At 38.6% G+C, this 57671-nt stretch carries 55 protein-coding genes and 2 pseudogenes (1 of these 57 cut by a window edge); 43 read left to right on the forward strand and 14 right to left on the reverse strand.

All coding sequences use genetic code 11. The annotated features are described in order from the left end of the window. Both CUS89_RS09400 and CUS89_RS09405 read left to right on the forward strand, forming a co-directional pair. On the forward strand, positions 1-199 hold the end of the coding sequence (locus tag CUS89_RS09400; RefSeq protein ID WP_065096885.1) for a PTS sugar transporter subunit IIC. Its footprint begins 1055 nt before the window's first position; only the last 199 of its 1254 coding nucleotides appear in the window; the start codon falls outside the window, past its left edge; its stop codon occupies positions 197-199. A gap of 126 nt (positions 200-325) precedes the next feature. Next, a complete protein-coding gene (locus CUS89_RS09405; protein WP_066026160.1) occupies positions 326-727 on the forward strand; it encodes an MmcQ/YjbR family DNA-binding protein in 402 nt (133 codons plus the stop codon). A 127-nt stretch (positions 728-854) separates the two neighbouring features. On the opposite strand, the gene CUS89_RS09410 is transcribed toward CUS89_RS09405, so the two are convergent. Further along, positions 855-1583 carry a class I SAM-dependent methyltransferase gene (locus CUS89_RS09410; protein WP_104871917.1) on the reverse strand — a complete coding sequence of 243 codons (729 nt, stop codon included), beginning with the start codon at positions 1581-1583 and terminating at the stop codon, positions 855-857. A 202-nt stretch (positions 1584-1785) separates the two neighbouring features. On the opposite strand from CUS89_RS09410, the gene CUS89_RS09415 reads away from it, so the two are divergent. Then, positions 1786-2244, forward strand: coding sequence for a GNAT family N-acetyltransferase (locus CUS89_RS09415; protein ID WP_181055346.1), 459 nt, complete (start codon positions 1786-1788; stop codon positions 2242-2244). A 21-nt stretch (positions 2245-2265) separates the two neighbouring features. Here the strand turns inward: CUS89_RS09415 and CUS89_RS09420 are convergent, their stop codons facing one another. Both CUS89_RS09420 and CUS89_RS09425 read right to left on the reverse strand, forming a co-directional pair. Continuing rightward, positions 2266-2592 carry a YrhK family protein gene (locus tag CUS89_RS09420; protein ID WP_010736481.1) on the reverse strand — a complete coding sequence of 109 codons (327 nt, stop codon included), beginning with the start codon at positions 2590-2592 and terminating at the stop codon, positions 2266-2268. A 27-nt stretch (positions 2593-2619) separates the two neighbouring features. Beyond that, positions 2620-3753 carry an alcohol dehydrogenase catalytic domain-containing protein gene (locus CUS89_RS09425; RefSeq protein WP_019723244.1) on the reverse strand — a complete coding sequence of 378 codons (1134 nt, stop codon included), beginning with the start codon at positions 3751-3753 and terminating at the stop codon, positions 2620-2622. 248 nt (positions 3754-4001) lie between these two features. Here CUS89_RS09425 and CUS89_RS09430 point away from each other — a divergent pair, with 248 nt between their 5' ends. Beyond that, the gene (locus CUS89_RS09430) at positions 4002-4844 is read left to right on the forward strand and encodes a hypothetical protein (protein ID WP_146103412.1); all 843 of its coding nucleotides are present in this window, start codon (positions 4002-4004) and stop codon (positions 4842-4844) included. Positions 4845-4933: 89 nt separating this feature from the next. Here CUS89_RS09430 and CUS89_RS09435 read toward each other — a convergent pair whose 3' ends face one another. Continuing rightward, positions 4934-6628 carry an oleate hydratase gene (locus tag CUS89_RS09435; RefSeq protein WP_104871920.1) on the reverse strand — a complete coding sequence of 565 codons (1695 nt, stop codon included), beginning with the start codon at positions 6626-6628 and terminating at the stop codon, positions 4934-4936. Between the two features lie 48 nt (positions 6629-6676). Next, positions 6677-6805 (reverse strand): hypothetical protein, encoded by a 129-nt coding sequence (locus tag CUS89_RS09440; protein ID WP_019724379.1) that lies wholly within the window; start codon positions 6803-6805, stop codon positions 6677-6679. Positions 6806-7036: 231 nt separating this feature from the next. Here CUS89_RS09440 and CUS89_RS09445 point away from each other — a divergent pair, with 231 nt between their 5' ends. The 3 genes from CUS89_RS09445 (at position 7037) to CUS89_RS09460 (ending at position 8447) form a co-directional block, all read left to right on the forward strand. After that, positions 7037-7288: an AbrB family transcriptional regulator gene (locus tag CUS89_RS09445; protein ID WP_104871921.1), complete on the forward strand. Its 252-nt coding sequence runs from the start codon at positions 7037-7039 to the stop codon at positions 7286-7288. Between the two features lie 440 nt (positions 7289-7728). Next, positions 7729-8091 carry a DUF1622 domain-containing protein gene (locus tag CUS89_RS09455; RefSeq protein WP_104871922.1) on the forward strand — a complete coding sequence of 121 codons (363 nt, stop codon included), beginning with the start codon at positions 7729-7731 and terminating at the stop codon, positions 8089-8091. Positions 8092-8105: 14 nt separating this feature from the next. After that, positions 8106-8447, forward strand: coding sequence for a DUF1622 domain-containing protein (locus CUS89_RS09460; protein ID WP_181055347.1), 342 nt, complete (start codon positions 8106-8108; stop codon positions 8445-8447). A gap of 186 nt (positions 8448-8633) precedes the next feature. Here the strand turns inward: CUS89_RS09460 and srlE are convergent, their stop codons facing one another. From srlE to CUS89_RS09475, 3 genes are read right to left on the reverse strand one after another with little or no spacing between them, the layout of a single operon-like run. Further along, the gene (srlE, locus tag CUS89_RS09465) at positions 8634-9629 is read right to left on the reverse strand and encodes a PTS glucitol/sorbitol transporter subunit IIB (protein ID WP_104871924.1); all 996 of its coding nucleotides are present in this window, start codon (positions 9627-9629) and stop codon (positions 8634-8636) included. 26 nt (positions 9630-9655) lie between these two features. After that, positions 9656-10177, reverse strand: a complete 522-nt coding sequence (gene srlA / locus CUS89_RS09470) for a PTS glucitol/sorbitol transporter subunit IIC (RefSeq protein ID WP_104871925.1) — start codon at positions 10175-10177, stop codon at positions 9656-9658. Beyond that, complete coding sequence (locus tag CUS89_RS09475; RefSeq protein WP_104871926.1) at positions 10177-10569, reverse strand: transcriptional regulator GutM; 393 nt, start codon at positions 10567-10569, stop codon at positions 10177-10179. Before CUS89_RS09475 ends, srlA begins: the two co-directional genes overlap by 1 nt. A 264-nt stretch (positions 10570-10833) precedes the next feature. Here CUS89_RS09475 and CUS89_RS09480 point away from each other — a divergent pair, with 264 nt between their 5' ends. The 7 genes from CUS89_RS09480 (at position 10834) to CUS89_RS09510 (ending at position 18189) form a co-directional block, all read left to right on the forward strand. Further along, complete coding sequence (locus CUS89_RS09480; protein ID WP_104871927.1) at positions 10834-12075, forward strand: NAD(P)H-dependent oxidoreductase; 1242 nt, start codon at positions 10834-10836, stop codon at positions 12073-12075. Between the two features lie 83 nt (positions 12076-12158). Continuing rightward, positions 12159-13112, forward strand: coding sequence for a sugar-binding transcriptional regulator (locus CUS89_RS09485; protein ID WP_104871928.1), 954 nt, complete (start codon positions 12159-12161; stop codon positions 13110-13112). A gap of 53 nt (positions 13113-13165) precedes the next feature. Further along, positions 13166-14167, forward strand: coding sequence for a thiamine pyrophosphate-dependent dehydrogenase E1 component subunit alpha (locus CUS89_RS09490; protein WP_104871929.1), 1002 nt, complete (start codon positions 13166-13168; stop codon positions 14165-14167). A 9-nt stretch (positions 14168-14176) separates the two neighbouring features. Beyond that, positions 14177-15160, forward strand: a complete 984-nt coding sequence (locus tag CUS89_RS09495; RefSeq protein ID WP_104871930.1) for an alpha-ketoacid dehydrogenase subunit beta — start codon at positions 14177-14179, stop codon at positions 15158-15160. A gap of 14 nt (positions 15161-15174) precedes the next feature. Next, on the forward strand, positions 15175-16383 hold the full coding sequence (locus CUS89_RS09500) for a dihydrolipoamide acetyltransferase family protein (protein WP_104871931.1): 1209 nt from the start codon (positions 15175-15177) through the stop codon (positions 16381-16383). A 15-nt stretch (positions 16384-16398) separates the two neighbouring features. Next, positions 16399-17790: a dihydrolipoyl dehydrogenase gene (lpdA, locus tag CUS89_RS09505; RefSeq protein ID WP_104871932.1), complete on the forward strand. Its 1392-nt coding sequence runs from the start codon at positions 16399-16401 to the stop codon at positions 17788-17790. Between the two features lie 42 nt (positions 17791-17832). Further along, positions 17833-18189 (forward strand): PTS glucitol/sorbitol transporter subunit IIA, encoded by a 357-nt coding sequence (locus tag CUS89_RS09510; protein ID WP_104871933.1) that lies wholly within the window; start codon positions 17833-17835, stop codon positions 18187-18189. 175 nt (positions 18190-18364) lie between these two features. On the opposite strand, the gene CUS89_RS09515 is transcribed toward CUS89_RS09510, so the two are convergent. Next, on the reverse strand, positions 18365-19795 hold the full coding sequence (locus CUS89_RS09515) for a DNA-binding protein (protein ID WP_104871934.1): 1431 nt from the start codon (positions 19793-19795) through the stop codon (positions 18365-18367). A 497-nt stretch (positions 19796-20292) separates the two neighbouring features. Between CUS89_RS09515 and tdc the strand changes: the two genes are divergently transcribed. The 3 genes from tdc to CUS89_RS09530 all read left to right on the forward strand — a co-directional run bounded on the left by tdc (position 20293) and on the right by CUS89_RS09530 (position 26313). Then, positions 20293-22128: a tyrosine decarboxylase gene (tdc, locus tag CUS89_RS09520; RefSeq protein WP_104871935.1), complete on the forward strand. Its 1836-nt coding sequence runs from the start codon at positions 20293-20295 to the stop codon at positions 22126-22128. A 27-nt stretch (positions 22129-22155) separates the two neighbouring features. Then, the gene (locus CUS89_RS09525; protein WP_104871936.1) at positions 22156-23601 is read left to right on the forward strand and encodes an amino acid permease; all 1446 of its coding nucleotides are present in this window, start codon (positions 22156-22158) and stop codon (positions 23599-23601) included. A gap of 162 nt (positions 23602-23763) precedes the next feature. Then, positions 23764-26313: an HAD-IC family P-type ATPase gene (locus CUS89_RS09530; RefSeq protein WP_104871937.1), complete on the forward strand. Its 2550-nt coding sequence runs from the start codon at positions 23764-23766 to the stop codon at positions 26311-26313. Positions 26314-27013: 700 nt separating this feature from the next. On the opposite strand, the gene CUS89_RS09535 is transcribed toward CUS89_RS09530, so the two are convergent. Further along, positions 27014-28456 carry a helix-turn-helix domain-containing protein gene (locus tag CUS89_RS09535; protein ID WP_104871938.1) on the reverse strand — a complete coding sequence of 481 codons (1443 nt, stop codon included), beginning with the start codon at positions 28454-28456 and terminating at the stop codon, positions 27014-27016. 115 nt (positions 28457-28571) lie between these two features. On the opposite strand from CUS89_RS09535, the gene CUS89_RS09540 reads away from it, so the two are divergent. The 19 genes and pseudogenes from CUS89_RS09540 to CUS89_RS09645 all read left to right on the forward strand — a co-directional run bounded on the left by CUS89_RS09540 (position 28572) and on the right by CUS89_RS09645 (position 45225). Beyond that, the gene (locus CUS89_RS09540; RefSeq protein ID WP_104871939.1) at positions 28572-29171 is read left to right on the forward strand and encodes an NUDIX hydrolase N-terminal domain-containing protein; all 600 of its coding nucleotides are present in this window, start codon (positions 28572-28574) and stop codon (positions 29169-29171) included. 68 nt (positions 29172-29239) lie between these two features. Further along, positions 29240-29692 (forward strand): MarR family winged helix-turn-helix transcriptional regulator, encoded by a 453-nt coding sequence (locus tag CUS89_RS09545; RefSeq protein WP_104871940.1) that lies wholly within the window; start codon positions 29240-29242, stop codon positions 29690-29692. A 13-nt stretch (positions 29693-29705) separates the two neighbouring features. Further along, complete coding sequence (locus CUS89_RS09550) at positions 29706-30233, forward strand: GNAT family N-acetyltransferase (protein WP_104871941.1); 528 nt, start codon at positions 29706-29708, stop codon at positions 30231-30233. 3 nt (positions 30234-30236) lie between these two features. Then, a complete protein-coding gene (locus CUS89_RS09555; RefSeq protein WP_104871942.1) occupies positions 30237-30947 on the forward strand; it encodes a B3/B4 domain-containing protein in 711 nt (236 codons plus the stop codon). A gap of 219 nt (positions 30948-31166) precedes the next feature. Continuing rightward, positions 31167-31577: a glyoxalase/bleomycin resistance protein/dioxygenase gene (locus tag CUS89_RS09560; RefSeq protein WP_023519027.1), complete on the forward strand. Its 411-nt coding sequence runs from the start codon at positions 31167-31169 to the stop codon at positions 31575-31577. Continuing rightward, positions 31558-31818, forward strand: coding sequence for a hypothetical protein (locus tag CUS89_RS09565; RefSeq protein WP_019724093.1), 261 nt, complete (start codon positions 31558-31560; stop codon positions 31816-31818). The genes CUS89_RS09560 and CUS89_RS09565 overlap by 20 nt, the downstream gene beginning before the upstream one ends. Before the next feature lie 226 nt (positions 31819-32044). Next, positions 32045-33355 carry an NCS2 family permease gene (locus tag CUS89_RS09570; RefSeq protein WP_071866218.1) on the forward strand — a complete coding sequence of 437 codons (1311 nt, stop codon included), beginning with the start codon at positions 32045-32047 and terminating at the stop codon, positions 33353-33355. A gap of 175 nt (positions 33356-33530) precedes the next feature. Further along, the gene (locus CUS89_RS09575; RefSeq protein ID WP_104871943.1) at positions 33531-33761 is read left to right on the forward strand and encodes a hypothetical protein; all 231 of its coding nucleotides are present in this window, start codon (positions 33531-33533) and stop codon (positions 33759-33761) included. A gap of 380 nt (positions 33762-34141) precedes the next feature. Continuing rightward, the gene (locus CUS89_RS09580; protein ID WP_146103413.1) at positions 34142-34474 is read left to right on the forward strand and encodes a hypothetical protein; all 333 of its coding nucleotides are present in this window, start codon (positions 34142-34144) and stop codon (positions 34472-34474) included. A gap of 416 nt (positions 34475-34890) precedes the next feature. Next, entirely contained in the window at positions 34891-35127 is a 237-nt protein-coding gene (locus CUS89_RS09590) for a lactococcin 972 family bacteriocin (RefSeq protein ID WP_104871946.1), read from the forward strand. Between the two features lie 98 nt (positions 35128-35225). Beyond that, entirely contained in the window at positions 35226-37394 is a 2169-nt protein-coding gene (locus tag CUS89_RS09595) for a hypothetical protein (protein ID WP_146103414.1), read from the forward strand. A gap of 89 nt (positions 37395-37483) precedes the next feature. Further along, positions 37484-38031: pseudogene (locus CUS89_RS09600) on the forward strand (ATP-binding cassette domain-containing protein). An 18-nt stretch (positions 38032-38049) separates the two neighbouring features. After that, on the forward strand, positions 38050-38472 hold the full coding sequence (locus tag CUS89_RS09605) for a hypothetical protein (protein WP_104871948.1): 423 nt from the start codon (positions 38050-38052) through the stop codon (positions 38470-38472). 1056 nt (positions 38473-39528) lie between these two features. After that, on the forward strand, positions 39529-41148 hold the full coding sequence (locus CUS89_RS09615) for a glycoside hydrolase family 13 protein (protein ID WP_104871949.1): 1620 nt from the start codon (positions 39529-39531) through the stop codon (positions 41146-41148). 280 nt (positions 41149-41428) lie between these two features. Beyond that, positions 41429-41702, forward strand: a pseudogene (locus tag CUS89_RS16380) (helix-turn-helix domain-containing protein). Positions 41703-42006: 304 nt separating this feature from the next. Further along, on the forward strand, positions 42007-42441 hold the full coding sequence (locus tag CUS89_RS09630; protein ID WP_010736432.1) for a MarR family winged helix-turn-helix transcriptional regulator: 435 nt from the start codon (positions 42007-42009) through the stop codon (positions 42439-42441). A 96-nt stretch (positions 42442-42537) separates the two neighbouring features. Next, positions 42538-43644 carry an NADH-dependent flavin oxidoreductase gene (locus tag CUS89_RS09635; RefSeq protein WP_104871950.1) on the forward strand — a complete coding sequence of 369 codons (1107 nt, stop codon included), beginning with the start codon at positions 42538-42540 and terminating at the stop codon, positions 43642-43644. Between the two features lie 16 nt (positions 43645-43660). After that, positions 43661-44338 carry a type 1 glutamine amidotransferase domain-containing protein gene (locus CUS89_RS09640; RefSeq protein WP_086335388.1) on the forward strand — a complete coding sequence of 226 codons (678 nt, stop codon included), beginning with the start codon at positions 43661-43663 and terminating at the stop codon, positions 44336-44338. A 26-nt stretch (positions 44339-44364) separates the two neighbouring features. Next, complete coding sequence (locus CUS89_RS09645) at positions 44365-45225, forward strand: aldo/keto reductase (protein ID WP_104871968.1); 861 nt, start codon at positions 44365-44367, stop codon at positions 45223-45225. Between the two features lie 464 nt (positions 45226-45689). On the opposite strand, the gene CUS89_RS09650 is transcribed toward CUS89_RS09645, so the two are convergent. Next, a complete protein-coding gene (locus CUS89_RS09650; protein ID WP_104871951.1) occupies positions 45690-46292 on the reverse strand; it encodes a hypothetical protein in 603 nt (200 codons plus the stop codon). A 663-nt stretch (positions 46293-46955) separates the two neighbouring features. On the opposite strand from CUS89_RS09650, the gene CUS89_RS09655 reads away from it, so the two are divergent. The 7 genes from CUS89_RS09655 (at position 46956) to CUS89_RS09685 (ending at position 54663) form a co-directional block, all read left to right on the forward strand. Beyond that, positions 46956-47240: a type II toxin-antitoxin system RelB/DinJ family antitoxin gene (locus CUS89_RS09655; RefSeq protein ID WP_104871952.1), complete on the forward strand. Its 285-nt coding sequence runs from the start codon at positions 46956-46958 to the stop codon at positions 47238-47240. A 207-nt stretch (positions 47241-47447) separates the two neighbouring features. Then, positions 47448-47573, forward strand: a complete 126-nt coding sequence (locus CUS89_RS16385) for a hypothetical protein (protein WP_258082408.1) — start codon at positions 47448-47450, stop codon at positions 47571-47573. 171 nt (positions 47574-47744) lie between these two features. Next, a complete protein-coding gene (locus CUS89_RS09665; RefSeq protein WP_104871953.1) occupies positions 47745-49043 on the forward strand; it encodes an FAD-dependent oxidoreductase in 1299 nt (432 codons plus the stop codon). Next, the gene (locus CUS89_RS09670) at positions 49033-50493 is read left to right on the forward strand and encodes a helix-turn-helix domain-containing protein (RefSeq protein ID WP_104871954.1); all 1461 of its coding nucleotides are present in this window, start codon (positions 49033-49035) and stop codon (positions 50491-50493) included. Before CUS89_RS09665 ends, CUS89_RS09670 begins: the two co-directional genes overlap by 11 nt. 115 nt (positions 50494-50608) lie before the next feature. Continuing rightward, a complete protein-coding gene (glpK, locus tag CUS89_RS09675; RefSeq protein WP_104871955.1) occupies positions 50609-52105 on the forward strand; it encodes a glycerol kinase GlpK in 1497 nt (498 codons plus the stop codon). 16 nt (positions 52106-52121) lie between these two features. Then, positions 52122-53945: a type 1 glycerol-3-phosphate oxidase gene (glpO, locus tag CUS89_RS09680; RefSeq protein WP_104871956.1), complete on the forward strand. Its 1824-nt coding sequence runs from the start codon at positions 52122-52124 to the stop codon at positions 53943-53945. A 1-nt stretch (position 53946) separates the two neighbouring features. Continuing rightward, the gene (locus tag CUS89_RS09685) at positions 53947-54663 is read left to right on the forward strand and encodes an MIP/aquaporin family protein (RefSeq protein ID WP_104871957.1); all 717 of its coding nucleotides are present in this window, start codon (positions 53947-53949) and stop codon (positions 54661-54663) included. Positions 54664-54781: 118 nt separating this feature from the next. Here CUS89_RS09685 and fucO read toward each other — a convergent pair whose 3' ends face one another. From fucO to rhaD, 3 genes are read right to left on the reverse strand one after another with little or no spacing between them, the layout of a single operon-like run. Continuing rightward, positions 54782-55933 (reverse strand): lactaldehyde reductase, encoded by a 1152-nt coding sequence (gene fucO, locus CUS89_RS09690; RefSeq protein WP_104871958.1) that lies wholly within the window; start codon positions 55931-55933, stop codon positions 54782-54784. 5 nt (positions 55934-55938) lie between these two features. Further along, the gene (locus CUS89_RS09695) at positions 55939-56580 is read right to left on the reverse strand and encodes a sugar O-acetyltransferase (RefSeq protein WP_104871959.1); all 642 of its coding nucleotides are present in this window, start codon (positions 56578-56580) and stop codon (positions 55939-55941) included. Between the two features lie 14 nt (positions 56581-56594). Then, positions 56595-57422: a rhamnulose-1-phosphate aldolase gene (rhaD, locus tag CUS89_RS09700; protein ID WP_104871960.1), complete on the reverse strand. Its 828-nt coding sequence runs from the start codon at positions 57420-57422 to the stop codon at positions 56595-56597. Positions 57423-57671 lie beyond the last annotated feature (249 nt).

The following is a 57671-nucleotide window of genomic DNA, read 5'->3' on the forward strand; positions in this document are numbered from 1 at the left end:
ATCAACAGGACTTGTACCAGCAGCTACAGTAATGCCACCATGGGTAACACCACCAGTGATCGGCGGATTTTTAGCAACAAACAGTCTTTCAGGCGCAGTGCTATCTGCGGTCAACTTACTGATTTCAATTCTGATCTATCTACCATTCGTTAAAGTAGCAACGATCCAAGAAATGAAAAAAGACGCATTGAACGCGTAAGAAATAAAAAACGGAGAGCAAGTGATTGCTTTCCGTTTTTTTTTTGTTACTACTGTTATCATTGCTATTTTTCAGAAAGCAACGTATAGTTTTTGTAAGCATTCTATTTGAATAGGAGGATAGCGCATGAATACAATAGACATTCAAAAAAGGATCGAACGATTCCAAGCATATGGGAACACTCTTCCAGGGGCTAGGGTATATTTTCGTGAAGATTGGGAAACGCTTTATTTTGATTTGGATGGTAAACAGTTTGGGATGATGAGTCCAGAAGCGAATGAAAAAGCATTGATCACGTTAAAACATTTCCCTGAAAAAAACGAGGAATTACGAACGATGTACCCTGAGATCATTATACCTGGTTACTATGCCAATAAGAAACATTGGAATTCGATCATGTTAGGCAAAGATGAATTGTCAGACGAGGAAATCGAGAAAATGATTTTGATTTCTTATGAATTGGTACTAGCGAAATTCGCTAAAAAGAAACAAGAAGAAATCAAAAACTCAGTGATAGAAAGTGATTGAAAGCTTGAAGTGGCAGAAATCATTCTCTAGTTGATAAAAAAGGTCTGGAAATAGGGGCAACCTATTTCCAGACGCTTAATAAAATTTGTGCAGATGGACTAAGAATGTTTAGATCGATGATTCGCCTCTACATTTTTGTCACAGAAATAATCAACATCATCGGACGTCTTAATTCGTCTTTCATACCAGGTATATCTAACATATGTGATGGTGGTATTGGTTCAAGCACATGGTTGATTTGAAAGCCATTAGACAATAATGTCTCAAGATAAGTTGTAATCGTTCGATGATATTTTTTTACAGAAGATCCTAGGAAGTTTGTGTCACGCTCCCCTTCGTCAAAATAATGATCAACTGGAAAGTGCATGATCTGACCATCATCTGTATAAATCCAATCTTGCCGACCATCTGCTGTAAAAATAGGATGTTCAACTGAAAAAAGAAATTGCCCATTCGGTTTTAGGAAGTGATGGACATGCTGGACGAGTTGTTCCCAATTTTCTACATAATGGATAGCTAAAGAACTGAACACGAAATCAAATGAGTCTTTCGCAAACCGGATCGTTGAAATATCGTCTTGCATGTAACTGATCGTGTCATCATTTGTTCGAGCGCTAGCTTCTTCTAGCATCTTCGCAGACAAGTCAACACCAATGATTTTTTTTGCCCCTTGCGAAGCAGCGTAACGACAGTGCCAACCATAGCCACATCCAAGATCAAGGACTGTTTGTCCATGGAGATTGGGGAAGATAGTTGCAAGCGTGGGCCATTCTCCAGCACCTTGTAAGCCTTTTTGGCTACGAGGCATTTCTTTGTATTGGTCAAAAAATTGTTGATCATCGTAAATATTTGTCATGTTTGATTCCTCCATGTAATTTTTTTATTTGCTTAAACTACATGGAGTCCGTCTCTTTTGTGTGCAATCATCTCGCTCACTCCTTTGACATCTATTCTAGCTTAGGTCGTAAGAAGAAGCAAAAATTCAAACATAGATAAACATGCTTAGGGATCTGTTTTACACGACGCATGAATAATGAATGGAGGTTTAATAGTTGAATATGTATCAATGGATCAAATTAAATGAACACCCAGAATTACTGGAAGAAACCGCAAGTTGGTTTTCCTCAAAGTGGGGCATTCCTGCGGAGGTTTATGCGGAAAGTATACGTACTGGAATCATCGAGAAGGAAAGTATTCCTCAATGGTATGTTGTTCTCGATGAAAAAGGTGCAATCGTTGGAGGAGCAGGTGTCATCGAAAATGACTTCCACGACCGTCCAGATTTAGCACCTAATCTTTGTGCTTTATATGTTGAACCGGAGCATCGGAATCAGGGATTAGCAAAATGGATATTAGAACAAACCAGAGAAGAGATGCATCGATTAGGGTTCAAGAAACTTTATTTGATTACAGACCACACCTCCTTTTATGAACGATATGATTGGTCATTTTTAACTATGGTCAAGGAAGAAAGTGGAACAACTGCCCGGTTGTATCAAATCGCTACAACAACATAAAGAGAAGCATGAGATGTTGGATCAAATCTCATGCTTCTCTTTTTTCGCTTGTTCTCTTCGTTGTTTCTTTTCATCGTAAATAAAGACATTTCGCACGATACGTAAGATGGGGCGAGTGGTCAAGAAGATGGCACCTGCCAAATACAAGTAATTACTGTAATAATCAGGGATTTTCGTGAGCAAAGCAATACTCCCTAAGACATAAAAGATACCTGTGAGTAAATCAACCGCTAAAGAAATCAATGTGTAACGATTTTGGAAATACAAGCGAAAACGCCGTCCGCGGATCTCAATATCTTCTTCTTTGCCAATCTCGACATCATGGGTATTTCGTTTGATTCTTGGCATATAAAATCACCTAACTAGTTTTTATTTCTAAGGTTTCAAAACAACTTTGATATTTTTATCTTCTTTTTTATCAAAAATCTCGTATGCTCGAGCCGCTTCTTCTAACGGCATCGAATGAGTGATGATCTGAGTTGGATCAAACATCCCTTCTGCAATCATGTCATAAATTTTTGGCATCAAGTGGACAACCGGTGCTTGCCCATGTTTGACATCGATATTGCGCATAAAGAATTCTTGAAGTGGATAGGAAGAAGCAGGTGTCATATAAACACCAGTGATTTGCACTGTACCAAATTTTTTCACCGCTTTAGCAGCCATTTGGATAGGTGAGATCGTTCCACTTTGTAAGCTAACTAAATTTTTAGCTTTTTCTTTTGTTGGCTCTAAGCCATCCATTCCGACACAATCAATGATGACATCTGCACCGCCACGAGCTAACTCATATAAATCATCTCCGGCTTGGTTCACGTCGTCTAATAGATATGTTTCGATTTGATTATAGCGGACCGCTTTGTCCAAACGATGTTTGACTGGATCGACCGCAATGACACGTTTTGCTCCTGCCATCACAGCAAATTTTTGTGCAAATAAACCAACAGGGCCTGAACCTAAGACGACAACCGTATCATCTTTTTTTACCCCTGCATTTGCAACACTCCAATAAGCGGTTGGTAAAATATCAGATAAAAATAAAACTTTTTCATCAGGTAAATCATTATCTGGAACGATAAATGACGTAGAGTCGGCGAAAGGCACCCGAAGATACTCCGCTTGACCACCCCAATGATTTCCGTTCAATTTACCAAAACCGAATAATCCACCGTATAATTCTTCCTGATTGGAATTATCACACTGACTTTCCATATGGTTTGCACAAAAATGGCAATGGCCACAGCTAATATTAAAAGGAATAACTACACGTTGTCCTTTTTTCAACTTTTTCACTTCAGAACCAACTTCTTCAACGATCCCCATAGGTTCATGTCCAACGACATAGCCTTTTTCCATAACGGATTCCCCATGGTGATAAAGATGGAGATCAGATCCACAAATCGCTGTTGCAGTGATACGGATGATTGCATCGGTTGGTGCTAAAATTTTTGGATCATCAACATTTCTAATTTCCATTTTTTGCTTTCCTTGCCAAGTGACTGCTTTCATCGTAGTGCTCCTCTCCTGTTTTCGTTAATAAAACTAACGATAGTTATTTATAAACTCATTCTAAGGGAATGTTACTTTTTTTCACAATGAAACGCGCTTTTAGTTTTAAGTTAAAACAGTAAAATAACTTTTGACGAAAAAAGGAAGTTGTAGTTTTATTGACTGAAAGTTATAATTATAGTAGTTGATTTTCAACAAAATAAAACGTAAAAGAACAATTTTTTGTGCTGACATAGGAAAGGAGAGAAATGAGAAATAGTCGATTAATCAAAATAATTATAGGAGTTGTGTGTACGGTCTTGCTCTTTTTTTTATCGATTGGCGGACTTTTTTATACGACTTTAGCAAATGAAGGATTTATGAATGAACAAATCAAACAAGCAAACTACATACAAAAAGTAACGAGAGAGATCAATGGTCGTGTCCAGAGCTACCACCAAGAAGCAAGAGTCACTCCAGAGGTGCTTGCCGACAGTGTATCCGAGGAATTAGTCAAAAAGAATATCGAGCATTTCATCAAAGAAACCTATCGCGACAAGCAACCAAGCTTGATCCAAGCGACGGAGTTGGAAGAACATATCAAAGAGACGATCCATACATATAAAGCAGAACATGACATCGATATTGAAGAAGGAACTGCAGGAGAAGAACTAGCTTTACATATGATCGGCGGGATCTTTGAACGGAGTGTACAACCAAGTTATCTGCATCTTTTTATTCGAGGAATCACTGAGTTGAGCCAACAGGTACTTGACTATGCTTGGGGCATTGTGAGTGTGAGCCTATTGATCTTAGCTGGATTCATTTATTTCAATCCGGGATCTATCCGATCACGTATCAAAAAATTTGCGTGTAGTCTGATGGGTGCTGGATTGATAAGTCTAGCATTTGCCGCAACTTTATACTATGCGCAGATTTTGCAGACGGATGAGCAAATGGATTCACTTCAAGACTTGATGCGGACGTATCTTTCTAACTTTACTCTGATTGTTTTACTGATCGGTGGAAGTGAGATCGTTATGGGTGGCTTCGCATGGCTCCTTGCGAAAAGAGAAAACAAAAAGAGAAGCATCGGGAAAAATCAAAAATAGCCGAAAAAACAAGAGTTCTCCGCCTATTCCATAGGTGGAGGACTCTTGTTTTAGAACTGAAGCAGCATAGAAAAGTGGACTTCACAACCTCAATCAAACATTTTTTTCGCTGCACGCATCAACGTAGGGATATCTTTGTCATAACGTGGTGTTTTCACCAAACGTGACATTGGAATACCTGCAAAATGGAATGCCGCAATTTCTCCTGAACGAACAGCACTTTGTTCGGTAAAGATCATTTGATAAGGCTGTTCAACGAACTCACCAGTAAAGGCAAGGTTTGTTGAATGTTTAGGAATGACTTTTGGTCGATCGCTTTTTGCACGATTGTTGAATAAGGCAGAAGCATATGGCATATAAACCGGAATATTATTGATGACACTATCATAGATCTCGGTTTCTTTTTCGCGAATGTTTACTGGACCAGGATCAACTTTCGAAAGCTGACCAAGCAATTCTTCCAACATTTCTTTTCCGTTCATTTTAATATACTCTTTGTCGACAAATTCACCACGACGTCTTGGATACAAGAAGTAGCCCCAAATCACTGTTTCATTCGGTTTTTGTGAAGTGAAATGCGGTTGGTGATGCACGACGATCGACATATTGACATCTTTTTGACTAAGTGGGGTGATCGGTGTTGTTGAAATAAATGAATTCAACGCATTACCTGGTTCTTGTGTCGTGATACGTGTGATCTCGTTTAACAGCACATGATTTTTCGTTGTCAACGTAAAGCTGACCCATTCACTTGCGTCACGATCTGCGAAAAATTTATCTGGATTACCTAAATTGTAGAATTTTTCACTGGCTTTTTTCCATAAACTAGAAGCAGCACCGTAATCCATATTTTCCTCTGCGGGTGTTTCGTAGTCGCCAAGTGTTGCTGAATCAGTGATCGAACCATTCGTAAATAATACGCCAGTATCTCCATCAACGACGACATGTTCTTCTTCTTGTGTTTTTGTATTGATCATCTTCAAGCCTGTCACCGTGATTTCATCTTGCATCGCTGTTTCTTTAAATTCCCAGTCAACGACACGACGATTCAAAATGATTTTACAGCCTTGTTCTTTCAAATAGTTGATCAGTGGCAACATAATGCTTTCATATTGATTATAGCGTGTCCGATTGACCCCAACTAAATGCTCGATTTGAGTAAACTCATAAATCATTTGGTGCATATAGCGCCGTAATTCTTGTGCAGAACTACGTGTTCGAAAAGCAAAAGTCGTTTCCCACATAAACCAGAAGTTTGTTTCAAAGAAATGGGGATCATCTTTGAAATACTCAGCAATCGTCACATTATCTAATTTTTCTTCTTCTGAATCAGGCATGGCGATCAGTTTCGTCAATAATACGCGATCTTTATTATTGAAACCTAATTTACCACCATCAATGATTCCCTTGCCACCTTCCAACAAACGAGCTTTATCAAAAGTCGGATGTTTGGCATCAAAATCACGTGTGTCTTCTTCCGCAGTCATGCCTGGTTCTGTGGCAGAAGGGATGCGACTGAGTAAATCCATCAAATCGACATACGTACGGTAATTCAGCATACGTCCACCACGTGCAACGTAGCCTTTTTGATTTTCTAATGGGTGATTTTTGTTCCAATATTCATCAGTAACTGTGTCCACAGGAGCACCATCATTTGATCCATGGTCATCTAAGGAGTAGAAAGTGATTTGATCTCCACGCCATTTGCCTTCTTGGATCAAATAAACAGCTGCTGCCATATTCGCGATTCCTGCACCAATCATAATTGCTTTCTTTTTTTGCATTGTCCAATCCTCCAATATCTCCTAAATCATTGTATTCTGGCTAATTTTCTAGATTGATTCAAATTCATCATAAAGGTGACTATCATCTTCTAGTAAGCCTGTTTTTTTGCCAAGATAAACAGCACCTATAGCGACTAGTCCTAAGCCAATGCCTACTTTCAACCATTTCTTGCTCATAAAAAAACCTCCTTTTGGTTTGTGAACTATTTCTACTTCAAAGCATAGAGCGTTTAGAAAAATAAGCCAAATGATAGGGTAAGTGAGCAACCAGAATTTTTGACAGTTCAGAGGAAGTGTCTGTTTTTTAGTGTATTTTGTAATAAATTCTTAATAAAGAGAAGTAAAAAAATTTTGGGAATGAGTTATAACGCGTTTTTAATTCATGTGAATCAGAAAGGTGTGGAAAAGATGAAGAGTTTAAAGGTGAGAAAAATTGGGAACATTGTCGGTATCATTTTACCTAAGGAACTTGGGTTACCTAAGGGGGATATTTTGAGCTATATGAAAGAAGGTACAACATTGATAATTGATACAAAGGAAGTGATGAGAGAACAAGACCGTAAAGAAATAGAAAAAGCATTTACTGATTTCTCAAAAGGTTTAGTAGTTTCCGAATCTGAAATGAAAGATACTTTTAGTAAGTATGGTTGGGGTGAGTAGATGGTATATACGATAGTGTATTCGGAGAGTTTTCGCCAGGGGTTAGAGCAGTTGATCAATGGATGGAGAGATGAATTATTTTTATCTAAAGAAAATATTCGACATTTTACAAGGATGATCTATCAATCAATAGAACTTACTAAAAATTTCCTTGAAATATATGAATAAGTATCTATGTTAGATCATTTTCATGAACGTACATATCATATACGAATCGAAAAAAATATGCATATGTTACCGAATAGTTAAAAAGAAACATCTTATTTTGATCGGTAATATTTTTCAGCAACGTCAGATGAAGCTCAGCGTTCAATAGCTAATAGTTAGTTTTAGTAAAGGTGTATGTATTATTTCTAGTTTGGTTTTCTTTTTTTGTTCAAACTGGACGAAACTCCGTACTCTTAGTAGGATAGGAGTAGAAGAAAAAGTGGGGTGTTAGGATGTTTAGTGAAACGTTGGTCCATTTATTGGAATGGCTGATTGCGATTTTGAATGTGTTCTCAATTTTAGTCTTGCTTGTTGGGATCTTTTTAGTTTTGAAAAATTTAATGATGGATCGTCCGTTGATCAAAGATTATCCGATGCGTAATCGTCGGAATGCAGATGCTCGAAAATTACTTGCTAGCTATATTTTGTTGAGTTTAGAGGTGCTTGTCGTGGCAGATATCATTGAATCTGTGATCAAACCGACTTGGTCTGATATTTTGAAATTGGCATTGATCATCATTATACGTACGATCATCTCCTATTTTTTGAATTTGGAAATAGCGAGTCATGTATCGCATGAAAGAAGGGAAGTTTAGTGGAGAATAGTTGGATGACACTTCTTTATCCATACCTTGAATGGTTAGTCTTGATTTTAGATGTTTTTGCCATCGTGATCTTATTATGGGGAGGGTTTCTCTCAATCAAAGATTTTTTGAAAGATGCCTTGAATCAATCTTTTAAACAGAATGAACGGGTCCATCAAAATAACGGCATCAAAAAAATGCTAGGTGGGTATATCTTGTTGAGTTTAGAGATATTGATTTCTGCTGGGATCATTGAGTCGATCATCAAGCCGACATTACAAGATATTTTTCAATTAGCCGCATTAGTCGTGATTCGTACGATCATCTCTTATTTCTTGAATAAAGAAATCGGTCCAGCGGATGTCTAAATTCAATGGTCAAACTAAGAGAATGAAGCTGTGACAGAAGATATTAGCTCAAAAATAAGCGTCAAATCTCAAAAATTTGGATAAAAATTTTTGAGATTTAGCGCTTATTTTTCATAGGAGTTGCACACTTCCAGAGCGATTTCCTAATGATTATGATTTAAAACTGGACTTTCCAGTCAGTGTGGATCAATACAATCCAAAACTAGCTAACCAAGCCAAGATCACTGCTAAAGGACCAGTTAACAGTCGAGAGAAAAGAACAGCAGGTACGCCAATCTCAACTGTATAAGGCTCTGCTTCGGCAAGGGTTAAACCGACTGGTGTGAAATCTGCACCTGCTTGAGAGTTGATGGCAAAAAGTGCAGGCAGAGCCATGGCAGGAGCAATCGTTCCTTTGCCAATTTCCACACCGAGCAATACACCAACGACTTGAGCAATGACTGCTCCGGGACCTAGAACTGGTGATAACACAGGGATCGAACAAATCAGAGAAAGGATGACTAAACCGACGACACTGCCGGATAAAGGTTTCACGCCACTTGCGATGATATCACCGATTCCTGTGTAGTTGATAATTCCTACCAACATACTGACAAATGCCATAAAGGGTAGAATATTTTTTATGACGATATCAATCGTATCACGACCTGCTTGATAGAAAATCCCAACGACGTTCCCGACGGATCGACCAAGTTTATTGATGAGACCTAAAAAACCGCCTTGTGTTTCAGCGACCTTAGCTTTTGCCTCAGTCACTTGTTCTTTTTTCGTAGGTTCAGCTTCTGTTACTGGTTCTATACGAGTTGCAGCTTCTTCGCCAGCGATCGCGATGTCTTCTAGTGTGACACCTGAAACGAAGTTCTTTTCGTTGATAAATTTCATTAATGGACCAGAAGGTGTTGTCGGATGTAGATTAACAGTCATCACATTCAACTTTGGATAAACACCACAACGAGCTGTTCCTCCACAGTCGACAACTGCGCAAATCATTTTTTCAGGTTCAACTTTTTCTTTAAACCCATCAACTGCCTCAACATCTAGCAATTCAGCGATTTTTTGCGCAACCGGATGGATACCTCCACCGGTGACTGAAGCAACGACAGTTTTTTCGCTGGTTGGTTGTAAGGTCAATGGGCCACCCCACCCTTTAGTACCTGGACTGACAATGACTTTATTGGACATAACTTTTCCTCCCTTTCGATGACAGTTTATTCAGCCGTTTCTTTCCACATGATTTTTGTCAATAATTCTGTAACGATTCCGCGGATCGTAATGACGACCATTCCCACTAAAAAGTAGCGGACGGCTAAAGGCATGACGGATAGACCTAATGTGGTCAATCCTGAAGCAATCCCAGTCCAGACAAATAGTTCACCAGCATTTGCGTGGGGAAATAGACCAGTGATCGGGTGGACTAATGAAACAGCAGAATCGTAGAAAGCGGGTTTTTGTTTCTCTTTTAAGAAACGTCCAAAAGAATAACACATTGGATTGGTCAAGAAGAAAACAGCTAATAGAGGAAAGATGCTATAACGTAAAAGGATGTTTTTCGTACAAAATTGTGCGAATGACGATACACGCTCTTCACCAACCAGAGCGATGAGGGCATTAACAAATGTCAATAAAACTACTAAAGTTGGCAGGATACCGGTGATCAATCCCATCAAGTTCTCTCCACCAGCATCAAAAACTCCAATAAAATTTTCTGCAATCGATACTAAAAAATCCATTAAACTACCTCCAGTCTATTTTTTTCCATTTGGATCAATTGAAGTGCTTGGTCAAATGCTGCTTTTCTTTGCTTATTAGAAAGTAAGTTAAATGTTTCGTTTGTTTTCTTTCCAATAAACTCTTTTTTCTCTTTGAATCTGGCAAATATTGTGACACCTGACATTTCCCTACAGGATAAGATAAGGCCATTTTGATCTGTCACTAATAAAAGAATCACGCCTCTTCCTAAATTAAACTTCGCTTTAGCTATGCCTACGCCTAAAAAACCAGTGTGGCGCTTTTTGATTTCATTCAATTCTTTACGGTAGTTGATATGCTGCAAATAAGATAATAGGATCTGGATCACCCAACATGCAGCGAGCAAGAAAACAAGTGATTTATATTGGAACATAAGTGGAACTCCTTTCCTGTTGTTATTTGTAAGCGCTTTATATTTAAAATACTAAATTGCAGAATTACGAAAGTCAACCATTTATTCACATATTCTTTATTATGGAACAAATGTGAACTTTGTGAATTTTGAGGAACATTAGGTAAAGATGAGAGTGTGCACTTCTAATTTTAATGTAAGCGTTGACAATCGGTTGTTAAACATTTTACTATTGAATTGTATCAAATGTTACGTCAAGTATATTTTGTTAAAGGAGAGCTGAGAATGACTATTTATCAACAATTATTAGAAAGAGAGAACCAAGGAGCGCCAATAAAAATAGGGGTGATCGGTGCCGGTCAAATGGGCTTTGGGATGATTGCACAGATCGCAACGATCCCTGGAATGGCTGTCACAGGCATCAGTGATATCCGACTAGATTTTGCACAAAGTGCGGCAGCGGCTTATAAAGCTTCAAGTACGAATCAACATAAAATTTTAACAGTCACTGATTTTAAAGAAGTTATTTATTCAGATGATGTTGAAGTGATTGTTGATGCAACAGGGGTACCAGAAGTAGGGGCAAAAATTGCGATGGAAACCTTGGTTGCTAAGAAACATTTAGTACTCTTGAATGTTGAAATCGATATTACAGTAGGTTCTTTGATGCACAAACTTTATCAGACCGCTAATTTAGTTTATACGGGGTCGGATGGTGATGAACCAGCTGCGACAACTGAACTCTTTGAATTTGCTAAATCAATGGGGATGGAAGTATTAGTCGCAGGAAAAGGGAAAAATAATAAGCTGAATATTTCTGCTAATCCAGATACATGCCGTGAAGAAGCATTGAAGAAAAAAATGGCGCCTCATATGTTAGCGGCGTTTAAAGACGGCACAAAAACAATGGCAGAGATGAACTTATTGTCGAATGCGATCGGTTTTGTACCTGATAAAGTTGGGATGCATGGAATCGCTGGGGATCAAAACTCAGTAGTCAAAGATTTGGACATTAAAGAAAATGGTGGAATCCTTGATAAATTTGGTGTAGTCGAATATGTCGACGGTTTGGCACCTGGTGTGTTTGTCATCGTAAAAGGCCAAAATGACGGAGTGAAGCATGAATTGAATTATTTGATGCAAAAAGAAGGCGACCATCATCTATTGTATCGACCTTTCCACTTAGCAAGTTTAGAAACTCCTATCACGATTGCTAAAGCTGTTTTACGAAATGATCATGCGATCGTTCCTCTTGGAGCACCTATTTCAGAAACTGTCGCAGTGGCTAAAAAGACGATCAACCAAGGGGAGCGCCTGGATGGAATCGGTGGTTATAGTGTTCGTGGTGTTCTAGAAACTCATGTCGACATGGTCAGCGAAGGGCATATCCCGATTGGTTTGATCTCAGGCGAAGTCGTAGCGAAACGCACGATCAAAGAAGGTACTTTTATTACAGAAGATGATGTGGAATTAGATCAATCGACGACAGTCTGGAAGCTTAGAAAGTTACAGGATAGCATGTTTTAATCGTTGATTTTGAAATAAGTCACCATTTTGAAGTGTGTTAAAATCAATAGTAATCAAGCATCTATACTATTGGAGGGATTCAAATGGGGTATTCAGATGACAAGCGCTTATTAGTGGAACTCGCATCTATGTATTATAACGAAGGAGCAAAGCAAGAAGAAATTGCTAAAAAATTTAGTATCAGCCGCTCACTTGTGTCGAAATATCTGGCAAAAGCACGTAGTTTAGGCTTAGTAGAAATCATTATCCACGATGATTTGATTCATCCATTTCAACGGTTGGAACAAAAGATCCAAAAAAAATATCAATTGAAAGAGGTCATTTGTGTCCATTCGATTGGAGAAGAATCACTAAACAAAAGACTAGGGATCGCGACTGCTAGATATCTTTCTAGAATCATCAAAGCGGATATGACGATTGCTATCTCAGCAGGCACGACGCTTCATGAAGCCGCAGTGATTTTTTCGGTAAAAAACCATCTATCGAATGTTCGTTTTATTCCGATGGTAGGAGGATTAGGTCGAGAGCATGTTAGTTTGCAATCCAATGTGATTTGCGAGTTGCTTGCCAATAAATGTGGTGGGATCGCGCTGGAATTACATGCACCGATCACTGTGGATTCAGCGGAAGCCAAACAAGTCTTTTTAAGTCAATCCTTTATCAAGAACGTATTAGAAGAAGCTAAAAATGCCGATATTTCCTTGGTTGGGATAGGTGGCACGCCTGTCTATTCCACAATGACCAAAGCTTATTTAGCGAAAGAGGATGGGATGAAAGTCGATTTTACCAACGGTGAAATCATTGGTGATATTTGTTATAACTTCATCAACGAAGAAGGCTCTGTAGTAGACTGCGAATGGAATAAACGTGTGTTGTCACTCGAAGTAGCTGATTTAAAGAAAATTCCATTGAAAATTGCTGCTGCTGGAGGAAAAGATAAAGTGAAAGGGATCAACGCAGCTTTGACGAATCATTTGGTCGATGTGTTGATCATTGATGAAGATACTGCGAAATTTCTTTTGAATGAATATATCTGATCCCTATAGGCGAAATCTATATGTGTTTTAGGCAAAACAAAAGGAGAAAATACATGGAAAAAAATAAATCTATGTCTATTGAAAATAGTGCGAATCTTGCAGATGAAGAGTTGAAAGATATTTTTTATAAAATGTGGGAGATTCGTTTTTTTGACGAAAAGGTAGATGAGCTTTTTGCACGTGGACTGATCCATGGCACCACACATTTAGCCGTAGGACAAGAAGCAACAGCTGCGGGAAGCGGAGCGGTGTTAAGAAAAACAGATTGGATCACTTCTACTCACCGAGGTCATGGTCATACGATTGCTAAAGGCACCAATGTGAATGAAATGATGGCAGAGTTATTTGGCCGAACCACTGGTACGAATAATGGCAAAGGCGGCTCTATGCATATTGCAGATCTAGATACCGGAAACTTAGGCGCCAATGGCATTGTTGGCGGTGGTTATCCGATTGCTGTAGGTGCCGCATTATCTTCAAAAATGAAGAAAACAAACCAAGTTGCCTTATCTTATGGAGGAGACGGTTCGACGAATGAAGGGAGCTTCCATGAAGCGTTGAACTTGGCTGCGATCTGGGATCTGCCTGTTGTCTTCTTTATTGAAAATAATAAATATGGGATGAGCGGACCAATTGAAAAAATGACAAGAGTCCAAAACTTATCCGAGCGGGCAAAAGCGTATGGCATCGAAGGTGTGACAATTGACGGAAATGATTTACTCGAAGTGATTGAAACGACCCATCGGGCGGTAGAAAAAGCACGCCGTGGTGAAGGACCGACTCTGATCGAAGCATTGACGTATCGTTGGAAAGGTCATTCAAAATCAGATGCTAAAAAATATCGCACGAAACAAGAAGAAGAACAGTGGCGAACAGAAAGAGATCCAATCGAGCGAACCAAGAAAACGTTGGTTGCTGCGGGTATCTTCACTGATGAAGAAGCTGAGGAAATCAAAAAACAGGCAAAACAGTCGATCATTGATGCAGTGAAATTTGGAGAAACAAGTCCAATGGTTGCGGTTGAAACGATGTATGAAGATGTTTATGCAGAGTAGGAGGAAGTCATGAGAGAAATTACTTATGCAGAAGCTGTGAAAGAAGCACTTTCTGAAGCAATGAGAGAAAACGAAGATGTATTTATGTTAGGTGAAGATATCGGGATTTATGGAGGCGCTTTCGGAGTGACTCGTGGAATGGTCGAAGAATTTGGTGAGGAGCGTATACGTTCTACACCTATTTCAGAGTCAGCCATCGCAGGTGCGGCTGTTGGCTCAGCTATGACCGGCATGAGGCCGATCTTTGAGATCCAATTCTCTGATTTTATTACGATCGCATTGGATCAAATCGTGAACCAAGCGGCAAAAATCCGCTACATGTATGGTGGCAAGGCAAGAATTCCTTTAGTGATGAGAACCCCAGGTGGTTCAGGAACCGGCGCAGCTGCCCAACATTCACAAAGTTTAGAAAATTGGACGGCTCATATCCCAGGATTGAAAGTGATCCAACCGGCAACAGCGTATGATGCAAAAGGGTTATTACATGCAGCGATCGAAGACGATAATCCAGTCATGTTTTATGAACATAAATTATGTTATCGGACAACTTCAGATGTGCCAGCAGAAAAATACACGATCCCGATCGGAGTAGCAGATATTAAAGAAGTTGGAACGGATATCACGGTGGTGGCAACAGGGATCATGGTTCATAAAGCAATCGAAGCTGCCAAAATTTTGCAAGAAAAAAAGATCAGTATTGAAGTGGTCGATCCACGGACATTGGTACCGTTAGACAAAAAAACAATCACTAATTCAGTGATGAAGACTGGACGTGCGGTCGTTGTGACAGAATCGGTGAAGCGAAGTGGCTTTAGTGCAGAATTGGCAAGTGTGATCGCAGAAAGTGAATCTTTTGATTTCTTAGATGCACCGATCGTGCGTTTAGCAGGCGCGGAGATCCCAATGCCATACCATCCTGAATTAGAGAAAAAAGCAGTGCCACAAGTAGCAGATATTGTGGAAGCTTGTGAAAAGCTGATGGCAAAAAAATAGGAAGGCGGTAGAATATGGCTCATGAAGTTTTGATGCCTAAACTAAGTTCAACGATGGCAGAAGGCACAATTACAATGTGGCTGAAAAAGGAAGGAGAAGCCATTGCAATTGGCGATCCAATCTTTGAAGTGATGACAGATAAAATAGCCATCGAAGTAGAAGCATATGAAGAAGGCTACTTACTAAAGAGATATTTGCAAGATGGGGAAAGCGCACCAGTCAATTCGATCATCGCTTATATTGGTGAACAAAATGAAGAAGTGCCGTTACAAATGCCTGATTCCAAAGAGGAAGCAACGGTAGAGACTCCTACGGAAGAAGTAACTTCAACACAAGTAGAAGAGTCTGTACCCGCAGCCTTAGGAATAAATACCATCCGGGCGACACCATCTGCAAGACGTCTTGCAAGAGAAAGAGACATTCCATTAGCAGATGTGACAGGAACAGGGCCTAAAGGTCGCATCCATCTGAGTGATGTCAAAAATTTCACTCCTAAACAAGAACAAGCTGTTCAGGAAAAGGCAATTGAAAGTAATCTTATTCCTTGGAAGCCACTACGTAAAGCAATTGCTGATAAAATGGTCGCTAGCAAAACGACTATTCCTCATGTAACGATGACAGCTGAAGTTGATTTGACGAAAGTCGTTGAATTACGTCAACAACTATTACCAATGATCGAGCAGAAAACCAACGAACGTATTTCTTATCTGGAGATTTTTGCCAAGGCGGCGATGATTGCTTTGAAAGACTTTCCAATATTCAACGCCCACGCATTAGAGGAAGGTATCGCGGTGTTTCCAAACATTCATTTGGGGATTGCAGTGGCTTTAGAAGATGGTTTAGTTGTTCCAGTCATCCAATCAGCAGAACAACTAGGGTTAGCTGATTTGACAACAGCAATCAAAGAAAAAACGAAGAAGGCACGAGAAGGCAACTTGACGAATGCAGAGATGAGTGGCGGTACATTTACGATCAGCTCTTTGGGACGATCAAAAGTCAAACAGTTCAACCCGATTATCAACAAACCTGAAGTGGCGATTTTAGGGGTTGGTGGCATGTATGAGAAGGTGGTATTTGACTCAACATTGAATGAAGTAACAAATCGTTCAGTCGTAGAATTAAGCTTGTCGTTTGATCATCGTGTAGTAGATGGCGCACCAGCATCAGCGTTTCTTACACAAATCGTCACGTTATTGGAAAATCCTCTTGGGTTTTTATTGTAGGAATTGGAGGAATATATGGAAGAGAAAACAGAGACGTTAGTCATAGGATCTGGACCTGGTGGCTATGTAGCGGCGATTCGGGCGGCACAATTAGGTCAAAAAGTCACCATTGTAGAAAGTGAACATATCGGTGGTGTGTGCTTAAATGTCGGTTGTATTCCTTCTAAAGCATTGATCCATGCTGGACATATTTATCAAGAGTCAAAAAATAGTCAGTATTTTGGTATCATCAATAAAGAAACAGAATTAGACTTTCAGGCTGTACAACAATGGAAAGATCATAAAGTCGTTCGCCCGTTAACAACGGGGATCCGCGGACTTCTGATGAAAAATAAGATCCGTATCGTCGAAGGCTATGCGAGATTCACTTCACCTAATCGTGCAATGATTACTGGGAAAAATGAACAAACAGTGATTTCCTTTGACCATGCGATCATTGCAACAGGTAGTCAACCCATTGAAATTCCTGGTTTCAAATATGGTGGACGGATACTTGATTCGACAGCGGCACTTTCTTTGAAAGCGGTTCCCGGCAAGCTGGTTATTATCGGAGGCGGGATCATTGGGACTGAACTAGGTGGGGCATATGCAGATTTAGGTACAGAAGTCACCATTCTAGAAGGGACCGATCAATTGCTTCCGACCTATGAAAAAGATTTAGTCCAAGTGGTCGAAGAATCGTTTAAGAAAAAAGGTATAAACGTATTTACAGGCGCGCTTGCAAAAGAAGTAAGCGAAACCGAAACAAGTATCGAAGTTACTTTTACCACACAAGATTCTAAACAAACGCTGTCAGCTGATTATGTGCTAGTGACAGTTGGCAGAAAGCCGAATACCGCTGATATTGGCTTGGCAGAAGCTGGGGTATCAGTGGAGGCGAATGGTTTAATAAAAGTAAATCAACAGTATCAGACAAGTCAAGCGCATATTTATGCGATAGGAGACATCATTGCAGGACCAGCTCTTGCGCACAAGGCAAGTTATGATGCGAAAGTTGCCGCAGAAGTGATCAGTGGGAAAAAAGTAGAGAAAGATTATCAAGCAATACCCGCAATCTGCTTCACTGATCCTGAAATTGCTGTAGCAGGTCAAACGTTGGCAGAGGCAAAAAGCCAAGGATTATCTGTTAAAGCAGCAACATTTCCTTTACAAGCAAACGGACGGGCATTGTCACTGAATGCACCCGAAGGATTTGTTCGCTTGGTCGTTGAGCAAGAAACAGAACTGATCGTAGGTGGACAAATCGTTGGGCAAGGCGCAAGTGACTTAATAGCAGAAATCACCTTAGCCATTGAAGCGAATTTGACGATCGAAGACATTGCTTTGACGATCCATGGTCATCCGACGCTTTCTGAAACGATCATGGATGCAGCAGAACTAGCTTTAGGATGTCCAATTCATCTTTAGTACGAAAAGCAACGAATATATTACTATCTAGGAGGGATTTTAGTGTTGAAAAGTAAAGTAAAAGAAATTGGCGAATTAGTGGAAGCTTTTGAAGAAGAAATGCTTTTGATTTTATTCGGTCCCTCAGCTACAGAAGAATTAAAATCAATTTGTGTGATCCATGAAACGTTGGATACAAAAAAGAATGTCCTTAGTCCAGGTACAGCGATTCAATTTGGTGATACAAGCTACAAAATCACCAAAGTAGGTAATGCTGCAAATCAAAATTTTGATGAACTAGGTCATGTATCGATCTACTTCCAAGAAGGTGATAATGAAATTCTCCCAGGAGCAATTTCAGTAGAACCATCTATTTATCCCAAGTTAGCGATTGGCGATATGATAAAAATAGGCGGATAGAGAGGTTAAGCCAGAAGCGCATAGCTCAAAGAAATCAACAGTAAGAGCTGAAAACAGCAGCTTAGATTTCGACTAACCGTTGAAATAACTCCTTTATAAATAAGCCGAAATCCACAAGGTCTGGAACAATTTTGTGGATTCCGGCTTATTTAGGTGATTGGAGAGCAAATTTCCCTCATGAACTATTTTTTACAAGCCGTATAATGGCTTGTTCCACTGTTTCGACCGAGATCGGAATAATATGTTCCATGGACAAGGCAACAGGTGTATAAAGCGTTCGTTCACACAACAGCCGATGGGAGGAAGCAGTCGCAAACGCGAGACCTTCTTCATTTAATTGGTTATAGATCACTGGTTCGACGGAAATGTCACATGTCGTAACAGCCTCTAAAGCTTCGCGATAAATCAGGTATTTGATATCTGAGTTGGTCACGATCCGCACAGATACTTTTTGTTTATCTAAGCGTAACATACCAGTCAATTCAATAACGAATGAGCGTAGACAATTTGGATTGATCTTTAATTGGTAAGGAAGTGCATGACTCCAATCGGTAACGATCTGTTTTACTTCTTCAAATAATTGCTGTTGATCATCGGTCAACAAATGAAATTTTTCAGGTAAGAATAATTGATAGTTTTTCCAAGCAGAACGCAAAATACGGATCAGCGCACGTTCAAAAGCTTTGTTTCCAAGAAAAGAATGGTCAAAATGTTGCTCGAATTGTTGGATCAACTGTTTTGTCTCTGGATTATTTTCTATAAAGACTTGATGCAGTTGAGCAAAATCCTGCTCGATGGCTTCATAGGAATCGAATCCATAATCACATAGATTGAAGAGTATCAGAACAAAGTAAAATTCATTTGGCTGAAAAAATTGCTTAAAAGGAGTTTCTTCCCAAGCAGCAAGAACGAAATCATAAATTGGTCTTCTTTTGATTTCATTGATAAGCGATTGATCGACCGATAGTGGGGCATCTTTTTGGTAGAAGAGACTGATCAGAAAGCCTGTTTGTAAAATTTCTTGGGTATCCCGATCATAGATACGTCCACTTTTTTTAGTGACTGCTTGAATAAAATCTTGCGCTTGGACATCAAAGGAGCAAGGAAGAGAGAATTCTGGCAATGTGCCTGTCCGATAGCTCACATTTAGCAAAACCAAGCGTCTTTCGATGTCAGTAAAGTGAGGGGAATGATGTTCAATGGCGATATCGCATGCTTGAAAGTAGTCTAACACTTGTTTCTTCAATGCATAAGCTTTGCTGACTGAAATAAATTCGAGTTCAGTCAATTGGATATAATCTGGTTCATCTTCTAAGTAAAGAAGGCAAGTTTTCAAAAATAAAGAGGGTCGAGAGAGTCGTTGCATCAATTGAAAACGAGAAATTGTTGGTGCGAAGTATAAAGAATAGGTTTCTTTTTCTTTTGATTGATAAATGATTTGGTCGCTTAATTCTCTACTTAAGGCTTTGATATCATTCAACAGAGTCGTTTGACAAACATGTAACAAAGTAGCCGTCGTTGGAAGATGGACTTCTTTATTTACATAAAACTGTCCACAAAGAAACAGTTGGCGTAAGAGATTTTTCTCAAGATAATGTTCAATCATGGGGAATCCTCCCTATTTGTATAGTCATGCACAAGCACCTAGCTATTATGCCATGTTTTTTGTAGATACGCATCTATCACTTGATCTTTCTTAGAAAACAAGATGCTAAATTTACTTATTTTTGTTATTGTATCTGTTTTAACTAAAAAAATGGGGAACTAATTGATAGAGAGGTCCAAGTAGAAAAAGTAAATTTAGATTTTTTTCAACGAATAAGTGCGTTTGATTTCTTTTTTTTGTTCGTGACTTAAACGTTATAACCAATAAAATAAATCGTTCTATGCTAGGAAGTTTAGACACATCGTTCGTTTTTTTGAGATAAAAAGACAGAATAATCAGACTTTATTTTTTTTATCTTCAAAGTAAGGCGTGTAAATAGATGTTATTAAAAAAATTTTTTAAGATTTGGGCGTATAGTCAAACACGTAAACTGATCAAGAAACAACAGCCGGCTGATTATTTCCTGTGATCAGGTAATAAGAGAGGAGAAATGAATCATGAAAGATATGGATATCAAAGCCGTCTTTATTGGCGACAAAGCAGAAAATGGACAAGTGTATAAAATGCTATTGAATAAGATGGTAGATGAACATTTAGGTTGGCGTGAAAATTATTTGCCAGCTGACCTTCCCGCAATCAGTGAAGCAGACAAATCAACAACGTCTTATCTTGCGACACGACAACATATGATGGAAGTCTTAGATGAAGTCAGTGAACGAATGCGTGCCGGTTCAATTCCTTGGCATTCAGCCGGACGTTATTGGGGACAAATGAATGCAGAAACATTGATGCCCGCTTTATTGGCTTACAACTTTGCGATGCTTTGGAATCCTAATAACGTGGCATTGGAATCGTCAATGGCCACATCACAAATGGAAGCAGAGATCGGAGAAGACTTTGCGAAGCTGTTCAGTATGCCGAATGGTTGGGGACATCTGACAGCGGATGGTTCGATTGCGAATTTAGAAGGTCTATGGTATGCCCGTTGTATCAAATCGATTCCTTTAGCGGTCAAAGAAACTTACCCTGAAAAAGTGAAAGACCTATCGGATTGGGAATTGCTCAATCTATCTGTAGAAGAAATCTTAGAAATGATCGAGACATTTACTGATGAAGAATTAGACAACGTCAAAGCTGCATCTTCACGAAGTGGGAAACACATCCAAGAATTAGGCAAATGGCTTGTTCCTCAAACCAAACACTATTCATGGATGAAAGCATTAGATATTTGTGGTGTTGGATTGGATCAAATGATCGCGATCCCCGTTGATGACTGCTACCGAATGGATGTCCAAGTATTGGAAAAGACGATTCATGAACTAGCTATCCAACATATTCCCGTCCTAGGTGTGGTCGCTGTTGTAGGTACAACGGAAGAAGGACAAGTCGATCGTGTCGATCAAATCGTTGAACTTAGAGAAAAATTGAAAGATGAAGGCATTTATTTCTACCTTCATGTGGATGCAGCTTATGGTGGCTATGCCCGTTGCTTGTTCATGAATGAAGCATATGAATTTGTACCTTACGCATCATTAGCAGAATTTTTTGAAGAACATCATGTTTTCCATCATGAAGTGAAAATCGAGAGAAGTGTCTATGAAGGTTTCAAGGCAATCAGTGAAGCGGAATCAGTGACCGTTGATCCACATAAGATGGGTTACGTTCCTTATGCGGCTGGAGGAATCACGATCAAACATAAAAGTATGCGGAATATTATCTCTTATTTTGCACCTTATGTGTTTGAAAAATCGGTTAAGGCTCCTGATATGTTAGGTGCTTATATTTTAGAAGGCTCAAAAGCTGGGGCAACGGCTGCAGCAGTTTGGACGGCGCACCAAGTTCTCCCTTTGAATGTCACTGGTTATGGTCAATTGATCGGTGCATCAATCGAAGCCGCTCAACGTTTCCGAGAATTTCTTGGTCAATTAAGCATTACTGTCAATGGGAAAACAATTGAAGTCTATCCATTGAATCACCCAGATTTCAATATGGTCGATTGGGCATTCAAAGTCCAAGGCTGTACTGATTTAAAAGAAATCAACCGTTTGAATGAAAAAATGTTCGATGTGTCCTCTTATATGGAAGGGGATGTGTACGCAGAACGCTTCATCACTTCTCATACGACATTCACGCAAGCGGATTATGGCGATTCTCCAGTGGCATTTGTTGAAAGCATGGGTGTTCCAAAAGAGGAATGGCAAAAAGAACAACAAGTTACTTTGTTGAGAGCCGCTATCATGACTCCTTATTTAACAGATGACAACATCTTTGCTTATTACACCGAAGCCATCAAACACGCAATGGAAGAAAAATTAAAAGAAGTTCTTGTGTAGTTTTAGTGATAGAAAGAAGGATCGATCATGACAGACTCAAAATCAACCAAACAACTGTCAACCTTAACGTTTATTGGGATGACTTGCGCATTAGTCGCAAGCATCCGCAATATTCCTGATGTCGCTGCCACTGGTTGGACGATGTTGTTTTATATGTTAGTCGCTGTACTCTTTTATGCGTTTCCGATTTCTCTGATCTCAGGGGAGTTTGCAGGGATGTTTCCTCAAAAAGGAGGACCAGAACTATGGGTCTCTCAATCCCTCGGTAGAAAATGGGGATTTGTCGTCTCTTGGCTTTTATGGGTCCAAATGTTTCCGGGAATGGTCATGGTTGCCTCAGCACTTGCCCCATTGTTTGGCAACATGGTCAATAACGTCCCACTAGGCTTGAATAGTAAATTCACGTTACTCGTGATCTTAGTCGTGTACTGGATCATCACAATATTGAACTTAAAATTCGACATGGCAAAAATTGGAGGGAAAATCGGTGTCTGGTTGGGGTTGTATATCCCATTAGCATTGATGCTCCTATTAGGTGTCGCAGCATGGATCAAAGTCGGTATCATGCCAAATGGAACATTAGGGAAATTTTCTTGGGATCTTTTAGTTCCCGATCCAAGCACTGCAAAATCATTCGTTTATTTTGCACCGATCATGTTCATTTTTACTGGAATCGAAATGTCTTCTGTTTATATCACTCGATTGGCACATCCAGTTAAAACTTATATACGCGGTATTTTCGCTGCGTTAGTCTTTTTATTTGTGGTGAACACTTTGAATGCGTTGGTCGTTGCCAATGTCGTACCAAAGGGCCAAATGGAGTTGAATAATATTGCCCAGTCGATTTCGATCGATTGCCAAATTCTTGGGTTACCACATATGATTGTGAATCTGTTTAGCTTACTCGTATTTGTCGGTGTTGCTGTACAATTGTCTGCTTGGGCTTCTGGTCCAGCCAAAACTGTCACAGAAAGTGCAAGAAAAGGCGCGTATCCTCCTCGCTTCAATTTTTGGAAAACCAATGAATTCGATGTGTCAAAAGCAGTGATCTTGACACAATCCATTATTATTTCTGTGTTTGCACTATTCTATTTATTGATTCCAGGAGTCAATCAAGCATTTTTGATGTTAGTAAATGCAACGACAGTGATTTATTGTATCGTCTATCTCATCATGGGCGTCGCATTCTTACGCTTTAGAAAAACAAATCCAGATATCCCTCGTCCATTTCGCATCGGTAAAAAAGAGGGAAAAGGCAATCTTGGTGCCTGGCTTGTTGTCCTACTCTTATTTGCAGCAATCGTTTTTTCTGTCGGACTTACATTAAAAGCCGGTACGTGGATCAATTTTGTGGCTGTTGCATTGATCAGCGGCATTCTTTTTGTTGCCCCCTTATGTATCGAAAAAATTAGAAAACCTTCTTGGGAACAAGAAATAAAAAACAAATTGAGTGAACAAAAATCAACGAAGTAATCGGAGTAAAGGAAAAAATTTTCGTTTGAAAAACAAACCTAGAAGCCTGGCTCCTATTAAATCACACTAATTATTTCATGTTTGCCTGAAATAATCGACATAAGAAACTCCCTCTCTTACGTATAATAAGTATTATCAAATGAAAAACAGGAGGGATTGCCGATGACATGGTACAAAGAAACTGCTGAACAAACAATGAATAAATTAAAGACGACCAAAGATGGTCTTTCAAATCAAGAACGTACCAGTCGTTTAGAAATACAAGGACGAAATGAAATAGAAGTGAAAAAGAAAGTGAGTCCGCTTCGGAAGTTTTTGAAGCATTTTACGGATTTGTTGATGATCATCCTTATGGTGGCTTCTGTCTTGAAGTTTTTAACAGGAGATTATATTGAAGGTAGTATTATTTTACTTGTGGTGATCATCAATAGTTTTGTTGGTTATTGGCAAGAAAGAAAAGCAGAAGAGTCACTCAATGGGTTAAAAAGTTTAATGAGTCAAGACGCAGTGGTTTTTTCTGAAGGTGTCAAGAAAACTATTCCTGCAACGGAGATCGTCCAAGGAGATATAGTTAGTTTAGCAGCTGGAGATGTCGTGCCTGCCGATATTCGTTTAATCGAAACATATGGTTTGATGATCGAAGAAGCTGCGTTGACCGGTGAATCCGATGCGGTAGAGAAAATGAGTGAACCGTTAGGCGCTGAATTAGGCGCAGGCGATCAACTCAATATGGCTTTTTCAGGCACACTTGTCCAAGCTGGATCAGCGCTTGGTGTCGTCGTTGAAACAGGGAATACGACGGAGATCGGAAAAATCAATCAAGCATTACAATCAGTCCAACAACAAACGACCCCTTTGGTTCGCAAAATCCATCAGTTGAACAAGCAAATTTTCAGAGGAATCGTTTTTCTAAGTTTATTCTTGATTTTCTTTACCTCATTTAGGTATGGCTTAGAGTGGAACTTTTTATTCTCAACAATCATTGCGTTGATCGTTTCTATGATCCCAGAAGGGCTACCAGCGGTATTGACGATGATCCTCTCACTTGGGGTCAATGAAATGGCACAAGAACAAGCGATCATCAAAGGATTGCCTTCCGTTGAGACACTTGGTTCAATGACGGTGATCTGTTCAGATAAAACGGGTACATTGACCAAAAATGAAATGACTGTTGTGGAAACAATGACAGAAGATGAGACCCGCTTACTTGAAATCATGAAAAATTGTCAAGAAGTGCAAACGAAAGATGATCAAGTAGTGGAAGCACTGAGTGGCAATCCAACTGAGCTAGCTTTATTACGATACACAGCTGAACAGAATCTTCCCCTAAAAACGGCGCTTGCTAAACTGCCATTTAGCTCAAGTTACAAATATATGGCAACACTGCATGAAGAACAGGACCATGCAGTAGTGTTTGTCAAAGGAGCGCCAGAAGTTTTATTATCGAAATCTTCTTTGTCACAATCAGAACAGCAGCAATGGATCAATCAAGCATCACAACTAGCAAAAAAAGGCCAACGCGTATTAGGGTTCGCCTACAAGCAATTGCCTATCGAGCAAGAGTTAGACCATGCACAGTTACAACAACTGACATTTGTTGGGATTGCAGGAATCATTGATCCGCCAAAAGAGAGTGCGATTCAAGCGGTAAGAGAGTGTCAGCAAGCAGGAATCTCAGTGAAAATGATTACCGGTGACCATAAAGACACAGCGCAAGCAATTGCTGATCAAATCGGGTTGAAGCATACGAGTAATGTCCTTGAAGGAATCGATATCGATCAACTCTCTGATCAAGATTTAGCGAAGAAAGTGAACAAAGTCGATGTCTTTGCTAGAACTACTCCGGAGCATAAATTAAGGATCGTAGAAGCTTTGCAAGAAAATGGCGAAATCGTCGGAATGACTGGTGATGGTGTCAATGATGCGCCAGCATTGAAACGAGCAGATGTGGGAATCGCTATGGGGATCAAAGGAAGTGAAGTCAGTAAACAAGCCGCAGATATGGTCTTAGGCGATGACAACTTCCATACGATCGCTAAAGCAGTCAAAGAAGGACGTCGGATTTTAGATAATTTACAAAAAACGATCAGCTTCTTCTTACCTACATCTTTAGCACAAGGTTTGGTGATCATCTGGGCATTACTTGCGAATCAGCCATTGCCTTTGACACCGATCCAAATCTTATGGGTCAATATGGTTACAACAATCACATTGTCCTATGCGTTAGGCTTTGAACAAGCAAGTAAAGACACAATGAGTCGTCCACCAAGAGATCCTAACCAAGGGATTTTGACCAAGTACAATGTTTTCCGGATTTTCTATGTGTCCCTCTTGATCATTATCCCAGCTTATTGGTTGGCAATGCAGTTTGAAGGTCAAGCCTTACAACAAACTGTTCTTTTACAAAACATTGTTGCTGCCCAAGCCGTCTATATGATCAATTGTCGTGAGCAAGTCGATGCTTCATTGAATAAAGGCTTCTTCCAAAATAAATTCTTATTTATTTCATTAGGTATTTTATTTGTACTTCAAACTGGGGTCATTTATCTACCATTTGCGCAACAAGTCATTGAAACAACAAGCTTGAGCTTTGCCCAACATTTACCGATCCTTGCAAATGTAATTCTATTATTTACAATCGTAGAAGTTGAGAAACGAATCAGTAAAACATGGATCAAAAGAAAAGAAAGAGAAGCTTTTGCCGGTAACTGAGAATCCAATGAATAAAGTCAAAGCGGCAGTCTTCCCCTAGGTTACTTTAGAGGAAGACTGTCGCTTTTTCTGTCTTATTACTCAGTGCTGAACGCTTATTTTACAACCTGATAAACGGTGTTCAAGAAGCAACACTTCAATAATAAACCAAAAAAATCAAAAATGAAAAAGCCATTTTCGATTTTTCTGTCTTATTACTCAGTGCTGAACGCTTCTTTCACAACCTGATAAACGGTGTTCGAAAGCCAGCTTCTTCAATATTAAGTCAAAAATCGAAAAAATATGGGAAGCTATTTTCTCAATTTCTGCCTTGATACTTGGAGCTGAACGGCTTTCTCACAACCTAGATAAACGGTGCTCAAAAAGCTGACCTTCAACATTAAGCTGAAAAATCAAAAAATATGAGGAGCTATTTTCTGATTTTCCATCTTACTGCTCAGGTCAGACCGCTTTTTTCACAACCTGGATAAACGGTGTTCAAGAAGCAACACTTCAATAATAAGCCAAAAAAATCAAAAATGAAAAAGCCATTTTCGATTTTCCTGTCTTATTACTCAGTGCTGAACGCTTCTTTCACAACCTGATAAACGGTGTTCGAAAGCCAGCTCCTTCAATATTAAGTCAAAAATCGAAAAAATATGGGAAGCTATTTTCTCAATTTCTGCCTTAATACTTGGAGCTGAACGGCTTTCTCACAACCTTACAAATAACTTCTAAATGTGAGTTCGGTCAATTGGTCGAGCTCGTTTTTGGTTGGTATGGTAGAGATATAGATGATTGGTATTGGGACTTGGTCGAGGGGGGTGTTCGAGACGAACAAGTCGTTTTTATGGAACGTGATATCAGAAAGTTGTGATAATTCTACTGGGATCAATTGAACTCGTTTCCCAAAGTAATCATTTAATTCTTGTTGCAAAAAGGCTTTCCAAGAGGGTTCGCCTTGGAAGAAGAAATACAGGTTCACTTTATTTGGACGAACGGATAAGATTGCTTGCTGGATCAAGAAGGATAGTAGGCGTAGAAAGTATTCGTCTTCTTGGACAGGCAATTCTTGCTTCAATTGATCAAGTAATTGTTGTTTGAATGGATACAATTGTGGATATTGTCGTTCATATTCTTCTAAGAAATACTGATACTGCAAATTCAATTGCTCGATCAAGATAGGTGATTCATGATATTTCAACAGCAATAAGATCAAGTTATCAGTAAGCTTTGTCTCGTTTAATTCTTCTAAGTGCAAGGTATCTGCTAAATCTTGAACGAATTGTTTGATCTTGCCTGAAAAAGGATAATTTTGTAAGATATCAGCCACAGGTTCTTGGTATTGGTTATTGTAATTCCAACTTTCTAAAAAGCAAAAGAAGGCAAAAATCAATTCATTTTTTTGTAAATAAACGCCTTCTAATTCATAAAGTGCAGTCAATTCAGTGGCATACGTGGAATAAAGAGTATCCTCAGGCTCAAAGAAGGAGTCGTCGATACGACAATTTGCTTTGACACGTATCGTGTTGATGAAAAACCAGCAAATGCCAAAAATCTCTTCTGTTTCAACAGAAAAAGGGGTTTGCTTCAAACGTTTCAAAAAACGAAAGTAATGGGATTCATGGATGGAATAATCTTCAAAAAAATAATTATTATGGGTAAATGGCATCAAAAGACGATGATAAAACAAGCGGATCGCATTTTCAGAGCCACTCATCGTGCATGTATATTTTGTCAGCTTGATCTGTAAATCATAACGAAGGAGTTGGCGATTGACTTTTCTTGTATGGCGTTTCAGCGTTTCATAAGAAAGTCCGTTAGCTGCTAAAAAATTTGGGGTCGAACATTCCTTTGTAAATAATAACTCTTTGATCAATTGCACACTGACGGATTGCTTTAGAAACAATTCCCACAGATCATTGGCAAGTAGATTTTTTTGATTGAGCAAACGAATCCCTGACTGATCACTATCGATCAACCAACCATCAGGTAACTGTGAACGGATCACTTGTAAATCGGAAAAAATCGTACGCTCTGTTGTATTAGTTTCTTCAGCAAGCTCATTGACGGTGATTTTGGGATGGTTTAAAAGTAGTTCGATCAACGTGACTTGTCGTTGTAAATCTTTTTCAGTGATGATTTGGTGCATGAGCGAGTACATCCAACATCCCTCCTTTAAAATAAATTATAACACAATCCTTGACTTACATAAGCGGTTTCTTGTAGTTTTGGAGTGAGAGAAAACAGAGGATATTTAACGAAAGGGTTGAATCGTAATGACAACGAAAAGCGAACAATACAAACGCTTATTAGCCATCGCAGAAGCCGGTCTTTTCTATGGGAAAGATCCATTTGACGAAGAACGTTACCAAGAATTGAAATCGATTGCTTTATCTTTATTGAGTAATGGCGATAAGGAAATCGAAGAGCGTCTTGAATTTATTTTAGAACAAAATGAAGGATACCCCACACCAAAAGTCGATGTACGTGCCTTCATCAAACAAGAGAATAAGATACTGCTAGTGGAAGATAGTCACACAAAAGAATGGGCATTACCGGGTGGTTTTGCGGAAATTGGTTATTCGCCAAAGGAAAATATCGAAAAAGAAGTGAAAGAAGAAACCGGGCTAACGGTGACGGTGGACCAACTACTGGCGATTTTTGATACGAATACCCGAAAAGATATCCCACAAGCCTTTCAATACTATAAAGTCATTTTCGAATGTTCGATAATCGAGGGTTCTTTTATCACGAATATTGAAACTTCAAACAGTGCCTTCTTTGCATTAGATGATTTACCTACTCTTTCCCAAAAACGGACGACAGAAGAACAGCTGACTATCTTAGCTAAAGGTAATTTGCCTTACTTTGATTGATCAATATATTTTTGTTGCATTTGCAACAAAAATCAGTACAATAAAAGTACGACTAAAGGAGAGAAAAGATGGCTGAGATCATAAGAGAAATCGGCGCGATAGCGCGAGCGCTAGATTCGATCAGTAATATTGAGTTTAAAGAAGTCGCTTTGACGAGAGGGCAATACCTGTATCTCGTTCGGATTTGTGAAAATCCAGGCATCATTCAAGAAAAAATAGCCGAAATGCTCAAAGTCGATCGAACGACGACTGCTCGTGCGCTGAAAAAGCTAGAAAGTAATGGCTTGATTCGACGTGTAACTGACGAACAGAACAAGAAAAATAAGAGATGTTATCCAACGGAGCAAGGGGAAGCACTTTATCCGATGATCACCAGAGAACACCAGTATTCTACGAAAGTCGCTTTAGCAGGCTTGTCTGAAGAAGACATCCAGCAGTTGGAAAGGTTATTGACACATGTAAGGAAAAATATCAGCGAAGACTGGAATTTTGTAAAAAAGGGCAATAAACGCCTGTATTGAAAGGGATGTTTTAGTGGGGAAGGTAGAAATCAGACCGATTGTGGGAAGTGAAGTGGAACTCCTTCAAGCAATCAGTATTGAAACGTACATGGATACTTTTGGCGAATATAACACGCAGGCAGATATGGATGCGTATCTTTCGCAAGCGTATGATTTGAAGCGACTGTCAAATGAACTGATCCATCCAGAATCTGCTTTTTTCTGGGCGCTAGATCATGGAGAAATTGCGGGCTATCTAAAACTGAACACAGGAAAAGCACAATCCGAAGAAATGCCTGAGGATCATCTAGAAATCGAACGGATCTATATTCGACCACCCTATAAGAAAAAAGGGATCGGCACTCACTTGATGAACTGGGCGTTGGCTCAAGCGAAAGCACAGGGGAAAACTGCTGTGTGGTTAGGTGTGTGGGAACATAATGATCCCGCCCAAGCTTTTTACCGTAAGCATGGTTTCATACGCCAAGGACAGCATGTGTTTTATATGGGCGACGATGCACAGATCGATCATATCTTAGTCAAAAAAATCAATGAGGTGTAACGAATGAAAAAATTTGTGGCAGATCCATCTTTTTGGGAAGTGTTCCCAGAAGCAAAAATTGAGATCCTAACGGTAGAAGGGATCAATAATCAAGTCGTTGATGAAAACAAAGCGGATTACTATGACAAATTGAATCGTGCTGCCAAAGAAGCAAGAAATTATTTGACAGAAGAACCTTTTAGTCAAAACGAAGTGATTGCGCAATGGCGTCAAGCGTTTACCCAGTTCAAGACAAAAAAAGGCGCACGTTCATCGATCGAAGCACTGCTAAAAAGAGCCAGTCAAGGTCGCGAATTTTTCCCGATCAGTCCGTTAGTGGATATCTATAATAGTATCTCTTTGCGCTTTGGTGTACCCTGTGGCGGCGAGGATCTTGACACGATCGTTGGGGATCTTCATTTGGGTAAAGCTCAAGGTGGAGAAAATTTCTTGCCATTAGGCGCAGAAGCAGATGCTCCCGCATTACCAGGAGAAATCATTTATTATGATAAAGAAGGCGCAGTATGTCGCTGCTTTAACTGGCGTGAAGCGCAACGGACCATGTTAACAGAAAAAACGACGAACGCTGTGTTGGTAATCGAGGCAGTCAACCCACAACAAGCAGAAGTTGCCGGAAAAGCAATGACTGCTTTACAAGAAGACATTGAACGAACATTTGGTGTAACGAGTACTAGACAAACAGTGACGAAAGAACAACCAGAAATCACTTTGTGACCGGACACGTAGGAAATAACCAAAACGATGGAGTCACTCGTAATCTTCAAACAAAGCAGACTTGAAGATGGCGGGTGATTTGTCTTTTGATCGCTTAACACGAAAATAAGCAACGTTCACTCAATCATCTTATGCTTAATAGCAGTGACTTCCACTAAGTGTGTTTCCGCTTTCGTGCTATAATGAAAACAAGCTTTTATTTAGAGGAGGCGTTGTCAAATGATCCATAAATCTCGTGTCATGCTATACGTCGAAGATGTCGCGTTAGTCAGTCGGTTTTTCGTTGAGCAATTGAAGGCAGAAATAGTAGAAACGTTGGAATTGCCAGAGGAATATCAAAGCATTGTCTTGCGTATGTCGCAAGAATTAGAATTAGCTATTTTTCCTCGGACATTCGTTGAACGATTTTCACCAGAAGTGTTAGGACCACCACCGTCTATGATTTTCTTTACAGATAAGTTTGACGAACTTTACGAACAAATCGAAACAGCTGGTGAAATTTTGGAGAATAATGGCTTGTTGACGTTTAACTTTTCCGATCCTGAAGGAAATTTTTTTGTGATTGCAAAATTAGAATCGACAGAAAAAGTAGATGAAAGGGAGACAGAAGATGAAAATCTCGATCACTGAAACACTTGAAGATTATTTCAAAAAGCAACGGATGAAAAAGAGTGATAAATTGAGAATGAAGAATTTGAAATCTGGGAAAAATCCTGCCAAAGGATGGAATAAAATGGTCGATACAGGCTTCGGTGGTTTAAATTCATTAGATTATCGTGGGAAAGGGAGTAATTTACCGATCAGCCAAATCGACAATCAGCAATTTCGTGCGGAAGAACAAAAGCGAATCGGTAAAGAAACCCATAGATAGAAGCTTCTTCAACTATTGTGTACTTAGTTTTATTTATTAGTAATCGACATACTCTTCTCTAAATGAAAGCGGAATAGGTAAATAGTAATGTTCGGATTTTTGATTAAATCCGAATTTTTTGTTTACTTATTTCTTTATTTGGGATAATATTAAACACGTTGTTTTATTAATAAATCTAATATAGTAAGAACTTTTTTATAAATGTTCGGTTTTAGGGGGATGAACGATGAAGGAAAAGATACTTTCCTACTTCGAGATTGACGCACTGAATACGACGGTGAAACGTGAGATACTGGCTGGGTTTACGACATTTATCTCTATGGCATATATCTTATTTGTCAATCCAACAGTGCTTGGTGCTTCGGGGATGGATGAAGGGGCAGTGTTTACTGCGACAGCATTAGCCAGTGCCATTGGCTGTATTTTGATGGGGGTCGTTGCACGCTACCCGATCGGGACAGCACCTGCGCTAGGAATCAATGCCTTTTTTGCTTACTCGGTCTGTTTAGGTATGGGGATTCCATGGGAAACAGCATTGGCAGGGGTGTTTGTTGCTTCGTTGATTTTTATTTTGATCACCATTTTTAAATTACGTGAGATGATCATTGATGCCATTCCAACAGACTTGAAGTTTGCGATTTCTGGCGGGATTGGTTTGTTTATTGCCTTTCTAGGCTTGAGTGAAGGTGGCTTGATCGTGGCAAATGAATCAACTCTTGTTGGCTTAGGTTCATTGAGTGTCGGTTCCACTTGGTTGACAATTTTTGGGTTAGTCATTACCGCGGTATTGTTAGTTCGTCGCGTACCAGGAGGGATTTTTATCGGAATGGTAGCTACCACACTTCTAGGACTAGTCACTGGACTGATTCCTATGCCTTCACAGCTTGTTGCGGCAGCACCTAGCTTGAAACCCACTTTCTTAGTTGCATTGAAACACGTTGGTGATATCAATAGCTTACAAATGTGGGTAGTCGTTTTGACGTTCTTGTTAGTGACATTCTTTGATACAGCTGGAACATTGGTTGGTCTAGCAAACCAAGCTGGTTTCATGCAAGATAACAAAATGCCACGTGTTGGGAAAGCACTGGCTTCGGATTCTACCGCGATGTTAGCTGGTTCTTTGTTAGGTACATCGCCAGTTGGGGCTTTTGTTGAGTCATCCGCAGGGATCGCCGTTGGTGGACGATCTGGACTAACTGCAATCACAACAGGGATTTTATTCTTGTTCGGGTTGTTTTTCTCACCATTATTATCAGTCGTGACTTCTCAAGTGACTGCACCTGCGCTGATTTTAGTTGGTGTGTTGATGGCACAATCATTACGTCAGATCGAATGGGGAAAAATGGAGATTGCTATTCCTGCTTTCTTGATCTTGATCGGTATGCCACTGACTTATAGTATCTCAGATGGGATTGCACTAGGATTCATCTTTTATCCAATCACCATGCTAGCAGCAAAACGTGGCAAAGAAGTCTCACCGATCATGTACGCGCTGTTCTTTGTCTTTATAGGATTCATGTGGATCTTGAATGTTTGATTGATTTGGATAGAACTTGAGTGTTCATTCGCTTTTAAAAGAGTATGGGACAGTCCAGTCGCCCTTTCTCGAAAATAAAAAACGAGTCTGATTTTGATGTGTTTTTGTCAAAATTGGACTCGTTTTTAGTCATACAAATCGAACCTTTGAAAAATAAGGACTATAATATGACGACATGAAATTAATCGATCTTTACGATAATAATCGTTTAAAATATATGTGGTCTTTTGAGTACACTGATAAAAACTTTGTTAATTACGTAGCAGCAATCCCACCTTTTAAGCTTATACGATTGGTGGAATTATCTAGCGATGAGATAGTTCTAACGACGATTGGGAATTTCCTTGATTACGTACCTGATCAAAACTGGTTAGAAAAAATTCGTCCTAGCTTGATTGCTAAATAAATGCAAGAAGAGGTAGTAAATGAAGTGACGATATTTAATAGATACAAAGATACGAGATTTATCTAGTTCATCAGATATATGAAGAGACAAGATCGTTAAACTTAGAAAGTAAATAATGAAAAAGACTCAATGCCTAAAAACGTGTTGAGTATTTTTATGGTTTTGATAATTTTTACATAATGTTATAACCAACGATCAAAGGTTATTGAACAGTTATGATGTTAAAACAATAATTTATGAAAAATTGGCAGCATTTAAAAATAGCATGATATATTGAAGTATGGAGTATGATGTTCAATTAATTTAAGGAGATGAAATAATGAAAAAAAGTGATACTAAAAGGCTTAATTTTAACTACGTTTATGTTAATGGCGTGTTCAATGATTATCCCAGATGAAGTTGCTTTTGCCAGTGAAGAAACTATTTCTGGCAGTGAAGAAGTTATAGATGAATCTAGCAATAATATGCAGGCGGATATGTCAGGATTAGTGGTACATAGGAGCGTTGGTACCCTCAATTTTTCTGAGTATGTTTATATGCAAAATAAACCACATGGATCAAGTCGTTGGCTTCCAACCTCGACAAAAATTTGGCAGGTTAAATATAAAGACGGAAAAAAATACCAAGGTTATGTGAATTGGACAGGTAAGTATAAAAATGGTACGCAAATTGGTGCATATTATCAATACACTGGCGTGTTAACTAAAGCATAATTTTTATAGGAAAGATAAAGTTATGATCCTTGGATAAGCGAAAGGTGACAGTATATTGAAATTAAAAACGATTCGTTCTATTAGAGTAGTAAAAGTAATACAGTTCTTACTTAGTTTCTCGTCTGTCTACTTACTAATAAAAGGACCTAAGTATGTATTTTTAATACCACTATTATTTGGTTTTCTCTTGGAACTAATCCTTCCAAAAGAGTATGGTGGGGGAATATTCAAAAATAAAAAGAATGTATTTATAAATTCAGATAAAATTTGGATTGAACCACTTATTGGAATTATACTTTTGATTATATTTATTATTTTTTCAACTATTTAATTATGGCGAATTTTATAATGAACTTAGCCACCTAAGGTATAAAAAAACGCCATCGTTTAATTTTAAAATTAGAAAGAGGATATTTATGAAAAAAATAGTTGTTTGTACATTATCTTTAATTGTTTTGGCTACTGGTGGTACATGGAATTATGGTGTCGGTATCACAGGTTCATATTCTGATTATTTCCATGGTACTAAACGCCACAGCGCTACTGTAAAAAAAGGTTCAGACGAATCTTATCAAGCTCAAGGGGCTGGCGTGTGGACTAAGGCTCGTCTTGGCGCATATTCAGGATGTAATTTCTATTATAATTATTGGTAGAATGGCTTTGAGAGAGTATACATATTCTCTCAACTATAATAGGAAAGGAGCGTATGTATTTTACGTTCCGTTTTTCTTTAAAATTTGGGGGAACTACTTTGAAAAAAACAATGATCTTATTCCTATCTATAATAACAATTCTAATAAGTGTTGCATTTGCACTAAATAAAAAATCAGAAGAAGATAAATATTATGATGATATTGAGTTAACTAGTAATTCCACTCATTTTTTCATAAAAGATTCGGATATATCAATTGATGATCAGTTATCAGAGTTTGCTTCTTTATCAAAAAAATACAACGCTACATTTATTCGTTCTGATATTTTAACAGAAAATGGAAAAACATATATTTATAAGTCAGGTATATATTCTACTAATTATTTTGATCAATTGGGTATCAAGCTAGCAAGTGGAAAAATTCCTGCTTCTAATAATGAGTTTCTTGCAAATTATAATACTGAAGATAACAATCAAAGTGGCCGTATTTCGAATATGTTTTCTGATAAGAAGTTAATTTTTGGAACATTGCAGGATTTTTATACTAAAAATAAAATGAGTGTAAATGGCAGCTATACACTTATATCAGAATCAAAAGATTCAGCTGATATTTTAAATCAGATTTCTACAGTTTTTAAAATACCTAAAGATGAACTGTTAAAAGCTACTTATGAGCAAGCATATGGCCAAGGAACGATATACTTATTAGTGTTAGTGTTATCAATCATTATCATGGCAATATTCTGCCTGATGAGTGCATTTTATCCAATTGCTAAGTTAAAAGAAATCGGTGTGATGAAATTGCTTGGCTTTAAAGATATAGATATTTGGATAAAGCTTAATAAAGTTATATTATTAATCCCTGCTCTTTTCTATATATGTACACTGCCTATTCAATCCTTTATTATTCCAGATAGCAATCTATCTTATTTCTTGGAATTAACGTTAGTTGAATTAGTTGTTTTTGTATTAGCTTGGGTATTTTCTTTAGTAATGTTAATCATTATTAGACGCTATAATCTTTCGGATATTTTAAAAAATTTCTTTAATTTAAAATTTTCACTTTATTTCAGTTATCTATTGAAGTTTTTCGTTTTCGTTGCCGTTGTTGCCGTTATTCCTTTGTTAGCAACAGAATTAAATACTCTACATAAGGACTTAAAAGCAAAAGATTTGTATGAACAGCAGAAACATTATCTTACACTATCAAAGTTTAACTACGTTGATGATGAATTCCAAGAGTCTCTCCAAGGGAAAGGAAAATTAGATTCTAAATTAATTAATCTGTATAAAGAGTTAGATACTTCAGCTGATATTCAATATGTTTCCGTAAGTAATATAAATGCTACCGTATTTAACGGAGCTAAAATAAATACAAGCAAATTTAAAGATATAGAATTTGATGATTCGGACGATTACCTAATTATGAGTGCTAATGAGAACTATATGAAAAGAATTCAATTCAAATTACCAACACCTTCATCAAAAATATATTCTGAAACAGAAATGACTTACCTAGTTCCTGAATATTTGAAAAAAGATTTTGAAAAAACAGAATTTTTTATAAGAATTCAACTCGCCTCTCTTCTATCGGATAACTCGTTTGAAAATATTGAAGATATCCCAATTAGGTTTATCTTTTATCCAAACAATGAAAACGAAATATTCTCTGAAAATATAGAAATGATAGGGAATAATAAGACGTTTATAAAAAATCCGATTATTTTTTGCATAAATAACAATACAATAAACACAAGTAGTATGTTCTTGAAAAATAGTCCTTTAAGTAATCCACTTAGAATTGAGAATACTAAAGAAAATAAACTTGCAATAAGTGAGGCGATAATAAATAACAACCTTGAGAATAATTCTATACAATTTGAAAATATTCTTTCCACAGGCTTTGCACAAGAATTGCTTATTTCACAATCTAGTGTAGGGATTTGGATTACTATCCTATGTCTAACGATTTCAGTTAGTGTATTAGCTTCTTATTACATTATATTGATTATTTTGGCTTCCAAGAGAAAAGAAATGATTGTATCAAGACTTTTAGGCTATACTTTCTATGATAGGTATCGCAATGAAATTTTCTATTTCTTTTCCATCTATATTTTTGGACTGATAGAAATAGTCATTTTGAATAAGCAAATACTGTCAATGCTTGCTTACTTGTTACTAGTATCAATAGATATTTTTATTATTTTCTTAATGGTTACTCGATATGAAAAAGGAACACTTAGTGCAGGTTTGAAGGGGGACGTATGATGAGTATTATTAATATCAAAAACTTCAATAAAAGTTTCGGTGATAAAGTCGTTTTTAAAGATTTTAATTTAGAAATCAATGATGGCGATATGGTTGCAATAACCGGTCCTAGTGGGTGTGGAAAAACAACTTTGCTTAATACCATTGGCTTGATTGAGCCAGTGGAACAAGGTGAATACCATATTTTTCAGAAAGCAGCACCAAAAATAAATTCGAAACAAGCCAATAAAATGATTAGAGAAAACATTTCATATTTGTTCCAAAATTTCGCATTAGTCGACAATTTTACTATAAAAGAAAATTTACTGATGGCGTTAAGGTATGTGAAACAAAAAAAGAAAAAGAAGAGTCAATAGATAATGCACTAAGAATGGTTGGATTAGAAAATTATCAAAAATTAAAAGTATTTGAAATTTCAGGTGGAGAACAACAGCGAGTTGCTATTGCTCGTTGCCTCTTAAAACCAAGTAAAGTTATTCTCGCAGATGAACCAACTGGATCACTGGATACAAAAAATAGAGATGAAATTTTAGCAATCTTGAACCAGTTAAATGCAAGTGGGAAAACTATTATCATAGTAACACATGATAACAAAGTAGCAGAGAGTTGTCATCATACTATTGGACTCGGTGTATAAAAAAGGAAGGAGCTACAAATGAAATTACAAAATAGAACACTTAAGAAACTATCGATTTTGATTCTTTTGGTAGTTGGTGTTATTTCTTCCTTTTTATATGTAACATCACGATTTGATTCGCTAAATAAATTTAATCCTCTAGTAAAAATGCAAGTTGGATACGCAATTGTACCTGAAAAAGTGACATACAATGGTGGAAAAGAATACGCTGATGATGGAAAGCGTCAAATACCAGATGATTATGAGAATATTGAAGTAATAAATTCAACTACTATGAAAATTGAAAAATTAACATTTAAAGGTGGGCAAGCTCCAGAAAATCATAATTATGTTAAAGTTCGTTATAAAGGAAGCTATGTATACAAAATAACGTTTATAACAGATGATTCAGTCCCTAGCGATGTGATGAAAGTAATAAGAAAAAATAAAACTACTGAATAACAAAAATTGGTGAAAAACTAAATTCAGAAATTAAACTAAGACATACAAAAAGGAATCCGTTTCGGTGGCGAAGCCAAACAGAAACGGATTCCTTTTTTTGATGTCATATAGCCCCATATTCTAACAGGGGGCTAACAAGTAACAGGGAACTGTCTCAACTACCCTATTGAGGCTGATATATCAACGTTCTTGTTGTCACATTTCACTAGGAATGGTCATAGGATTCTCCCCAATTTTTCTGGGTATTCTTTATTGAGTAAATGAATCTTTTCAACCTCTTCGACGAATGGCCGATATAATTGTCCATTAAAAATTTCAAAGTTCCTTTCTTTGAACACCTATGTTCTCGTCTACTTACTATAAGATATAAATATCCTTTTTATCTATATCAGAAAAATATTCACTCTGTAAACCTGAATTTGATTTACAATGCCCTAAATAAAATTCCATATTTCCCTAATTGACTTTGCTTTTCTTTGGATTGTTCCTTGACTAATTGTTTATTAGTTTCATGGAGTTCTGCTTCTAGATGATAAGCGGCATACGATCATGGACAGGTGAAACCGAGTCTTTGGGTTTTGTGACCATAATAATTGATTCCATTTCAAATCCTGCACCGGTCTTATGCGTCATTTTTCTAGATAAATAGAATAAATTTTCAGTGCTAAGTGACAAAACTAATTAATCTTTCCATGATAGATTTTTAAATATCTCAATCTATCTCCAAAATTCGTGGCTTTTATGGCTATTGTTGACTATGAATATGACAAATAATTAGAAAAAACTGTGCCAAATAAACATAAAAATTACAAATGATATACTAGTGTCTATTTAGGGTATACCCTAAATGGACATGTTGATAGCAATTTATACTTATTTCAATCAATAGTTTCTGTTTTAAGGCGCTAATCCATTGATTGAAACTTTCCCCACGCCTCATTTTTATTTCTAAACCTCAGATTTTTATGTTATCGGTAACATTCTCCTGCCTGTTTACTCTTGTTTTTGTAAGCGTTACAATTCTTTAAGAATAGGACAAAACAAATGGAGGATCATATGGAGAAAAAATGGTGGCATCAATCAGTTGTATATCAAGTGTATCCACGTAGTTTTCAAGATACGAATGGAGATGGAATCGGTGATTTAAGAGGGATTATTTCAAGATTAGATTATTTAACCTATCTAGGGATCGATACGATTTGGCTTTCTCCTGTCTATGAATCCCCAAATGATGATAATGGTTATGACATCAGCGATTATGAAGCAATCATGGCTGAGTTTGGGACGATGGCTGAAATGGACGAACTGATTGAGGAAGCGAAGAAATCTGGCATCAAAATCATATTAGATTTAGTCGTCAATCACACTTCTGATGAACATCCATGGTTTATCGAATCACGAAAAAGCAAAGACAATCCATATCGCGATTATTATATCTGGCGTGATCCAGTAAATGGTGACGTGCCTAATTCGCTACGCTCGATTTTTAGTGGGCCGGCTTGGGAATTTGATGAAACGACAGGTCAATATTATTTGCATCTATATAGCAAGAAACAACCTGATTTGAATTGGGAGAACGAGCTGGTCAGACAAGAAGTTTATGACATGATGAATTTTTGGATCGACAAAGGAATTGGTGGATTCCGTATGGATGTCATCGATACGATCGGCAAATTACCGGATCAAGAAATTACCAATAATGGTCCGCGACTCCATGAATATTTACAAGAAATGAATCAAGCAACTTTCGGAGATAAAGATTTGATGACGGTAGGAGAAACTTGGGGCGCAACGACAGAAATCGCGAAGCTTTACTCAGATCCCAAACGAAATGAGCTATCCATGATCTTCCAATTTGAACATATGACTTTGGACCAGCAAGCAGGCAAGGATAAATGGGATCTAAAAGCTTTAGATGTCTCTGAACTGAAACAGGTCTTGTCCAAGTGGCAGACAGCATTAGGTGATGAAGGTTGGAACAGCTTATTTTGGAATAACCACGATTTACCGAGAATCGTTTCACGTTGGGGAAATGATCAAGAATACCGCGTGGAAAGTGCAAAAATGTTTGCTATTTTACTCCACATGATGAAAGGAACTCCTTACATTTATCAAGGAGAAGAGCTAGGCATGACGAATGCTCCGATCCAGGACATTTCAGAAGCCCAAGACATCGAAACAATCAATATGTATCATGAGCGTTTCGCATCTGGCTATCGTAAAGAAGAGATCTTGCAGTCTATCAATGCCAAAGGACGTGACAATGCGCGTACCCCAATGCAATGGGATGAAACAGCATATGGTGGATTTACGACAGGAACGCCTTGGCTATCCGTCAATCCAAACTACAAAACGATCAATGCAAAACAAGCAATCGCAGATCCCTCTTCGGTTTTCCACACGTACAAACGCTTGATCGAGTTACGCAAACACAATGAAATCATCGTTTGGGGAGAATATGAATTGTTGACAGAAACGCCAGCTGAGGTCTTTGCTTATTATCGTACACTAAATGAAGAACGTTGGTTGATTGTCTGTAACTTATCCGAGCAAACACAAGAATTAACTGTTCCACAAGAAACAACAGAACTGATCATTGCCAACTATGATCGAGAAGTACCTGTAGGAGAAATCGAATTACGTCCTTATGAAGCATTTGTGGTGAAAATTGGGTGATGGAGAGAGTGTCTCATCTGGAAAATGGTGTTCCAACATATTGCTTAATGATGGCATATATGCTATCCGCTAGAAAAATGAAGTGGATACAAAATTGGAGGATAATCTTTTCGAACTTCGCTCAGAGTTCGGAACCAATATTCAAAGAGTTTTATATTTCCATTAATTCGAGTCAAAGTTAATTATTACACATGGGTTTAGTAAAAGACCCAAAAAACGCCACCTCAAGAAATCTTACGTGCATTAGAGATACGTAAAGAATTTGAGGAGGAATATGAAAATGGTAACAGTTAAATTTGATGGTTATCTAGAAAAAATTGAAAGAATCAGTATTCAAAAATAATTTTGAAACAGAGAATGCTAAGTTATCAAGCGCAATCGCTTTGATGAATGCCAGAGAAGCTGCCGGATTGACACAACGTGAATTAGCAGATTTGGCTTCTTTACCTCAATCGACAGTAGCCCGTATTGAGTGAGGAAACAATACAAGTTTCGATACGTTATCAAAACTTGCTCATGCTCTAGGAAAAGAGTTAAAAGTCGAGTTTGCATAGAGGATAGATTGTAATAGTGAGGTCGGGACAGAAGTGTTTAGCCTCGAGAAATAAGGCGCCATCCACGAAAATTGTTCTTCAAATTTTTGTGGATGGCGCCTTATTTCCGAAGAGGTTACTTCTGCTCCCGCCGTTTATTCGGTTTTAGGTGGTGGGAGAGGACTAATGTCCCACTTCCATTTTTTTAGGTGAAGGACTTCATTGGAAATAGTATTAAAAGTATGGTGCAAAACGACCAATGTTCTCCTCTTTGACAAATCAACTAAATCATACTATGATATGTACGCTAACAGGAGGTGTAAAAATGGGGAAATCAATTGAACGTTCGTTAGAAGAATGTCTTTTTTTTAGTGTGAAGAAGCTCGATCGAGTATTGAACAAATTAGCTGATGAAGCCTTCAAGAAAACGGGACTTGCACCTACTTATGGATTTATCTTACTGATTTTGAAAGAAAAAAACGGTATTCCTCAAAAAGATATCGCGCAGATGTTGTATTCAGCGCCGTCAACGATTGCACGTTTCGTAGAAAAATTAGAATATAAAGGCTATGTCAAAACGGTCACAGAAGGACGGTTATCTTTGGTATTTTTAACTGATGAAGGTCGTGAATTTGTCAAAGAGATCGACAGTAGTTGGGATGAGTTGCACCACGCATATAAAGTTGTTTTAGGTGCTGCCGAGAGCGAGCGGCTTTCTCAAGAGCTGAATGAGGCGACCAATAAATTACAAAAAAAATAAAATTTTTTAAACATAAAAGTTGCATGTACAACTAATCGTATGGTTAAATAAATACGAGAAAAAATAAGTGACATTCGTCATATTGGAGGAATAAGAATGGCAAAATTCAATGAATCAATCACATTTCCATCAGGTAGTGAGCTGAAAAATCGGTTGATGCTATCACCAATGACTACAGAACTTAGCTTTTTTAATGGGGTAATCACAAAAGACGAGATCGAATACTATGCACAACGCTCAAAAGGATTAGGCGCCGTGATCACTGGTGCGGCAAATGTGCAAGACATCGGTAAAGGTTGGCCAGGTGAATTGAGTATCGCCCATGATGAAATGCTTCCTCGTCTAAGCGAGTTAGCACAAGCCATTCAAGGCGAAGGGGCCAAGGCAATCGTGCAGATCTTCCATGGCGGCCGTATGACAAGTCGTGCGACATTATCAGGAGAACAAATAGTATCTGCTAGTGCGATTCCGGCAGAACGTCCAGATGCCGAAACACCTCGGGCATTAAGTGATGAAGAAGTCAGTGAAACGATCCAAGCATTTGGAGAAGCAACACGCAGAGCCATTGAAGCAGGATTTGACGGAGTAGAATTACATGGTGCGAATACTTACTTGATCCAACAATTCTTTTCTCCTCATTCGAACCGTAGAGAAGATCAATGGGGTGGTTCTTTAGAGAAACGTTATCACTTTATTGAAGAATTATTGAAATCTGTCTTCCAAGCAGTTGAAACACACGCAACTAAACCATTTATTGTTGGTTATCGTTTTTCACCAGAAGAATTTGAAACACCAGGTATCCGTTTTGAAGAAACGATTTGGTTGATGGAGCAATTACGCGAAACGAAATTAGACTATCTGCATGTTTCATTGAATACGTATGATCGTGTAGCTCGTTCTGAAACCTATAATGAAAAATCAATTCTTGAATATGTCCACGAAGCGATTCAAGGGAAAATCCCTTTAGTAGGTGTCGGGAATGTCCGTAACCGCAAAGATGTCGAGTCTGTGTTAGCTCATGCGGAACTCGTAGCAGTAGGCCAACAAATGTTGGTGGATCCTGAATGGGCGGTCAAATTATTAGAAGATCGAGATACTGAATTTGTGACGAAACCTTTTTCTGAAGCATACAAAGACTTGTATTTACCAAGTCCGTTGTATAATTTTCTTGATCAACGCTATGGATCAACCATCAATATCTAAGAAAGAAGCTGAAAAAATGAAAGTTTTGATTGTTTTGACAAATGTAGAAAAATACGACAATATCGAGCGTCCAACAGGTTTATGGTTAAGTGAATTGACTCATTTTTATGATGTATTAGTCAAAAACAAGATCGAAGCTGATTTTGTTAGCCCAAATGGCGGATACGTACCATTAGAACCAAAAAGTATATTAGATATGGACCAAGTGGATTGGACTTATTATCAAGATGAAGACTTTCGTAATCGTGCGTTAGGCCAAACGTTACGTCCGGATGAAGTGGACCCAACAGAGTATACGGCGATTTATTATGCCGGTGGTCATGGAACGATGTGGGATTTCCCTGGATCAGAAAAATTAGCAGAGATTGGTTCTGCGATCTACAAAAATAATGGACTCGTATCAGCTGTTTGTCATGGTGTCGTAGGCTTGTTGCCTGTCGTTGATGAAAACGGACAGTCCATTTTAGCTGGACGTAAAGTGACTGGCTTTAGTAATGAAGAAGAGGAATTAAACGGAACAACGAATAACGTACCATTCCTGACCGAAGATTCACTGAAGGAAAAAGGTGCCGATTATCAGGCAGGGAAAGCTTTTACTGAAGTTGTTCATGCAGATGGGCGTTTATTAACAGGACAAAACCCACAGTCTGCACATTTATTAGGAGAAAAAGTCGTTGCTGAATTGACGAAATAACGTGGAGTTTGGAGAGGAAATCAATGATGGAAACACGGACCTTGAACAACGGATTGACGATTCCTGTACTTGGATTTGGTGTCTTTCAAATCTGGGATCAAGAGGAATGTGAGCAAGTGGTTTTAGAAGGGTTGAATGCTGGCTATCGCCTGATTGATACTGCGGCTGTTTATTACAATGAAGAAGCCGTTGGTCGGGCAATCAAAAAAAGCGGGATTCCAAGAGAAGAAATCACTATCACAACCAAGTTATGGGTCACTGATGCTTCTTACGAGGGCGCATACAAAGCGTATGAACGTTCTTTGCAAAAATTAGGGGTGGACTACATTGATATTTTCTTGATCCATCAACCTTACAATGATTATTATGGCGCATGGCGTGCCATGGAAGAACTCTATGATGCAGGCAAAGTAAAGGCGATCGGAGTCTCCAATTTTTCAACAGGTCGTTTGACTGATTTGATTTTGAATCATCGGATCAAGCCAGTGATCAACCAAATCGAACAACATCCGTACCGTCAACAAAAACAACAAAGAGAAACAGCGACGCATTTTGATGTTGTGACCGAAGCGTGGAGTCCGTTCAACCAAGGAAAAGATGGGATCTTTGATGAACCAGTTTTAAAGGAATTAGCTGAAAAATACCATAAAACTGTCCCACAAATCATCCTACGTTGGCAAACACAGCTAGGGATCATCACGATCCCTAAGTCTGTCCATGTGGATCGTATGAAGCAAAATATCGCTATTTTTGATTTCCGATTATCAGAAGAAGAAGTGACTTTGATCGAACAGCTCGATCAAGCACCAGAGTCGACCGGACCTCGTGAACATCGAACCTTAGTTGAAAATCTGCATAATATCTCGATTGATCAAGCAAAACAGTAAATGATATGTTGACTTATTTTAATCAATATATAGATCGATGGATAACACAGCTCTGGCAAGGTTTATTACCCACTCTTCCTTCCAATGATTTAGATCGAATGGCATTCACATTGAATCTGATGGGTTATTATCAAGCAAAGAACCCATCGAGGAAGAAAAGGCGTTTGTGCGTATGCTAGGCACACTACCGTCACCAAAAGAAAGAAAACTCGAATTACCTACACCTATTCAAGAAAGTAAAAATTTTTGATGCGAGTATGTATCGAGTTAAGATCAATTGAGCAAACCAGATGTAGAAAGAGAATAAAGATGTGAATAGAGACTTGTAGTAATCCAAAAGAGTTTTTGGTCTTACTACAGGTCTTTGTTTATTCACAATAAATAGAGGCAGCCAACTTTGATTTGTATAAGTGTGATATTCATAGAATAGGAGAATAGATTACCTTGCACGATTAAAAAGATTTTTATCCGTGTGGATCTAGTAACGTAGATTTTAGAAAAGTTTCCACCAACTCTTGAATTTCTCTTTGTCTGAAAAAAGGAATTTCTAAGTACAGCACCCTATTATCTAAACACCACTGTCTTTTTATTTCCATATTTCTTAGTATGTTTTGAAAACGTTTAGTAGTAGCTCTTTTCTTGAAGTAGTGATGAACACCATGATATTCAATAAAGTACCATTGATTATTTTGTTGAAATGAAAGATCAATTCTTAAAGGACGATTCTCGACTGTAGTAAGATTTTTGAACGTTCGCTCCCGATAATACTGAATATTCTTAGAGTTAAGTATTTGAGCAATAAGTTGTATCTGCCAGCTAGGTTGTGAGTGTAATAGTGGAAATTGTTTATACATTTTTTGTGCATCAGGATGATAAGACATACTCACAATAAAAACTTTTTTCTTTTGACCATTGATGTGAATAGAGGAATTCGTATGGATATGGAGCCTATCCTGATAATAATAAGGGAGGTACCAATCATAAATTTTTTTCATGACTTTCCCGTTTTTTACAAAAGCAACGGTTACGATGTTGAAATTTTCTTTGATATAAACTAGTTCATTCATAAGCAATCAACTCTTTCTTATACATATATTTGTGGATTTCTCTGCTAAAAGTAGTGATCTGTAATAGGAGGTACTTATGGAATCCTTAAGGCGGAGAGAACAAACTAATGCCATAGCTCCTCAACAGATGAAATTTATTTCTATGTAAACATGCAATCGTTTTTTCTATTTTGCTTCGTCAAAAAAATGTCTTTTTTTGTATATATTATATATACGCAAAACAAACTAAAATCAATTTTTCACCTTGTTGCTCAAGTAAAAGTACTATTTTTACAGGTTAGAAAAACGCTATTATAAAAGTAACTTCTGAGGGAAATAAGTCGGAATATTAGAAATTACCGGAGCGGATTTTTGCAAGTCTAAGCTCTTTTCTAAAATCTCCAACTCCAAGAAGTAATTTTAGTTAAATAGTGGATAGATCAAAAAAGTTGTTAAAAATTGATCACCAAAAACTATTGAATTTAGAAATAAACATGTCACCTAAAATATAATTAGAAAAACTCAACAAATTACATCTGAAAAAATAAGATAGACAGCTAAGAAGTAGTTAAGAAAATCAACTACTGATTTTTGCATCATTTCTCTTTTATGAGTTTGATATAATCAAATATATGATGATATTGAAATATTTTGAGTTTGTTTCACTCAATAGGAGGAGATAATGTGAAAACAAAAGAGAAAGCAAAAAAAGGAAGAATACAAGTCGGAATTGATAAAGAGCTAAAAGAAAACGCAGAACAAATATTAGAAGAACTTGGTTTGAATGCGACAACAGCAATTACCATTTTATATAAGCAAGTTGTATCAAGAGGTGAGTTTCCAATAGAAATAAAATTGAATGAAGAAGAAAGACAAGCAATCAAGTTGCGCCAATTAACAAAAAGTATGCCTGTTAAATTGCTTGATACAGATGAAAAGCTAAATGAGTGGCTAAATGAATACGAATGAAATAGTAATAGTTTATGTGGCTTACACTGACAAATAAGGTGGAACGAAAAGACCTATATTGGTTGTACAAGATAAAAATACTATATTGAATTTTTTAGTATCACTAGTCAATATGAACATAAGTCAAAAAAGATAAAACAAGTATATTTTCCTATCAAAGATTGGAAAAAGTCAGTTCTACATAAGGTTTCATGGATAGACGTTGGTATGTTAAGAGCAATACCTAAAGGAAATGAAAAAATAAAATACGCCAAGGTAGGTACGCTAACGAAAGAAGATGGCGCTCGATTGATTGAATTCATCAAAAACTTACAACAAAACGAGAAGTTGTGACAAAAGTGTTCAACTCCGAAAATTGTTCTTCAAATTGTTGGTTTTTCACGCTTATTTCTGTAAGAGCTACTTCTGGAACACCGTTTATCCCCACGATTCCCTTTACTGATTGAAACGTTTTCTAAGAAATGATACTCTAAGGATAACAGATGAAAAAGAGGAGAATATCATATGAGGATCGTAATCGTCGGTGGCTCATTTGCGGGCATTCAGGCAGCTATTTCTTTGCGCAACGACTGTCCAGAAAGTGAGATAATCATTATTGAGAAGCAAGCGCGGATAGGCTTTATCCCGAATAGTGTCAATTTGATCTTAAAAGGGGAATTTCATGAAGAAGCGCACCATTATTGGATGACAAAAGAGCAACTGACTCAAGAACATCAGATAGCAGTACGAACAGAAACAGAAGTGACTGCGCTAAACAGCGATAAAAACCAAATCCAATTAAAAGATGGGGAAATATTGTCTTTCGATTTTCTTGTGATTGCGACAGGCTCACAACAACGTTTCCGTTTTAGTACACAAGAAAACGACACGATTTGGACAATCAAAGATCCTAAAACTTCGCAACAATTCCAACAACGTATCGGAAAGGCACAAAAAATCGCAGTCATCGGTGCAGGGCAAGTCGGTTTGGAATTAATCGAAGGATTAGCGAACTTAGGAAAAGAACTTCATCTGTATGAAAGCCAAGCGACGGTTTTATTCCGCTATTTTGATCCAGAGATGATCAAGCCGTTGTATCGTGAGCTGGAAAATCGAGGTATTCGTTTTTTCTTAAACGAACAAGTGCAAGAAATCATTGAAACAGAACAAACCGAGATCTTCACGGAAAAAAGAAGTGAGACGTATGATCTAGTCTTGTTGGCAAATTACACCCGTCCAGATAATCAGTTATGGGAAGCGTCTTTGCAATTGAATGATGATGGGACGATCTGGGTAAATGACTACCTGCAAACGTCACAGGAAAATATTTATGCGATCGGTGATGCCATCCAAGTAACTTATCGACCAACGCAAGAAAAGATGTACGTGTCTTTAGTCAACAATGCGATTCGAACGGCGAAGATCGCGAGTAAAAATATCAGTGGGCAACAAAAGAAAGATTTAGGCACGTATCGACCCATCGGTAATCATTGGTTCGGGCATTATTTTGGAAGTGTCGGTTTAACAGAAAGCGAAAGTATCTTTTATCCTGGAAAAATCAACACACAATTTTTAACGACCAGAGCTTCTGCGACAAATCAAGAATCAATCAAAATAAAAGTGCTATTGACGGAAGAAGGAAAATTGCTGGGGGCGCAATGTCATAGCCGAGCAGTGATTTTCTATCTTTTAGACCGACTGACTGTAGCAGTTGAGGAAGGATGGACACTCGCAGACCTGGAAGCACGCGAATTCTTCTTTCAACCAGAGTATCGAGCGCCAATAGCTCTTGTAAAGGTGGTTGATCCTTTCGATGAAGATTGAAGAATTTTTAGAAAAAAAAGAGCAAACCCAAATTGAGATTTTACGAATGCTTGTATTAGAAGGTGGTTCCGCTTCAATCAATGAGTTGCGATCCTCTGTGAAATTATCAAAATCTGCCTTCGACCAATATATCGAAGACCTTGAATTGATCGGTCGTATGATGAACACAAAGATTTCTGTCCGAAAAAATGAATTTCAAGTCGTCCTTGAATTAGACGAGCATACGAGTTTAGAAAAAATCATGCTTTTTTTGGTACAACAAAGCGTGAAATATCAGATCTTGACGTACCTACTTGAACACCAACAAGCTTCAAGTGTTCGTTTAGCGACAGCTTTTACGATCAGTGAATCCTCAGTCTTTAGAAAAATCAAAGAATTGAACCAGCTATTGAAAGAGTTCTCTCTGCAAATAAAAAATGGGCAACTCCAAGGAGAAGAGTTACAGATCCGCTATTTTTATTATTCCTTGTTTCAATTTTTCCCAGAGTCACAAAGACCACAGTATTTACAAGATACGCCAGATAAGCGTCCATTGATAGTAGGCTTGGCACATGTGTTGAATACGACTTTTTCTCCACAATCATCAACAAAAATCGCGACATGGGTAGGGATTACTAGGAAAAGGTTGTTGTCTGATAAGATGAAGTTTTCTGGTACAAAAGAGAAAAAAGAAGTATATCAAGGGGATCAACTGTACCAAACCATCCATCCGGTCATTTCACTATACCTCAGTCGAACCGCGGCTGATGTTACGGCGTATGAGTCGATGATGTTTTATAGTTTTCTCGTCACTTTCTCGGTACTGGAAGAAGAGACGTTTTATCAATACGAGTTGACTCGCAGCAAAAAGTTACCTACAGCTGTGTTGGATACGTATATTCGAGAAACGATGTTGTGGCACTATCGACCAAGGCGTTTAAAAATCAAGGAAGAGAAAACAATTGGGTACCACTTGGCACAAATCAATAATGAATTATACTTTTTTTCTGGCTATTTAACGATCTATGATCCGCAACACTTACTTACCCAACAACAACGAATGTTAGGGGATTCGTTGACGCAATTACTTGAACGATTGAAAAAAACGACAGTCGAACAGCTACCTATGAAAAAATTGACCAATCAAGTTTTGGATAATTTGATGAGTCAATATGCGAATATTTTGATGATGATCGATTTCTATATTGAAAAATCTGTGGTTATAGGCATCGATCTGCAATCCTTACCGATCTATCGGATTGCTTTTCAACAATTCTTGATTCGAGAGTTAAAAGGGATCAGCGGAATCGTGATCGAAGAAGCCCAACCAGAAAAAAGCTATGATTTTGTGATCACCTTCAACCAGGAGAAAAAAGGACAAGAGTACTATTACCTGTCTGAATTTGCTTCGAGTTATGATATTTTAAGATTGAAACAAAAAATTGAACAAGAAAAAAAAGCCAAAAATTAAGAAAACTGTCAAAAAAAAGGTGAATTGCTATTTTTTTGGCAGTTTCTACGTCTTAAATAGGTGTACCATAAAAGTAGTTAAAGAAAGCGTTTGCAGAAAAATGGAGGAGATCACAATGACAGAATCTACGTATATCATGGCAATTGACCAAGGGACAACAAGCTCACGAGCGATTATCTTTGATAAAAAAGGAAGACATATCGGTAGTTCGCAAAAGGAATTCACACAATATTTTCCCCGTGAAAGTTGGGTAGAACATGATGCGAATGAAATCTGGAACTCCGTACAGTCCGTTATCGCTGGTGCATTTATTGAATCTGGGATCAAGCCCACACAAATTGCCGGTATCGGTATCACGAACCAACGTGAAACGACAGTGATTTGGGAAAAAGACACGGGACGTCCGATCTATCATGCTGTGGTATGGCAATCACGTCAATCAGCTGGCATTGCCAACAAATTAAAAGAAGATGGGCACCAAGAGTTTTTCCATAAGAAAACTGGCTTAGTCATTGATGCGTATTTCTCTGCTACTAAGATTCGCTGGATCTTAGACCATGTAGAAGGTGCACAAGAGCGAGCAGAAAAAGGCGAGTTGATGTTTGGAACGATCGATTCTTGGCTTGTTTGGAAGTTGACAGATGGACAAGCACATGTAACCGATTACTCGAATGCGAGTCGTACGATGTTGTTCAATATCCATGAATTGGATTGGGATCAAGAAATCTTAGATCTACTAAATATTCCACGAGTGATGTTACCGAAAGTAACCTCAAATTCAGAGGTTTACGGTTATACACAAGGGTATCACTTCTATGGTAGTGAAGCGCCGATTTCTGGTATGGCAGGAGACCAACAAGCAGCATTATTCGGTCAAATGGCTTTTGAGCCGGGAATGGTCAAAAATACGTATGGTACAGGTTCGTTTATTGTGATGAACACGGGTGAAAAACCACAATTATCTAAAAATAATTTGTTGACGACGATTGGTTACGGAATAAATGGAAAGGTTTACTATGCGCTAGAAGGTAGTATCTTCGTAGCCGGTTCCTCGATCCAATGGTTACGTGATGGCTTACAAATGCTACAAAAAGCGAGTGATTCAGAAGAGGCAGCGAAGCGTTCGACTAGTGATGACGAAGTTTACGTCGTACCTGCCTTTGTTGGACTTGGCGCTCCTTACTGGGATCAAGCAGCACGCGGCTCTATGTTCGGTCTTACTCGAGGAACAACGAAAGAGGATATCATCAAGGCGACATTACAATCCATTGCCTACCAAGTTCGAGATATCATCGACACGATGCAAGATGATACAGGCATCAAGATTCCTGTGTTAAAAGTCGATGGAGGTGCAGCCAATAATGAATACTTGATGCAGTTCCAAACAGATATCTTGAATGTACCGATCCAACGTGCCGGCAACTTGGAGACGACTGCATTAGGCGCTGCGTTTCTAGCTGGATTAGCAGTTGGTTATTGGAAAGATACGGATGAAATTCGTGAGTTTTATGAAGCTGGTAAAATCTTCGAGGCGGAAATGCCAGAAGAGCGTAGAGAAAAACTTTACACTGGTTGGAAAAAAGCAGTGAAAGCAACTCAAGCATTTGAGTAAAGGGAGGGAACACAAGATGTTTTCAAAAAAAACAAGACAAGATAACATTGACCACATGAAACAAGAAGAATTAGACCTTTTGATTATCGGGGGCGGAATCACTGGTGCAGGTGTCGCAATCCAAGCAGCAGCTTCAGGTATCAAAACTGGGTTGATCGAAATGCAGGATTTTGCAGAAGGAACGTCTTCACGCTCAACCAAATTAGTTCATGGGGGGATTCGTTACCTAAAAACGTTTGACGTTGAAGTGGTAGCAGATACTGTAGGTGAACGTGCAGTGGTACAACAAGTGGCACCGCATATCCCTAAACCAGATCCGATGTTATTGCCAATCTATGAAGGAGAAGGCGCAACGACCTTCAATATGTTCTCAGTGAAAGTAGCGATGGATCTTTATGATAAATTAGCAAAAGTAACTGGAACGAAGTATGAAAACTATACGTTGACACCTGAAGAAGTGCTTGAACGTGAGCCGTTTCTAAAAAAAGATGGTTTAACAGGTGCCGGTGTCTACTTGGATTTCCGTAACAATGATTCCCGTTTAGTGATCGATAATATCAAAAAAGCGGCAGAAGATGGAGCATATCTAGTCAGCAAAATGAAAGCTACCGGTTTTATCTATGATGGCGATCAAATCATCGGAGTTAAAGCGCGTGACTTGTTAAGCGATGAAGTCATTGAGATCCGAGCAAAAGTAGTGATCAACACAAGTGGACCATGGGTGGATAAGATCCGCAACCTGAACTTCAAGCGTGCGATCTCACCAAAAATGCGTCCGACAAAAGGTGTCCATTTAGTAGTAGATGCGAAGAAATTGCCTGTGCCACAGCCTACTTATTTCGATACAGGAAAACAAGATGGTCGGATGGTCTTTGCGATCCCTCGTGAAAACAAAACGTATTTTGGGACAACAGATACCGATTACCAAGGTGATTTTACAGACCCTCAAGTAACACAAGAAGATGTGGATTACTTACTAGATGTGATCAATCATCGTTATCCAGAAGCAAATATCACTTTGGCTGATATCGAATCAAGTTGGGCAGGATTACGACCGTTATTAATCGGCAACGCCGGTTCTGACTACAACGGTGGTGACAACGGTTCGATCTCTGATAAAAGCTTCCGTAAAGTCGTTGATACGGTAACGGATTATAAAGAAAGCAAGGTATCACGAGTAGAAGTCGAAGATGTGTTGAATCACTTAGAAAGTAGTCGTGATGAAAAAGCGCCATCAACTGTTTCTCGCGGTAGTTCATTAGAACGTGAACCAGATGGACTAGTTACTTTATCTGGTGGTAAAATCACCGATTATCGCAAAATGGCAGAAGGCGCGATGAAATTGATCCGTCAACTGTTACAAGAAGAGTATGGTGTAACGGTAAAAGAGATTGATTCCAAGACTTACTCGATCTCAGGCGGGGATTTTGATCCGACAAAACAAGAAGAAATGGTCGAAGAATATACAAAAATCGGTGTAGAAGCAGGTCTTGATGAAACAGATGCTGCCTATATCGCAGATTTCTACGGAACAAATGCGAAACGCATCTTTGAATTAGCCAAAGAAATGAGTCCTTATCCAGGATTGTCCTTAGCAGAATCTGCTCGTTTGCGTTACGGATTAGAAAACGAAATGGTCTTAGTTCCAGGTGACTATTTGATTCGCCGTACCAACCATCTACTTTTTGAAAGAGATCAGTTAGATGCCATCAAACAACCGATCATTGATGCAATTGCTTCATACTTTGATTGGACAGACGAAGAGAAAGAACGTGAAACGCAACATTTAGAGCAACTGATCGCTGAGTCAGACTTACGTGACCTGAAAGGAGAAAAATAAAATGAATGCAGACATGACCCAAATCATGGGGGAATTTATTGGAACGATGATTTTGATCCTTTTAGGGGACGGCGTATGTGCGGCAGTTAATTTAAACAAAAGTAAAGCACAAGCCTCCGGTTGGATCGTCATTGCATTTGGTTGGGCGATGGCTGTGACGATGGCAGTATTTATTTCAGGATTCATGGGACCCGCTCATTTAAATCCTGCGGTAACACTTGGGATGGCAATGACAGGGGCGATCGGTTGGAATTTGGTTTTCCCATTCATCATCGCGCAATTACTAGGTGCGATCGTTGGTGCGGTACTTGTTTGGTTATCTTATTTGCCACATTGGTCAGCAACAAAGGATCAAGGGGCAATCTTAGGAACCTTTGCAACTGGACCAGCTATCCGCAACTATCCGGCTAACTTTATCACAGAGTTGATCGGTACGTTCGTTTTAGTCTTAGGACTATTGGCATTTGGTCAAACAGAATTTGCTGGCGGAACAAATGTCTTTGCTGTTGGAGGATTGATTTTAGCTATCGGGTTATCACTAGGTGGTTCAACAGGATATGCGATCAATCCAGCTCGTGACTTAGGTCCACGTATCGCTCATGCGATTTTACCAATCGCTAATAAAGGTGGTTCTGACTGGGGTTATTCATGGGTACCGATTGCAGGACCAATGGTTGGAGCAATCATCGCAGTAGGTATGTACACGTTAATGGTTTAATATAGTAGATTTTCTATATAAAAAATAAAATAAATGGTTCTCTTGGTCGTTATTCACAAACCGAGAGAACCATTTTTAATTGATCAGCCAAGTTGTAATCACAAGAGATACAACAAAGTTACATCAAGCTTTGATAAATAGCGATGATTTCTGCCACGTTCGTTTCTCTTGGATTTCCTGGGGTACAGACATCATTGAACGCATCTTCAGCAATTTTTGCAATATCCGCTTCTTTGACACCTAGTTCGGAAATCGTCGCAGGAATACCAACTTTCTTCGCCAAAGCGTCAATCGCTTCACAAGCGGCATCACGAATGTCCTCGATGGAACGAGATTCTGCGTCTTTAATGTTCAGCGCCTTCGCGATTTCTCGATATTTATTGCCTGTAAACTCTTTATTGTATTTCATGACGGTTGGTAATAAGGCAGCGCAAGCGACGCCGTGGGGGATATCATACCATGCAGATAATGGATGCGCCATCCCATGGACAAGTCCTAACCCGACATTTGAAAAGCCCATCCCTGCAAGGTATTGGCCTAAAGCCATGTCTTCTCGGCCTTTCGGATCACCCGCAACGGAATCGGCCAAGCTACGACCGATGACCTCAATGGCTTTGAGATGGAACATATCACTCATTTCCCATGCGCCTTTCGTGATCAATCCCTCGATAGCATGAGTCATCGCATCCATCCCAGTTGCCGCACACAAGGATTTCGGCATGCCCATCATCAAATCACTGTCAACAAAGGCGACGATTGGAATATCATGGGGATCAACACATACAAATTTACGAGAACGCTCTTTGTCAGTGATCACATAGTTGATTGTGACTTCAGCCGCCGTTCCAGAAGTAGTGGGAACAGCTAGAATCGGCAAGCTTGGATATTTCGTATCTGCCACGCCTTCTAAACTACGGACATCAGAAAACTCAGGGTTTGTCACAATGATCCCAATGGCTTTGGCTGTGTCGATCGGTGAACCTCCACCAATTGCAAGGATCACATCCGCTTTCGCTGTTTGAACGAAAGCCACGCCCTCTTTGACATTCTCGATCGTTGGATTAGGTACGATACCGTCGTAGATTTCATAAGCGATCTCTGCCTCATCTAATAAGGTGGTGACTTTTGCTACGACACCGATTTTATGCAACTCTTTATCGGTGATCACCACCGCTTTTTTGAAATTTCTTGCATGAAATTCCGTTGGGATCGCTGCAATAGCCCCTTTTCCATGATAAGATGTTTCATTTAAAATCATTCGATTTGCCATTTGGTTTACTCTCCTTTAGGTATGTCGGTTTCTGAAATTATATATTCTGGTGGATAACGTAGTTTTTTGAAATAATAGGTACGATCTTCCTTATTGAAAGTCCGCACGACACGGCAAGGATTTCCTACCGCTAAAGAATTAGCTGGAATATCCTTCGTGACGACACTTCCTGCCCCAATCACTACATGATCACCGATCGTCACCCCAGGAAGTACGGATGTATTTGCGCCGATCCAGACATTATCACCGATCGTAACAGGCGTCCCAAATTCTGCTTGGTACTCTTGACGTAAAACAGGATCTAAGGCATGGCCGGCTGTGTAGATCCCAACATTTGGAGCAAGCAAGACGTCCCTACCAATCGTGATCGGAGCAACATCAAGTAAAGTGCAATTATTATTGGCTAAAAAGTTTTCTCCGACAGTGATATTGATACCATAGTCACAGTGAAAGGGTTGCTCAACAAAGAGTTCATCACCTGTTTGCTTGAACATTTTTTTGATCAATTGCTGACGTTCGGACAATTTTCGAGGATGGATATGATTGAATGCATGAAGGAGATCTCTTGTGGTCAGACGAAGCTGCAATAATTCTTCATCTTGACGATAGACCTCACCAGCAATCATTTTTTCGATATTTGATTTCATTTGTCACCTCACGATTACTGATTGTTCAAATAACCGGCACGTGGAATAACCCCAAACGCATCAGCCAGTAATTTCAAATTGTCATCTTCTAACGTCTGCTTGATGCCTCCTTGGGCCATGACGATCGTATAGACTTGGGCAGCTTTTTCAGCTGTTTCAATCAAACCAAATGTTTCATCCATATCTTTTCCAGAGCCATAGATCCCATGTTGTGGCCAAACGACTAAACGCGTTTCTTTCATTTTTGCAGCAGTTGCTTCGCCGATTTCATTCGAACCGGGAACTAACCATGGAATGACCGAGATGCCTTCTGGGAAGACAACTAGGCACTCTGTACACATTTGCCATAATGTACGAGTAAATTCGCGTTCAGAAAGTGGATGGCTAAAAGTCATAGCTAACAAGTGTGTTGCGTGACAATGCATGACGATGCGGTTATCTGGATCGATACTCAATCGAGCGATATGGCTCATGAAATGACTTGGTAACTCAGAAGTCGGAACAGCATCAGGGCTTAATCCCCATAAAATGTCGATCGCATGACCATCTCCGGTCACACGGATCAATCCAAGATTTTCTTCTGGTGCTTCCTGTACATTTTTAAAATATTTTCCAGATCCTGTCACCAAGAAATACCTTCCGGCTAATTCTTGGGCATCAAATGGCAACGGCAATGTTCGTAAGACTTTCGCAGGATCGATAAAAGGTAAGACTTGCGCTTCTTCTAATAAATAGGTGATATTCCCACCATTACGTTCATCCCATCCTAGGCGGTACATATTGGTTGTTGCTTGAATCATCTCTTGTACAAATGGAGCAGTGAGCATCGCTAATTTTTTCACGAGTGAGACCTCTTTTCTTTTTCTGATGAATAGAAGGAGCAGGTAGTATGGTTATTTTGTAAATAAACAGAAAGAACCTCAGAATCAGTTAGACGGATTCTCGAAGGCTTCTGTTGATAGTAACGAGCTTTTTTACAACTTGATAGATGGTGTTCATGAAGCAACACTTCGGTCATAAGCCAGAAAAATCAAAAATGAAACAGCCATTTTCGATTTTCCTGACTTATGCCTTAGTGCTGAACGCTTCTT

It is taken from the genome of Enterococcus mundtii (assembly GCF_002947535.1).
Taxonomy (GTDB): Bacteria; Bacillota; Bacilli; order Lactobacillales; family Enterococcaceae; genus Enterococcus_B; species Enterococcus_B mundtii_B.

Coding starts and splice junctions, on each gene's coding strand:
- CUS89_RS09695 (WP_104871959.1), bottom strand. CDS start 56,580: ATGAAATCAAATATCGAAAAAATGATTGCTGGTGAGGTCTATCGTCAA.
- CUS89_RS09615 (WP_104871949.1), top strand. CDS start 39,529: ATGGAGAAAAAATGGTGGCATCAATCAGTTGTATATCAAGTGTATCCA.
- CUS89_RS09560 (WP_023519027.1), top strand. CDS start 31,167: ATGATCCATAAATCTCGTGTCATGCTATACGTCGAAGATGTCGCGTTA.
- CUS89_RS09650 (WP_104871951.1), bottom strand. CDS start 46,292: ATGAATGAACTAGTTTATATCAAAGAAAATTTCAACATCGTAACCGTT.
- CUS89_RS09565 (WP_019724093.1), top strand. CDS start 31,558: ATGAAAATCTCGATCACTGAAACACTTGAAGATTATTTCAAAAAGCAA.
- tdc (WP_104871935.1), top strand. CDS start 20,293: ATGAAAGATATGGATATCAAAGCCGTCTTTATTGGCGACAAAGCAGAA.
- CUS89_RS09590 (WP_104871946.1), top strand. CDS start 34,891: ATGAAAAAAATAGTTGTTTGTACATTATCTTTAATTGTTTTGGCTACT.
- srlE (WP_104871924.1), bottom strand. CDS start 9,629: ATGTCCAATAAAGTCATTGTCAGTCCAGGTACTAAAGGGTGGGGTGGC.
- CUS89_RS09525 (WP_104871936.1), top strand. CDS start 22,156: ATGACAGACTCAAAATCAACCAAACAACTGTCAACCTTAACGTTTATT.
- CUS89_RS09475 (WP_104871926.1), bottom strand. CDS start 10,569: ATGTTCCAATATAAATCACTTGTTTTCTTGCTCGCTGCATGTTGGGTG.
- CUS89_RS09415 (WP_181055346.1), top strand. CDS start 1,786: ATGTATCAATGGATCAAATTAAATGAACACCCAGAATTACTGGAAGAA.
- CUS89_RS09570 (WP_071866218.1), top strand. CDS start 32,045: ATGAAGGAAAAGATACTTTCCTACTTCGAGATTGACGCACTGAATACG.
- CUS89_RS09500 (WP_104871931.1), top strand. CDS start 15,175: ATGGCTCATGAAGTTTTGATGCCTAAACTAAGTTCAACGATGGCAGAA.
- fucO (WP_104871958.1), bottom strand. CDS start 55,933: ATGGCAAATCGAATGATTTTAAATGAAACATCTTATCATGGAAAAGGG.
- CUS89_RS09425 (WP_019723244.1), bottom strand. CDS start 3,753: ATGAAAGCAGTCACTTGGCAAGGAAAGCAAAAAATGGAAATTAGAAAT.
- CUS89_RS09635 (WP_104871950.1), top strand. CDS start 42,538: ATGGCAAAATTCAATGAATCAATCACATTTCCATCAGGTAGTGAGCTG.
- CUS89_RS09645 (WP_104871968.1), top strand. CDS start 44,365: ATGGAAACACGGACCTTGAACAACGGATTGACGATTCCTGTACTTGGA.
- CUS89_RS09665 (WP_104871953.1), top strand. CDS start 47,745: ATGAGGATCGTAATCGTCGGTGGCTCATTTGCGGGCATTCAGGCAGCT.
- CUS89_RS09605 (WP_104871948.1), top strand. CDS start 38,050: ATGAAATTACAAAATAGAACACTTAAGAAACTATCGATTTTGATTCTT.
- CUS89_RS09530 (WP_104871937.1), top strand. CDS start 23,764: ATGACATGGTACAAAGAAACTGCTGAACAAACAATGAATAAATTAAAG.
- CUS89_RS09670 (WP_104871954.1), top strand. CDS start 49,033: ATGAAGATTGAAGAATTTTTAGAAAAAAAAGAGCAAACCCAAATTGAG.
- CUS89_RS09405 (WP_066026160.1), top strand. CDS start 326: ATGAATACAATAGACATTCAAAAAAGGATCGAACGATTCCAAGCATAT.
- CUS89_RS09515 (WP_104871934.1), bottom strand. CDS start 19,795: ATGATTGAACATTATCTTGAGAAAAATCTCTTACGCCAACTGTTTCTT.
- glpO (WP_104871956.1), top strand. CDS start 52,122: ATGTTTTCAAAAAAAACAAGACAAGATAACATTGACCACATGAAACAA.
- CUS89_RS09455 (WP_104871922.1), top strand. CDS start 7,729: ATGTTTAGTGAAACGTTGGTCCATTTATTGGAATGGCTGATTGCGATT.
- CUS89_RS09460 (WP_181055347.1), top strand. CDS start 8,106: ATGACACTTCTTTATCCATACCTTGAATGGTTAGTCTTGATTTTAGAT.
- CUS89_RS09640 (WP_086335388.1), top strand. CDS start 43,661: ATGAAAGTTTTGATTGTTTTGACAAATGTAGAAAAATACGACAATATC.
- CUS89_RS09495 (WP_104871930.1), top strand. CDS start 14,177: ATGAGAGAAATTACTTATGCAGAAGCTGTGAAAGAAGCACTTTCTGAA.
- CUS89_RS09575 (WP_104871943.1), top strand. CDS start 33,531: ATGAAATTAATCGATCTTTACGATAATAATCGTTTAAAATATATGTGG.
- CUS89_RS09535 (WP_104871938.1), bottom strand. CDS start 28,456: ATGTACTCGCTCATGCACCAAATCATCACTGAAAAAGATTTACAACGA.
- CUS89_RS09445 (WP_104871921.1), top strand. CDS start 7,037: ATGAAGAGTTTAAAGGTGAGAAAAATTGGGAACATTGTCGGTATCATT.
- CUS89_RS09435 (WP_104871920.1), bottom strand. CDS start 6,628: ATGCAAAAAAAGAAAGCAATTATGATTGGTGCAGGAATCGCGAATATG.
- CUS89_RS09420 (WP_010736481.1), bottom strand. CDS start 2,592: ATGCCAAGAATCAAACGAAATACCCATGATGTCGAGATTGGCAAAGAA.
- CUS89_RS09580 (WP_146103413.1), top strand. CDS start 34,142: ATGATTATCCCAGATGAAGTTGCTTTTGCCAGTGAAGAAACTATTTCT.
- lpdA (WP_104871932.1), top strand. CDS start 16,399: ATGGAAGAGAAAACAGAGACGTTAGTCATAGGATCTGGACCTGGTGGC.
- CUS89_RS09685 (WP_104871957.1), top strand. CDS start 53,947: ATGAATGCAGACATGACCCAAATCATGGGGGAATTTATTGGAACGATG.
- CUS89_RS09485 (WP_104871928.1), top strand. CDS start 12,159: ATGGGGTATTCAGATGACAAGCGCTTATTAGTGGAACTCGCATCTATG.
- CUS89_RS09540 (WP_104871939.1), top strand. CDS start 28,572: ATGACAACGAAAAGCGAACAATACAAACGCTTATTAGCCATCGCAGAA.
- CUS89_RS09440 (WP_019724379.1), bottom strand. CDS start 6,805: ATGAGCAAGAAATGGTTGAAAGTAGGCATTGGCTTAGGACTAGTCGCT.
- CUS89_RS09430 (WP_146103412.1), top strand. CDS start 4,002: ATGAGAAATAGTCGATTAATCAAAATAATTATAGGAGTTGTGTGTACG.
- CUS89_RS09630 (WP_010736432.1), top strand. CDS start 42,007: ATGGGGAAATCAATTGAACGTTCGTTAGAAGAATGTCTTTTTTTTAGT.
- CUS89_RS09490 (WP_104871929.1), top strand. CDS start 13,166: ATGGAAAAAAATAAATCTATGTCTATTGAAAATAGTGCGAATCTTGCA.
- srlA (WP_104871925.1), bottom strand. CDS start 10,177: ATGGATTTTTTAGTATCGATTGCAGAAAATTTTATTGGAGTTTTTGAT.
- CUS89_RS09480 (WP_104871927.1), top strand. CDS start 10,834: ATGACTATTTATCAACAATTATTAGAAAGAGAGAACCAAGGAGCGCCA.
- CUS89_RS16385 (WP_258082408.1), top strand. CDS start 47,448: ATGTTAAGAGCAATACCTAAAGGAAATGAAAAAATAAAATACGCCAAG.
- CUS89_RS09555 (WP_104871942.1), top strand. CDS start 30,237: ATGAAAAAATTTGTGGCAGATCCATCTTTTTGGGAAGTGTTCCCAGAA.
- glpK (WP_104871955.1), top strand. CDS start 50,609: ATGACAGAATCTACGTATATCATGGCAATTGACCAAGGGACAACAAGC.
- CUS89_RS09545 (WP_104871940.1), top strand. CDS start 29,240: ATGGCTGAGATCATAAGAGAAATCGGCGCGATAGCGCGAGCGCTAGAT.
- CUS89_RS09410 (WP_104871917.1), bottom strand. CDS start 1,583: ATGACAAATATTTACGATGATCAACAATTTTTTGACCAATACAAAGAA.